General features: G+C 53.2%; 52 protein-coding genes and 1 other annotated feature (1 of these 53 running past the window's edge). Of the genes, 32 read left to right on the forward strand and 20 right to left on the reverse strand.

Translation table 11 applies throughout. The annotated features are described in order from the left end of the window. Positions 1-307 precede the first annotated feature (307 nt). Both LZ634_RS12320 and mdtD read left to right on the forward strand, forming a co-directional pair. A complete protein-coding gene (locus tag LZ634_RS12320; RefSeq protein ID WP_234505395.1) occupies positions 308-1,012 on the forward strand; it encodes a FadR/GntR family transcriptional regulator in 705 nt (234 codons plus the stop codon). Between the two features lie 10 nt (positions 1,013-1,022). Next, positions 1,023-2,414 (forward strand): multidrug transporter subunit MdtD, encoded by a 1,392-nt coding sequence (mdtD, locus tag LZ634_RS12325; RefSeq protein WP_234505398.1) that lies wholly within the window; start codon positions 1,023-1,025, stop codon positions 2,412-2,414. Positions 2,415-2,416: 2 nt separating this feature from the next. Here mdtD and rbsR read toward each other — a convergent pair whose 3' ends face one another. The 7 genes from rbsR to kup all read right to left on the reverse strand — a co-directional run bounded on the left by rbsR (position 2,417) and on the right by kup (position 10,314). Continuing rightward, on the reverse strand, positions 2,417-3,409 hold the full coding sequence (rbsR, locus tag LZ634_RS12330; protein WP_234505401.1) for a ribose operon transcriptional repressor RbsR: 993 nt from the start codon (positions 3,407-3,409) through the stop codon (positions 2,417-2,419). A 3-nt stretch (positions 3,410-3,412) separates the two neighbouring features. Further along, positions 3,413-4,342: a ribokinase gene (gene rbsK / locus LZ634_RS12335; protein ID WP_234505404.1), complete on the reverse strand. Its 930-nt coding sequence runs from the start codon at positions 4,340-4,342 to the stop codon at positions 3,413-3,415. Positions 4,343-4,451: 109 nt separating this feature from the next. After that, positions 4,452-5,342: a ribose ABC transporter substrate-binding protein RbsB gene (gene rbsB / locus LZ634_RS12340; protein WP_062776615.1), complete on the reverse strand. Its 891-nt coding sequence runs from the start codon at positions 5,340-5,342 to the stop codon at positions 4,452-4,454. 27 nt (positions 5,343-5,369) lie between these two features. Further along, positions 5,370-6,335 (reverse strand): ribose ABC transporter permease, encoded by a 966-nt coding sequence (rbsC, locus tag LZ634_RS12345; RefSeq protein ID WP_052284556.1) that lies wholly within the window; start codon positions 6,333-6,335, stop codon positions 5,370-5,372. Positions 6,336-6,340: 5 nt separating this feature from the next. Then, a complete protein-coding gene (gene rbsA, locus LZ634_RS12350) occupies positions 6,341-7,846 on the reverse strand; it encodes a ribose ABC transporter ATP-binding protein RbsA (RefSeq protein ID WP_234505408.1) in 1,506 nt (501 codons plus the stop codon). A 7-nt stretch (positions 7,847-7,853) separates the two neighbouring features. After that, entirely contained in the window at positions 7,854-8,273 is a 420-nt protein-coding gene (rbsD, locus tag LZ634_RS12355; RefSeq protein WP_234505410.1) for a D-ribose pyranase, read from the reverse strand. Positions 8,274-8,445: 172 nt separating this feature from the next. Next, entirely contained in the window at positions 8,446-10,314 is a 1,869-nt protein-coding gene (gene kup, locus LZ634_RS12360; RefSeq protein ID WP_234505415.1) for a low affinity potassium transporter Kup, read from the reverse strand. Positions 10,315-10,532: 218 nt separating this feature from the next. On the opposite strand from kup, the gene ravA reads away from it, so the two are divergent. Together ravA and viaA are read left to right on the forward strand one after the other, a co-directional pair. Next, positions 10,533-12,032: an ATPase RavA gene (gene ravA, locus LZ634_RS12365; protein WP_234505417.1), complete on the forward strand. Its 1,500-nt coding sequence runs from the start codon at positions 10,533-10,535 to the stop codon at positions 12,030-12,032. Beyond that, complete coding sequence (gene viaA / locus LZ634_RS12370; protein WP_234505419.1) at positions 12,026-13,477, forward strand: ATPase RavA stimulator ViaA; 1,452 nt, start codon at positions 12,026-12,028, stop codon at positions 13,475-13,477. Before ravA ends, viaA begins: the two co-directional genes overlap by 7 nt. A gap of 7 nt (positions 13,478-13,484) precedes the next feature. Here the strand turns inward: viaA and asnA are convergent, their stop codons facing one another. Next, positions 13,485-14,477 (reverse strand): aspartate--ammonia ligase, encoded by a 993-nt coding sequence (gene asnA, locus LZ634_RS12375; protein ID WP_234505420.1) that lies wholly within the window; start codon positions 14,475-14,477, stop codon positions 13,485-13,487. Positions 14,478-14,628: 151 nt separating this feature from the next. Between asnA and asnC the strand changes: the two genes are divergently transcribed. The 13 genes from asnC (at position 14,629) to LZ634_RS12440 (ending at position 26,131) form a co-directional block, all read left to right on the forward strand. Further along, entirely contained in the window at positions 14,629-15,087 is a 459-nt protein-coding gene (gene asnC, locus LZ634_RS12380) for a transcriptional regulator AsnC (RefSeq protein WP_052284563.1), read from the forward strand. Between the two features lie 88 nt (positions 15,088-15,175). Further along, positions 15,176-15,625: an FMN-binding protein MioC gene (mioC, locus tag LZ634_RS12385; RefSeq protein WP_234505422.1), complete on the forward strand. Its 450-nt coding sequence runs from the start codon at positions 15,176-15,178 to the stop codon at positions 15,623-15,625. A 373-nt stretch (positions 15,626-15,998) separates the two neighbouring features. Continuing rightward, the gene (gene mnmG / locus LZ634_RS12390) at positions 15,999-17,888 is read left to right on the forward strand and encodes a tRNA uridine-5-carboxymethylaminomethyl(34) synthesis enzyme MnmG (RefSeq protein WP_234505425.1); all 1,890 of its coding nucleotides are present in this window, start codon (positions 15,999-16,001) and stop codon (positions 17,886-17,888) included. A gap of 112 nt (positions 17,889-18,000) precedes the next feature. Next, positions 18,001-18,624: a 16S rRNA (guanine(527)-N(7))-methyltransferase RsmG gene (gene rsmG, locus LZ634_RS12395; protein WP_234505428.1), complete on the forward strand. Its 624-nt coding sequence runs from the start codon at positions 18,001-18,003 to the stop codon at positions 18,622-18,624. Between the two features lie 614 nt (positions 18,625-19,238). Continuing rightward, the gene (gene atpI / locus LZ634_RS12400) at positions 19,239-19,619 is read left to right on the forward strand and encodes a F0F1 ATP synthase subunit I (RefSeq protein WP_052284567.1); all 381 of its coding nucleotides are present in this window, start codon (positions 19,239-19,241) and stop codon (positions 19,617-19,619) included. Positions 19,620-19,627: 8 nt separating this feature from the next. Continuing rightward, entirely contained in the window at positions 19,628-20,443 is an 816-nt protein-coding gene (gene atpB, locus LZ634_RS12405) for a F0F1 ATP synthase subunit A (RefSeq protein WP_052284568.1), read from the forward strand. 46 nt (positions 20,444-20,489) lie between these two features. After that, entirely contained in the window at positions 20,490-20,729 is a 240-nt protein-coding gene (atpE, locus tag LZ634_RS12410; protein WP_000429386.1) for a F0F1 ATP synthase subunit C, read from the forward strand. A gap of 66 nt (positions 20,730-20,795) precedes the next feature. After that, positions 20,796-21,266, forward strand: a complete 471-nt coding sequence (gene atpF / locus LZ634_RS12415) for a F0F1 ATP synthase subunit B (protein WP_052284569.1) — start codon at positions 20,796-20,798, stop codon at positions 21,264-21,266. Positions 21,267-21,280: 14 nt separating this feature from the next. Next, positions 21,281-21,814: a F0F1 ATP synthase subunit delta gene (atpH, locus tag LZ634_RS12420; protein ID WP_234505431.1), complete on the forward strand. Its 534-nt coding sequence runs from the start codon at positions 21,281-21,283 to the stop codon at positions 21,812-21,814. Between the two features lie 12 nt (positions 21,815-21,826). Next, the gene (atpA, locus tag LZ634_RS12425; protein WP_035893616.1) at positions 21,827-23,368 is read left to right on the forward strand and encodes a F0F1 ATP synthase subunit alpha; all 1,542 of its coding nucleotides are present in this window, start codon (positions 21,827-21,829) and stop codon (positions 23,366-23,368) included. A 50-nt stretch (positions 23,369-23,418) separates the two neighbouring features. Beyond that, the gene (gene atpG, locus LZ634_RS12430; RefSeq protein ID WP_234505435.1) at positions 23,419-24,282 is read left to right on the forward strand and encodes a F0F1 ATP synthase subunit gamma; all 864 of its coding nucleotides are present in this window, start codon (positions 23,419-23,421) and stop codon (positions 24,280-24,282) included. A gap of 26 nt (positions 24,283-24,308) precedes the next feature. After that, the gene (atpD, locus tag LZ634_RS12435) at positions 24,309-25,691 is read left to right on the forward strand and encodes a F0F1 ATP synthase subunit beta (protein WP_234505438.1); all 1,383 of its coding nucleotides are present in this window, start codon (positions 24,309-24,311) and stop codon (positions 25,689-25,691) included. Between the two features lie 20 nt (positions 25,692-25,711). Continuing rightward, complete coding sequence (locus tag LZ634_RS12440) at positions 25,712-26,131, forward strand: F0F1 ATP synthase subunit epsilon (RefSeq protein ID WP_052284573.1); 420 nt, start codon at positions 25,712-25,714, stop codon at positions 26,129-26,131. Between the two features lie 433 nt (positions 26,132-26,564). Here the strand turns inward: LZ634_RS12440 and LZ634_RS12445 are convergent, their stop codons facing one another. Beyond that, a complete protein-coding gene (locus LZ634_RS12445; RefSeq protein WP_234505441.1) occupies positions 26,565-28,742 on the reverse strand; it encodes a right-handed parallel beta-helix repeat-containing protein in 2,178 nt (725 codons plus the stop codon). A gap of 344 nt (positions 28,743-29,086) precedes the next feature. Here LZ634_RS12445 and glmU point away from each other — a divergent pair, with 344 nt between their 5' ends. From glmU to phoU, 7 genes are all read left to right on the forward strand, one after another. Beyond that, positions 29,087-30,457 carry a bifunctional UDP-N-acetylglucosamine diphosphorylase/glucosamine-1-phosphate N-acetyltransferase GlmU gene (gene glmU, locus LZ634_RS12450; protein WP_234505444.1) on the forward strand — a complete coding sequence of 457 codons (1,371 nt, stop codon included), beginning with the start codon at positions 29,087-29,089 and terminating at the stop codon, positions 30,455-30,457. A gap of 176 nt (positions 30,458-30,633) precedes the next feature. After that, positions 30,634-32,463, forward strand: coding sequence for a glutamine--fructose-6-phosphate transaminase (isomerizing) (gene glmS, locus LZ634_RS12455; RefSeq protein WP_234505447.1), 1,830 nt, complete (start codon positions 30,634-30,636; stop codon positions 32,461-32,463). Positions 32,464-32,761: 298 nt separating this feature from the next. Then, on the forward strand, positions 32,762-33,802 hold the full coding sequence (pstS, locus tag LZ634_RS12460) for a phosphate ABC transporter substrate-binding protein PstS (protein ID WP_234505450.1): 1,041 nt from the start codon (positions 32,762-32,764) through the stop codon (positions 33,800-33,802). 71 nt (positions 33,803-33,873) lie between these two features. Continuing rightward, on the forward strand, positions 33,874-34,836 hold the full coding sequence (gene pstC / locus LZ634_RS12465) for a phosphate ABC transporter permease PstC (protein WP_061280367.1): 963 nt from the start codon (positions 33,874-33,876) through the stop codon (positions 34,834-34,836). Next, positions 34,833-35,723: a phosphate ABC transporter permease PstA gene (gene pstA / locus LZ634_RS12470; protein ID WP_234505453.1), complete on the forward strand. Its 891-nt coding sequence runs from the start codon at positions 34,833-34,835 to the stop codon at positions 35,721-35,723. Before pstC ends, pstA begins: the two co-directional genes overlap by 4 nt. A gap of 48 nt (positions 35,724-35,771) precedes the next feature. Further along, positions 35,772-36,545 carry a phosphate ABC transporter ATP-binding protein PstB gene (gene pstB / locus LZ634_RS12475; protein WP_035893601.1) on the forward strand — a complete coding sequence of 258 codons (774 nt, stop codon included), beginning with the start codon at positions 35,772-35,774 and terminating at the stop codon, positions 36,543-36,545. 86 nt (positions 36,546-36,631) lie between these two features. Beyond that, the gene (gene phoU / locus LZ634_RS12480; protein ID WP_234505589.1) at positions 36,632-37,357 is read left to right on the forward strand and encodes a phosphate signaling complex protein PhoU; all 726 of its coding nucleotides are present in this window, start codon (positions 36,632-36,634) and stop codon (positions 37,355-37,357) included. 83 nt (positions 37,358-37,440) lie between these two features. On the opposite strand, the gene yieH is transcribed toward phoU, so the two are convergent. Next, complete coding sequence (gene yieH / locus LZ634_RS12485) at positions 37,441-38,106, reverse strand: 6-phosphogluconate phosphatase (protein ID WP_234505456.1); 666 nt, start codon at positions 38,104-38,106, stop codon at positions 37,441-37,443. 168 nt (positions 38,107-38,274) lie between these two features. Here yieH and adeP point away from each other — a divergent pair, with 168 nt between their 5' ends. Beyond that, positions 38,275-39,612, forward strand: coding sequence for an NCS2 family permease (adeP, locus tag LZ634_RS12490; protein ID WP_234505459.1), 1,338 nt, complete (start codon positions 38,275-38,277; stop codon positions 39,610-39,612). 90 nt (positions 39,613-39,702) lie between these two features. Here adeP and LZ634_RS12495 read toward each other — a convergent pair whose 3' ends face one another. From LZ634_RS12495 to rpmH, 9 genes are all read right to left on the reverse strand, one after another. After that, positions 39,703-40,269 carry an NADPH-dependent FMN reductase gene (locus tag LZ634_RS12495; protein ID WP_234505462.1) on the reverse strand — a complete coding sequence of 189 codons (567 nt, stop codon included), beginning with the start codon at positions 40,267-40,269 and terminating at the stop codon, positions 39,703-39,705. 38 nt (positions 40,270-40,307) lie between these two features. Further along, positions 40,308-41,057: a 4'-phosphopantetheinyl transferase family protein gene (locus tag LZ634_RS12500; RefSeq protein ID WP_234505465.1), complete on the reverse strand. Its 750-nt coding sequence runs from the start codon at positions 41,055-41,057 to the stop codon at positions 40,308-40,310. A 157-nt stretch (positions 41,058-41,214) separates the two neighbouring features. After that, a complete protein-coding gene (gene yidZ, locus LZ634_RS12505; protein WP_234505469.1) occupies positions 41,215-42,174 on the reverse strand; it encodes an HTH-type transcriptional regulator YidZ in 960 nt (319 codons plus the stop codon). Beyond that, positions 42,143-43,324 (reverse strand): MFS transporter, encoded by a 1,182-nt coding sequence (locus LZ634_RS12510; protein WP_234505472.1) that lies wholly within the window; start codon positions 43,322-43,324, stop codon positions 42,143-42,145. Before LZ634_RS12510 ends, yidZ begins: the two co-directional genes overlap by 32 nt. 165 nt (positions 43,325-43,489) lie before the next feature. Continuing rightward, the gene (mnmE, locus tag LZ634_RS12515; RefSeq protein ID WP_234505475.1) at positions 43,490-44,854 is read right to left on the reverse strand and encodes a tRNA uridine-5-carboxymethylaminomethyl(34) synthesis GTPase MnmE; all 1,365 of its coding nucleotides are present in this window, start codon (positions 44,852-44,854) and stop codon (positions 43,490-43,492) included. Between the two features lie 74 nt (positions 44,855-44,928). Beyond that, positions 44,929-46,575, reverse strand: a complete 1,647-nt coding sequence (gene yidC, locus LZ634_RS12520; RefSeq protein ID WP_234505479.1) for a membrane protein insertase YidC — start codon at positions 46,573-46,575, stop codon at positions 44,929-44,931. Positions 46,576-46,577: 2 nt separating this feature from the next. Continuing rightward, positions 46,578-46,835, reverse strand: coding sequence for a membrane protein insertion efficiency factor YidD (gene yidD / locus LZ634_RS12525; protein WP_074398703.1), 258 nt, complete (start codon positions 46,833-46,835; stop codon positions 46,578-46,580). Next, positions 46,799-47,158 (reverse strand): ribonuclease P protein component, encoded by a 360-nt coding sequence (gene rnpA, locus LZ634_RS12530; protein WP_052284591.1) that lies wholly within the window; start codon positions 47,156-47,158, stop codon positions 46,799-46,801. Before rnpA ends, yidD begins: the two co-directional genes overlap by 37 nt. A 17-nt stretch (positions 47,159-47,175) precedes the next feature. Further along, the gene (gene rpmH, locus LZ634_RS12535) at positions 47,176-47,316 is read right to left on the reverse strand and encodes a 50S ribosomal protein L34 (protein ID WP_003023858.1); all 141 of its coding nucleotides are present in this window, start codon (positions 47,314-47,316) and stop codon (positions 47,176-47,178) included. A gap of 774 nt (positions 47,317-48,090) precedes the next feature. On the opposite strand from rpmH, the gene dnaA reads away from it, so the two are divergent. The 7 genes from dnaA to LZ634_RS12570 all read left to right on the forward strand — a co-directional run bounded on the left by dnaA (position 48,091) and on the right by LZ634_RS12570 (position 57,038). Then, positions 48,091-49,488: a chromosomal replication initiator protein DnaA gene (dnaA, locus tag LZ634_RS12540; protein WP_234505482.1), complete on the forward strand. Its 1,398-nt coding sequence runs from the start codon at positions 48,091-48,093 to the stop codon at positions 49,486-49,488. A gap of 4 nt (positions 49,489-49,492) precedes the next feature. Continuing rightward, positions 49,493-50,593, forward strand: coding sequence for a DNA polymerase III subunit beta (dnaN, locus tag LZ634_RS12545; RefSeq protein WP_052284593.1), 1,101 nt, complete (start codon positions 49,493-49,495; stop codon positions 50,591-50,593). Positions 50,594-50,741: 148 nt separating this feature from the next. Beyond that, entirely contained in the window at positions 50,742-51,815 is a 1,074-nt protein-coding gene (recF, locus tag LZ634_RS12550; protein ID WP_234505485.1) for a DNA replication/repair protein RecF, read from the forward strand. A gap of 28 nt (positions 51,816-51,843) precedes the next feature. Beyond that, positions 51,844-54,258, forward strand: a complete 2,415-nt coding sequence (gene gyrB / locus LZ634_RS12555) for a DNA topoisomerase (ATP-hydrolyzing) subunit B (RefSeq protein WP_234505487.1) — start codon at positions 51,844-51,846, stop codon at positions 54,256-54,258. Between the two features lie 114 nt (positions 54,259-54,372). After that, positions 54,373-54,774, forward strand: a complete 402-nt coding sequence (locus LZ634_RS12560) for a YidB family protein (protein WP_234505490.1) — start codon at positions 54,373-54,375, stop codon at positions 54,772-54,774. A gap of 121 nt (positions 54,775-54,895) precedes the next feature. Beyond that, positions 54,896-55,708, forward strand: a complete 813-nt coding sequence (gene yidA / locus LZ634_RS12565) for a sugar-phosphatase (RefSeq protein ID WP_234505493.1) — start codon at positions 54,896-54,898, stop codon at positions 55,706-55,708. Between the two features lie 103 nt (positions 55,709-55,811). Then, a complete protein-coding gene (locus tag LZ634_RS12570) occupies positions 55,812-57,038 on the forward strand; it encodes a DUF3748 domain-containing protein (protein ID WP_234505496.1) in 1,227 nt (408 codons plus the stop codon). Position 57,039: 1 nt separating this feature from the next. Here the strand turns inward: LZ634_RS12570 and LZ634_RS12575 are convergent, their stop codons facing one another. After that, positions 57,040-57,369 (reverse strand): YceK/YidQ family lipoprotein, encoded by a 330-nt coding sequence (locus LZ634_RS12575; protein WP_234505592.1) that lies wholly within the window; start codon positions 57,367-57,369, stop codon positions 57,040-57,042. A gap of 242 nt (positions 57,370-57,611) precedes the next feature. Further along, positions 57,612-57,671, forward strand: a sequence feature (ROSE (Repression Of Heat Shock gene Expression) occurs in the 5'-region of heat shock genes and acts as an RNA thermometer to modulate expression.); it runs 17 nt beyond the window's last position.

The raw sequence follows: 57,671 nt of genomic DNA on the forward strand, positions 1-57,671 counted from the left end.
CGAGGTGGCGTATATTACGCTTTCCTCTTTCAGAGTCAAGCGTTTAATTTCGCTTTTCTCTGTCGAAGTTCTCAGGAGAACCCCGCTGACCCGGCGGCTTGTTTGCCGTTGTTCCGTCTCAGTGGGGCCGCATTATAGGGAGTTAATTCTTCCTGACAAGGGGAAATTTAAAATATTTTATCGCTCGCTAACTTTTTCACCAGATTGTTTATGAATACGTCGTTAAAAGCCCGATTTGCTGTTTTTAACACCGATCCAGCACGTCAAATGGCATACTAAAGAAAGATAAATAATAGGAATGGCATTTATGTCTCTAAGCGCACAGCAACTGGCAGCTCAAAAAAACATCTCCTGGGTTCTGGCTGAGAAAATAGCTCAGAAGATATTAACCGGTGAATATCCGCCGGAAAGCATTCTCCCAGGCGAAATGGAGTTAGGTGAGATCTTCGGAGTCAGCCGAACCGCCGTTCGCGAGGCGGTGAAGACGCTCTCAGCAAAAGGCATGCTTCTTCCTCGCCCGCGCATCGGCACCCGGGTAATGCCGCAGGCATACTGGAACTTCCTCGATACGGAACTAATATCCTGGTGGCTCACCACCGATAACTTCCACTCCGTCATGAAGCACTTCCTGGTGCTGCGCCGCAGTCTGGAGCCACAGGCATGTATGCTGGCCGCAACGCTGGGGACCGCCGAGCAGAAAGCGCACCTGAACACCTTAATGGGCGAGATGGCCCAGCTGGAGAAAGAGTTCAACCGCGAACGCTGGATAGATGTCGACACATCCTGGCATGAGCATATCTATGAGATGAGCGCGAATCCGTTCCTGACCTCATTCGCGAAGCTCTTCCATTCCGTGTACCACATCTATTTCACTTCTATTACTGAAGATGAAGTCATTGAGCTGGCTAGTCACCAGGCCATTGTTGATGCTATTCAGGCAGGTGATGGTCCGCAGGCGCTTATTGCCTGTCAGGATTTATTGAATGCACCGCATATCCGCGCGGCCGTATAAAGGAAAGCGAATGACTGAAATGAAAGCGCGGAGCATGGCAGGCCTTCCCTGGATTGCCGCCATGGCCTTCTTTATGCAAGCGCTGGACGCCACCATTCTGAATACCGCGCTCCCCGCGATCGCCCATAGCCTCAACCGCTCCCCGTTAGCGATGCAGTCGGCCATTATCAGTTATACCCTCACCGTGGCGATGCTGATCCCGGTGAGCGGCTGGTTGGCCGACCGTTTCGGCACCCGGCGCATCTTTATGCTGGCCGTCAGCTTATTCACCTTAGGTTCGCTGGCCTGCGCGCTGTCTACCTCATTATCTGAGCTGGTTATCTTCCGTATCATTCAAGGGATCGGCGGTGCGATGATGATGCCCGTTGCCCGCCTGGCGTTACTGCGCGCCTATCCGCGTAGCGAACTTCTGCCGGTGCTTAACTTCGTGACGATGCCGGGGCTGATAGGGCCTATTCTGGGGCCAGTACTCGGTGGAGTCTTCGTCACCTGGGCCACCTGGCACTGGATTTTCCTGATCAACATCCCTATTGGCGTTGCTGGGTTACTGTATGCCCGCAAATATATGCCGAACTTCACTACGCCGCGTCGACGCTTCGATCTCTCCGGTTTTCTGCTGTTCGGATTTAGCCTGGTGCTGTTCTCTATTGGGATGGAACTGTTGGGCGAGCAGATTGTGGCAAGCTGGATTGCCTTGATGGTGGTGCTGTTCAGTCTTCTTCTATTACTGGCGTATATCCGCCACGCCCGCAAACACCCGTCGCCACTAATCTCGCTATCATTATTTAAAACCCGCACCTTTTCCGTCGGCATCGCTGGCAACCTGGCCACGCGTCTGGGTACCGGTTGCATACCGTTTCTGATGCCGCTGATGTTACAAGTGGGGTTTGGCTACCCGGCGTTGGTTGCCGGCTGCATAATGGCACCGACGGCCATTGGCTCGATTCTGGCGAAATCGACCGTGACGCAGGTGTTACGCCGATTAGGCTATCGAAAAACGCTGGTCAGCGTGACGCTGTTTATCGGAGTGATGATTGCGCAGTTCGCATTTCAGTCGCCGGCAATGCCGGTATGGTTATTGATTCTGCCGCTCTTCGTGCTGGGGATGGCGATGTCAACGCAGTTCACGTCGATGAATACCATCACGCTGGCTGACTTAACCGACGACAACGCCAGCGGCGGTAACAGCCTGCTGGCCGTGACGCAGCAATTGTCTATCAGCCTTGGGGTGGCAGTCAGCGCCGCGGTGCTGCGCTCATATCAAAGCCTTGAAGGGGCGAGCACTATCGATCAGTTCCACTATACCTTTATCACCATGGGCGTTATCACGGTGATATCGGCATTCATGTTTATGCTGCTAAAAGCCAAAGATGGGCGCAACCTGATTAAGGAAAAACACTAGCCTTAAACGGAACCGCGAACCACCAGCTCGGGCGTCAGCTGCATACGCTGCTGTTTTTGCCCGGGTTGGGCGATACGATGGATCAAGACATCAATCGCCAACTCACCCAGTTCATCTTTCGGTTGATGGATGGTGGTCAGCGGTGGCGTCATATAGCGCGCCAGCTCAATATCATCATAGCCGATCACCGCCATATCCTGTGGGATATGCAGCCCGGCCTGATAAAGCGACTGGTAAACACCCACCGCCATCGCATCATTCCCCACAAATACCGCATCCGGGCGCTCCGGGTGGGCTAATAATTGCTGCATAGCGTCGAAGCCGCCACCAAATTCAAAGTTACTGGTGATTTCATACCCTTCAGGGATTGGCAGCTGTGCGTTATGCATCGCTTCCCGATACCCTTCCAGACGCAGACGCGCGGGGGTTTTATCCAGCGGCCCGGCAATACAAGCAATGCGAGTGTAACCCCGCTCGATGAGATAGCGCGTGGCCATATCACCGCCGAGCAGTGAGTTATCCTGAATCAGGTCACTGTCACCGTCGAACGGCGCCCAGTCCATCATTACGGAAGGAATAGAAGGGTAACGTTGCATAATTTCCAGCGACGGCTGGTGCGTTTCGGTACACAGCAGCAGCAGCCCATCGACGCGCTTTTGCATCAACGTCTCAAGATTGCGGTTCATCCGCTGTTCATCACCTTCGGTATTACACAGTACCAGACTGTAGCCCCGCTCAAAGCAGCTCCGTTCAACGCCGCGCACCAGTTCAGAATAAAACGGGTTGGTACTGGCGGTGATAAGCATGCCGATGGTACGTGTCTGATTCAGTTTGAGGCTACGCGCCAAAGCAGAAGGCGCGTAGTTCAGCTCTTTAATCGCCGCATCAACTTTTCCGGTAATGGCATCGCTGACAAACCGGTCTTTATTAATGACGTGAGATACCGTTGAGGTGGAAACGCCCGCCAGGCGAGCAACATCCTTCATTGTGGCCAAGCATTACCCCTGTTGACGTAAAAATTCGTCGATCTCTTCACGCCACGGAACAGAAGGCTGCGCGCCTTTGCGTGTTACGGCGATAGCCGCCGCCGCGTGGGCGAAACGTAGCACATCTGCCAGAGGCGTATTTTCCAGCAGCGCCGTCATCAGCGCACCGTTAAAAGTGTCACCCGCAGCAATGGTATCAATGGCCTGAACTTTAAAGCCCGGCACGCGGCGACCTTCGCCTTTCACGCTGGCCCATACGCCACGGCTGCCGAGAGTAATAATCACTGTGTCGATCCCTTTGCCATGCAGAACCTGCGCGGCTTTCGCGGCATCGTCATCGTTTTCAACCCGCACACCGGTCAGCTTTTCCGCTTCGGTTTCGTTCGGGGTAATAATATCCACCAGCGACAGCAGCGCATCCGGCAGCTCGCGCGCCGGGGCTGGGTTCAATACCACGGTGGTTTGGTTCTGGTGAGCTATCTGCGCGGCCAGCAGTACGCTGTCCAGTGGGGATTCCAGCTGCATCAGCAGCGCATCAGCGTTAGCGATTCGCTCGCGCTGGGCTTCCACTAATGACGTTGATAATGCGGCATTGGCACCCGCATGGATCCCAATAACGTTTTCGCCTTCGCCGTTAACAAAGATCAGCGCGACGCCGGTCGATTCACCGGAGACGGCACTCACGGGCGCAACGTCAATACGGTCAACTTCCAGCTGCTTGCGAATACGCTCGCCAATATCGTCGTCGCCGGTACAGGCGATAAAAGCAATATCGGCGCCGCTGCGCCCGGCAGCAACCGCCTGGTTAGCACCTTTGCCGCCAAAAGCGACCTGATAATGGCTACCGGTGACGGTTTCGCCCGGCGTCGGGAAAGATTCAAGATTCAGAATATGATCGGCATTGATGCTGCCAAGGACGACGAGTTTGCCTGCGGTTTTCATTTTCAGAGTGTCCGGTAAGATGCGCCACCGGACAACCGGTGGCGCGTGCCCTGCTTTTCTTATTGATGTTGTCCATCAGGCTATAACAGCCTGAATCGCATTCGCGTTATTACTGCTTGATAACCAGCTTCAGGTCAACTGGATATTTTGCCTGTACCTTTTCGCCTTTCAGTACTTTATCAGCGGTTTCAACGCCTTTAGCACCAATCTGATCAGGCAGCTGGGCAATAGTTGCCGCCAGTTTGCCATCTTTTACCGCTTTCTCACCATCTGGTGTGCCGTCAAAACCCACCACCATCACATCGGATTTACCGGCAGTTTGCAGCGCACGCAGTGCGCCTAGCGCCATTTCGTCGTTCTGAGCGAATACCGCTTTCACGTCAGGATGCGCGGTCAGCAGGTTCTGCATAACGTTCAGACCTTTAGTACGGTCGAAATCTGCAGGCTGGCTAGCCAGGACATTGAATTTATGTGCAGCCACCGCCTGCTGGAAGCCTTCACCACGTTCACGCGCGGCGGATGTTCCGGCAATCCCCTGCAGTTCGATAACTTTTGCACCTTCGCCTTCTTTCTTAGCGATATAGTCACCGGCGATTTTACCGCCCAGGACGTTATCGGACGCGATATGGCTGACCACATCACCTTTAGAAGCCACGCGGTCAAGGGTGATAACCGGGATTTTCGCCTGGTTTGCCATCTTAATGGCGTTACCCACTGCATCAGAATCCGTTGGGTTGATCAGCAGGATTTTGGTGCCGCGAACCGTCAAATCCTGAACGTTAGCCAGCTCTTTCGCCGGGTTGTTCTGCGAATCCAGAACCACCAGGTTGTAACCCAGTTTGTCCGCTTCTTTCTGCGCGCCATCCTTCAGAGAAACAAAGAACGGGTTATTCAGGGTAGAGATAACCAGAGCAATGGTGTCTTTCGCCATCGCGTTCGCGCTGACGGTCGCGCTCAGCGCAACCGCGGAAACCAGGGTAGCCAGTTTTTTCATGTTCATATCTAAGATGTCCTGTAGTGTCGTTAGTTACTGCTTTTTGTTGTCCACCAGCACCGCCAGCAAAATCACGACTGCTTTAACGATCATCTGGTAATAAGAAGAAACACCTAACAAGTTCAAACCGTTGTTCAGAAAACCAAGGATCAGCGCACCGATAAGCGTGCCGACGATACGACCCTTACCGCCTGCCAGGCTGGTACCGCCCAACACCACCGCCGCGATAGCATCCAGCTCATAGCCGGTACCCGCTGTCGGCTGTGCCGAAGAGAGGCGAGCCACTTCAATAATGCCCGCCAATGCTGACAATAACCCGCACAAAGAGTAGACGATAATTTTGACTTTATTCACGCTGATACCGGAGAGGCGGGTTGCCGCTTCGTTACCGCCCAGCGCATAGATATAACGACCCAAACGGGTGTGATGCAGCATGTACCAGGCCGCGAGGAAAACAATCCCCATGATCCACACCGGCGTTGGAATCCCCAGCGGACGACCGATACCGAACCAGCCAAAGACATCAGCATTATCGGTAAAGCCCGTATTTACAGGGCTACCGTTGGTGTACACCATCGTTACGCCGCGCAGCAGCAGCATCATGACCAGAGTGGCGATAAACGCCTGAACGCGCCCTTTGGCAACAATCACGCCGGTAACGGCCCCGATTGCGGCACCTAATGCGAGTGCGGCAGCAACCGCCACCAGCGCATTGACTTCGATACCCACAATCGACGCGGCGACCGCGCCGGTCAACGCCAGCAACGAACCGACGGACAGGTCGATCCCGGACGTTAAAATGACCAGCGTCATCCCAACCGCCATGATCGCATTCACGGAGGTTTGCTGCAGGATGTTGAACAGGTTATTGACGGTAAAAAAGTTGGGGCTCATGGTCGACACAACCGCTATCAGCACCAGCAGGGCAATCAGCGATTTTTGCTCCAGCAGCCATGCTTTGGTGAAATAGCGGCGACCTGCCACAGACTGGGTTGTCATCTTTTTTACTCCTGGTTCACGCGGTTAAGCTTGCCCACTGCGGCAGCCATTAATACTTCCTGGGTGGCCTGCTCGCGTGAAAACTCACCGCCGAGATGCCCTTCATGCATCACAATAATGCGATCGCTCATCCCCAATACTTCTGGCATCTCAGAGGAGACCAGAATGATGCTCAGACCATCGGCCTTGAACTGGTTGATTAGCTGATAAATTTCTTTCTTCGCGCCCACATCGACGCCGCGCGTTGGCTCATCGAGGATCAGTACTTTTGGACGGGTCATCAAACCACGTGCGATGGCCACCTTCTGCTGGTTGCCGCCGGACAACAGGCCAATCGCCTGCTCCATCGATGGAGTTTTGACGTTGAACAGACGGATGAAGTCACTGACCGCCTGCTGCTCATCTTTATGCTTGAGGCTACCGCCTGCGCGACTGAAATAGCGCAGTGCGGTCAAAGACATGTTCTCTTTAACCGACATCCCAAGCACCAGCCCATCGCGCTTACGGTCTTCGGAAATGTAAACGATGCCGTTTGCCAGGCCATCCTGTGGGGAACGGGTGACGACTTCATGGCCATCGAGCGTCACGTAGCCGCTGGTGCGTGGCAGCGCGCCGTACAGTACTTTCATCAGTTCCGTACGCCCGGCGCCCATCAGCCCGGCAACGCCGAGAATTTCGCCTTTGCGCAAGGTGAAGGAGACGCTTTCGACGCCCGGCCCGCACAGCGCATCCACTTTCAGGCGAATATCACCCGGCTGTTTATCAAGCCGCGGATATTGATCTTCCAGTTTGCGCCCCACCATCATTTCGATCAGCCGATCTTCATCGAGGCTGGCCACTTCGCGTTCGGCAATAAACTGCCCGTCGCGGAAGACCGTCACATCGTCGCAAATCTCGAAAATCTCTTTCATACGGTGGGAGATATAGACAATGCCGCGCCCCTGCGATTTCAGCTCGCGGATGACGCGGAACAGGGATTCGGTTTCGGTATCGGTCAGCGCGTCGGTCGGTTCATCCATAATGATGACCTTTGACTCAAAGCTCAGCACCTTGGCGATTTCCACCATCTGCTGATCGCCAATCGACAGTTCGCCGACCAGACGGTCGCTCTTAAAGCGTAGATTCAGTTTCGCCAGCAGAACGTCGGCTTCGGCATACATCCTTTTCCAGTCGATTTTGCCAAAGCGGCCGACAAACTCACGGCCGAGAAAAATGTTCTCGGCGATCGTCAGCTGCGGGATCAGGTTCAGCTCCTGGTGGATGATGCCGATCCCGGCTTCCTGGGAGGATTTTGGGCCGGTGAAGGTCGTTTCTTTGCCCAGCCACGTTAATGAACCGGCGTCGCGGGCGTAGATCCCGGTCAGCACTTTCATCATCGTGGATTTGCCCGCGCCGTTTTCCCCCACCAGCGCCATCACGCGCCCGGAGTAGACATTTAACGCAGCACCGGAGAGCGCCTTCACGCCCGGGAACGATTTATCGATCCCTTTGAGTTGTAAGAGTGCGTCCATGATGGCCTCAGAAAGTGACGCCAGCACAGAGAATGATATTCGCATACGGGGAACATTCCCCGCTGCGAATCACCGCCTGACTGTCTGCGGTTTGTTGTTTGAACTGCTCATGCGAGACATAACGAACGTCAATGCAATTTCCCTGGTGTTGTTGCAGTTGCTCGATGTGTTTGAGCAACGTTTCGTGGAGCTGCGGATTATGTTGTTGAATTTCCGTCGCGAGAATGGCGGCCTCGACCTGCATCTCCTGAGTCACTACGCCCAACACCTGCATAAAGGTGGGAACGCCCTGGGTTAACGCCATATCGATGCGCGCGGTGCTGTGGGGAATAGGTAAACCCGCATCGCACACCACCAGCGTATCGGTATGACCCAGACGGGAGATAACCGCAGAGATTTCAGAGTTGAGTACCGTGCCTTTCTTCATTTGTTTTCTTGCTCCACTAGCGAAACGTTTCGCTGTCTTAAGTTTAGTCTCAAGTACGCGCAGAAAACCATCATCAGGTTATAGAAATGTGATCGCCATCGAAACGTTTCGCAAACCAAAATTAGCGATAAAAAAACGCCCTCCATCAGAATGAGGGAGGGCGTTGATTATTTTAGATTTCGACCTGGGTTCCCAGTTCGATAACCCGGTTAGGCGGGATTTCAAACTGATCCGGCGCGCGCAGCGCGTTGCGCTGGAGCAGCAGGTACAGCTTGCCGCGCAGGCGCAGATACCACGGACGTTTGCCGACAATCAGCGACTCGTGCGACATAAAGAACGACGTTTCCATCATCCGACAGCTTAAGCCTTCAAGACCGCAGCGGTGGAACACCTCTTCAACATTCGGCGTTTCACGCCAGCCATAGCTGGCAACCACGCGCCAGAAGGTTGGCGACAGTTGTTCTATCTGCACGCGACGAACGTTATGCACGTATGGCGCATCTTCGGTACGCAAGGTCAACAGAATCACGCGCTCATGCAGCACCTTGTTGTGCTTGAGGTTATGCAGCATGGCAAACGGGATAACGTTCAGCGCGCGCGACATATACACCGCGGTGCCCGGCACGCGTACCGGCGGCGATTTCTCCAGTGACGCAATCATCGCTTCCAGAGAGTTACCGTGTTCATGCATACGACGCAGCAGGCGGAAACGCTCGCTTTTCCAGGTGGTCATGATGGTGAACATCACCAGACCCAGCGTCAGCGGCAGCCAACCACCGGAGACAATTTTGTCGAGGTTTGCCGAGAACAACGGAATGTCGATGCACATAAAGCCCACCAGCAGCAGGCCAACCACAAGCTTGTTCCAGTGCCAGTTCTTACGCGCCACCGTGGTAAACAGAATGGTGGTTAACACCATGGTTCCGGTTACCGCAATACCGTACGCCGCCGCCAGGTTTGAGGAGTGCTCAAAGCTGATAATGACGATAACAACCGAGATATAGAGAAGCCAGTTAATGAATGGGATGTAAATCTGGCCCGACTCCATTTCCGAGGTATGAATAATACGCATCGGCGACAGATATCCGAGGCGAACCGCCTGGCGAGTCAGCGAGAAGACCCCGGAGATAACCGCCTGAGAGGCAATGACCGTCGCCAGTGCGGCGAGAATCAGCATCGGGATCAGCGCCCACTCTGGCGCCAGCAGGAAGAACGGGTTCTTAATCGCTTCCGGATGCTTGAGCAGCAGCGCCCCCTGACCGAAGTAGTTCAACACCAGTGACGGCAGAACCACCGAGAACCAGGCCAGGCGAATCGGTAATTTACCAAAGTGACCCATATCAGCATACAGCGCTTCCACACCGGTAATCGACAGCACCACCGCGCCTAGCGCGACGAACGAAACCGTTTTGTATTCAAGGAAGAAGTGAACCGCCCAGTAAGGGTTTAGCGCCTGCAAAACTTCAGGATTAGCGATAATGCTACGCGCGCCTAGTACAGCCAGCAGCAGGAACCAGATAAGCATGATTGGGGCGAACAGCTTGCCCACCATGCTGGTCCCGTGCTTCTGAATAGCAAACAGCAGCGTCAGAACGATAATCGAAATCGGGACCACCCAGGTTTCGAGATCAGGGGCTATGATTTCCAGGCCTTCAATCGCCGACATCACCGAGATCGCCGGGGTAATCACCACTTCACCATAGAAGAAACTACCGCCGATAAGCCCAAGGATCACCAGTAGCGATGTGGTGCGTGCAGACGTGTTGCGTCCCGCCAGCGACATCAGCGTAAGGATCCCACCTTCACCGGCATTATCTGCCCGCATGACGAAAGTAATGTATTTGAGCGATACGGTGAGAATCAGCAGCCAGAAAATGAGCGACAAGAAACCAAAAACGGCATCCCGTTCAACACCAAAACCAAACTGACCGGACAAGCATTCACGAAGCGTATAAAGAGGGCTGGTACCGATATCGCCGTATACCACGCCAATTGCAGCGAGTGTAATCGCTGATAAAGATTGTTTATTATCAGTGCTCATAGACTAGTCTTTCGTTTATAAAACAAATGTGTGCCTAGTCCCTTGGCCCACCAAAAGCGCACAGTATGCACGATTAACGTCAAAATCGTACCCCTTAATTGCGTCATCTTAACCTGCCTCAATAAATGGCGAGGTTCTTTCAGGCTATTCACCGCCAGACTTAAACGTCTATACTCAGCCAGTTAGCTGATTACTTGGCGAAAGGACGCAGGTTAATTATGGCCCAACCACATTTATTAGCAGAAAGAATTTCGCGTCTAAGCAGCGCGTTAGAAAAAGGGTTATTTGAGCGTAGCCATGCCATTCGTCTGTGCCTTCTGGCGGCGCTGAGCGGTGAAAGCGTCTTCTTGCTGGGACCGCCTGGAATCGCCAAAAGCCTGATTGCCCGCCGCCTGAAATTCGCCTTTCAGCACGCCCGAGCATTCGAATATCTGATGACTCGCTTTTCCACGCCGGAAGAGGTCTTTGGCCCGCTGTCTATTCAGGCCCTAAAGGATGAAGGTCGCTACGAGCGCCTGACCGCCGGTTATTTACCCGAAGCAGAAATCGTTTTCCTCGATGAAATCTGGAAAGCTGGTCCGGCCATCCTGAATACCCTGTTAACCGCCATCAACGAACGTCACTTCCGTAACGGCGCCAACGTTGACAAGATCCCGATGCGCCTGCTGGTCACGGCATCGAATGAGCTGCCAGAAGCCGAAAGCAGCCTTGAAGCATTATATGACCGCATGCTCATCCGCCTGTGGCTCGACAAAGTTCAGGATAAAGGCAATTTTCGCTCGATGCTGATTAGCCAACAGGACGAAAACGACAATCAGATCCCATCCAACCTACAGGTCACAGATGAAGAGTACTTCCAGTGGCAGAAAGATATCGGCAAAATCAAACTCCCCGATATGGTCTTTGAACTGATCTTCACGCTGCGTCAGCAACTGGATAATCTGCCCAATGCGCCTTACGTCTCCGACCGACGCTGGAAAAAGGCCGTCCGTTTGCTACAAGCATGTGCCTTTTTCAGCGGCCGGGATGCGGTAGCACCTATCGATCTGATCTTGCTTAAAGAGTGCCTATGGCATGACGCAGAAAGCCGGAATTTACTGCAACAACAGATAGATATTTTGATGACCGGGCACGCGTGGCAGCAGCAAGCCATGCTCAATAAACTGGGCGCAATCACCCAACAGCGTTTACAAATCCAGCAACAGCAAAGCGATAAAACGGCGCTTAAAGTCACTCGACTGGGCGGAATGTTCAGCCGCAAGCCACACTACGAGCTGCCGCCAGAGGTGCAGTCGCCAACGGTGACGCTGCTGTTACAAAAGCCGCTCAAGCTGCACGATATTGAAGTCATTCATATCACCTTCGAACGTCAGGCGCTGGAGAACTGGCTGGAGAAGGGGGGAGAAATCCGTGGAAAACTTAACGGTATCGGCTTTGCGCTGACGTTGAATATGGAAGTCGATGCGGCTCAGCACCTTGTGGTGCGTGACGTCAGTCTGCAAGGTTCCCGCCTGTCGCTACCGGGAAGCCATACACCAGAGAACATGCCGGGCGAAATTCGTCAGCAGCTCAGTGCCCTTGATGAAGAGTGGCATCAACAGCACAACCGCTTTAGCGAACAGCAAAAATGCCTGTTTATAAATGAAGAGTGGTTAGGGCGTATTGAAGCCAGCCTGCAGGACGTCGCCGTCCAGATCAAACAGGCGCAGCAATGCTGACCGTTGATACGCTCAACATGATGCTGGCGGTCAGCGAAGAGGGGATGATCGAAGAGATGATCATCGCTCTGCTGGCCTCACCACAGTTGGCGGTCTTCTTTGAAAAATTTCCCCGTTTGAAAAGCGCCATTACAGAGGATCTCCCTCGCTGGCGTGAAACCTTTAAAAACCGGCTGAAAGGCGCGCCCATCCCGCCGGAACTGGAAGAAGAGGTTATCTGCTATCAGCAGAGTCAGCTGCTATCGACGGCCCAATTCATCGTCCAGCTTCCGCAGATTCAGGCGTTGTTGAAACGAGTACAGTCACCCTTTGCTGCTCAGGCCCAGCAGCTTATAGCCAATAACGCGACCTTTACTCCTGCGCTGCATACGCTCTTTCTTCAACGCTGGCGCTTAAGTCTGGTGGTCCAGGTGACTTCACTGAACCAACAGCTTCTGGAAGAAGAACGCGAACAGCTGCTTAGCGAAGTGCAGGAACGGATGACCTTAAGCGGGCAACTGGAACCGGTGCTGGTGGATAACGACAGCGCTGGCGGCCGACTCTGGGACATGAGCGCCGGGCAGCTCAATCGCGGCGACTACCAATTAATCGTCAAATACGGCGAGTTTCTCAGCCAGCAGCCGGAACTGATGCGTCTGGCCGAACAGCTGGGGCGTTCTCGCGAGGCGAAGTCTGTACCGAAAAAAGATGCGCCGATGGAGACCTTCCGCACGCTGGTGCGCGAACCATCGACCGTGCCAGAACAGGTCGACGGAATTCAGCAAAGCGACGATATCCTGCGTCTGCTGCCGCCAGAACTGGCGACGCTGGGCATCACCGAGCTGGAATATGAGTTTTATCGGCGGCTGGTGGAAAAACAGTTGTTAACCTATCGCCTGCACGGCGACGCCTGGCATGAAAAAGTGACCGAGCGCCCGGTGGTACGCCAGGATGAAGACGAACAGCCGCGTGGGCCTTTTATTGTCTGCGTGGATACTTCCGGTTCAATGGGCGGCTTCAACGAACAGTGCGCCAAAGCATTCTGTCTGGCACTAATGCGTGTCGCGCTGGCTGACAATCGTCGCTGCTATATTATGTTGTTCTCAAGTGAAGTCGTGCGCTACGAGCTCACCAGCTCTCAAGGGCTGGAGCAGGCCATTCGCTTTTTAAGCCAGCGTTTTCGCGGCGGTACCGACATGGCGAGCTGTTTTCGCGCCATTATTGAACATCTGCAAAACCCGCAGTGGCAGGATGCCGACGCGGTGGTTATCTCAGATTTTATCGCCCAGCGACTGCCGGATGAAGTGGTAAAGAAGGTGGGAGATCTGCAGCATAAGTACCAACATCGTTTTCACGCCGTGGCGATGTCTGCACATGGTAAACCCGGGATCATGCGCATTTTCGATCATATCTGGCGCTTTGATACCGGGTTAAGAAGCCGCCTGCTGAGACGCTGGCAGCGTTAATCTTTGATTACAGTAGAGAAGAGACGCTCTCACGTACCTGTGCTGGCCACACACCGCATTGTACCTGGCCGATATGCGGAAGCTGCAGCAGCAGCATCGTCAGACGCGACTGGCCAATCCCACCGCCGATAGTCTGCGGCATTTCGCCGCCCAACAGCGCCTGGTGCCATTCCAGCTGCAAACGATCTTCGTCACCGGTCAGCTGAAGCTGATGTTTCAGCGCTTTGGCATCCACGCGAATCCCCATGGAAGAGAGCTCAAACGCGTCTTCCAGTACCGGGTTCCACACCAGGATATCGCCGTTGAGACCGGCAAAACCGCTGGTAGATTGAGTACTCCAGTCGTCATAGTCCGGCGCACGAACATCGTGACGCTGACCGTCGGATAATTTGCCGCCGATACCGATAAGGAAGACCGCGCCCAGCTCTTTGGCTATTGCACGTTCACGACCTTTTGCATCCAGTCCTGGATAACGGCTCAGCAGCGTTTCGCTGTGGACGAAGTGGATCTGTTCTGGCAGGAACGGTGTCAGACCAAATTCTTTGCTCACAGCGGCTTCAGTTTCTTTAATACCCGCCCAGATGGCTTTGACGGTGCTTTCCAGCGTACCGACGTGGCGTTCGTTATCACCCATTACACGCTCCCAGTCCCACTGGTCGACGTAAACGGAGTGAATGGCGGTCAGTCTATCTTCATCGGGGCGAAGGGCTTTCATGTGCGTGTAGAGCCCTTCGCCCGCGCTGAAGTCGTGTTGTCCCAGGGTTTGACGTTTCCACTTCGCCAGTGAATGAACCACTTCGAACTGGGCATCTGGCAGTGTTTTCACCTTCACCTGAACCGCCTTCTCGCAACCAGACAGGTTATCCTGCGTCCCATCCCCCACGCGGCTTAAGATCGGCGCCTGAACTTCTACGAGCCCTAGCTTCTCTTCCAGCTGACGGGAAAAATAGGATTTAACGAAACTAATCTGGCGTTGTTTTGCGATGTATGCGGTTTTCATTATTTTTACTCCTGCGTCCTGTTGCCATTGATTAAGCAACAAAATAGGTCACTAATACAATAATCAAACAATAAAAAGCCTCACTCACTTTTGATTCATCAAAATTTATAGCTAAAATAGAGTTAATCGTTAATCATCATAAGAAAAACCAATGGAAAATTATCAAATCGACAATCTGGATCGCGGCATCCTTGACGCCCTGATGGCCAACGCGCGTACCGCCTATGCCGAATTAGCAAAACAATTCGCCGTTAGCCCCGGCACCATTCACGTTCGCGTCGAGAAAATGAAGCAGGCAGGGATCATTACCGGTGCGCATGTTGACGTCAGCCCCAAGCAGCTAGGCTATGACGTAGGCTGCTTTATCGGCATTATTTTAAAGAGCGCCAAAGACTATCCTTCCGCGCTGGCACGACTGGAAAGCCTGGATGAAGTCACCGAGGCGTACTACACCACCGGCCACTACAGCATCTTTATTAAAGTCATGTGTAAATCTATCGATGCTCTTCAGCAGGTACTTATCAACAAGATCCAAACAATTGATGAAATTCAGTCCACCGAGACATTGATCGTCCTGCAGAACCCGATTATGCGTACCATAAAGCCATGATCGGCTTTTTTAATCCCACATTTTTCCACAGGTAGATCCCAGCTCGTTCACAGCGTACAATACGCCCTCTTTATATAGGTGGGCGATCATGGCAGATATCACTCTTATCAGCGGCAGTACTCTCGGCAGTGCGGAATATGTAGCAGAACACCTGGCTGAAAAACTGGAAGATGCCGGTTTTTCCAGCGAAATGCTGCACGGCCCGATGCTGGATGAGTTACCGAGCGAGGGGATCTGGCTGGTGGTCAGCTCAACGCATGGTGCAGGAGACATTCCTGATAACCTGCTGCCTTTATATGAAGCATTACGCGAGCAGAAACCGGATCTTTCCCTGGTGCGCTTTGGTGCTATCGGAATAGGTAGCCGTGAATACGACACCTTCTGTGGTGCTATCGACAAGCTGGATGAAGAATTGAAGGCTTGCGGCGCCAAACAGATTGGCGAAACACTTAAGATTAATGTGCTCGAACATGAGATTCCTGAAGATCCGGCCGAAATATGGGTGGGATCGTGGCATCTTTTGCTCAGAGATTTGTAAAGATCGCACTTTGTTCTGTGGATAACACTGGTTAAAAGCTTGGATCAACCGGTAGTTATCCAAAGAATAACTTCTGCCTGGTTTTTGACCTGTGTATAACCCTGCGTTTTGATCCCAGCTTATACTGGATAGGATCACCGATCATTCACAGCTAACGATCCTTCTTAAACGGTTGATCTTAAATTCCGGATCGGACTTATCCACAGAAGTTGGCGATCCTAATAAGAGATCACAATAGAACAGATCTCTAAATAAAAAGATCTTCTTTTTAATACCCAAGATCCGAACCCTTTCTCCATCGACTAAAGTTGAGTAGAATCCACGGCCCGGGCTTCAATCCATTTTCAAACCGCTTTACGCGAGGCAAACCACCATGTTTTATCAGGATCCTTTTGACGTCATCATCATTGGCGGGGGTCATGCAGGCACTGAGGCCGCGATGGCCGCAGCGCGAATGGGTCAGCAGACTCTGCTTTTGACACACAATATCGACACGCTGGGGCAGATGAGCTGCAACCCGGCGATTGGCGGCATTGGGAAAGGACACCTGGTAAAAGAAGTGGATGCTCTTGGCGGCCTGATGGCAACGGCTATCGACCATGCGGGTATTCAGTTTAGGATACTAAACGCCAGCAAAGGCCCGGCCGTTCGTGCCACCCGAGCTCAGGCGGATCGCGTGCTCTATCGCCAGGCGGTACGCACAGCGCTGGAGAACCAGCCGAATCTGATGATCTTCCAGCAGGCGGTCGAAGATCTGATTGTTGAGAACGATCGTGTGGTTGGCGCTGTAACCCAAATGGGGCTTAAATTCCGCGCCAAAGCGGTTGTTCTGACCGTCGGGACATTCCTTGACGGCAAAATCCACATTGGGCTGGATAACTACAGCGGTGGTCGTGCTGGCGATCCTCCGTCCATTTCGTTGTCCCGCCGTCTGCGTGAGCTGCCGCTGCGCGTCAGCCGTCTGAAAACCGGGACACCGCCGCGTATTGACGCACGGACCATCGATTTCAGCGTGCTGGGTCAGCAAAATAGCGACAATCCGCTGCCGGTTTTCTCATTCCTGGGCAAAGCATCTCAGCACCCACGGCAGATGCCGTGCTATGTCACGCACACCAATGAGAAAACTCATGAGGTGATCCGTAATAACCTCGATCGCAGCCCGATGTATGCCGGTGTGATCGAAGGGATCGGCCCACGCTACTGCCCGTCGATCGAAGACAAAGTAATGCGCTTTGCCGACAGGAATCAGCATCAGGTCTTCCTCGAGCCGGAAGGACTGACCTCTAACGAAATTTATCCGAACGGTATCTCCACCAGCCTGCCGTTCGATGTGCAAATGCAAATCGTCCGCTCCATGCAGGGGATGGAAAACGCCCGCATTGTTCGCCCAGGCTATGCCATCGAGTACGATTTCTTCGATCCGCGCGACCTGAAGCCAACGCTTGAGAGCAAATTTATCCAGGGCCTGTTCTTTGCGGGCCAGATTAACGGCACCACCGGCTACGAAGAAGCCGCCGCTCAGGGGATGCTGGCCGGTCTGAACGCCGCACGTCTGTCGGCCGAGAAAGAAGGCTGGGCTCCGCGTCGCGATCAGGCTTATCTGGGCGTACTGGTGGACGATCTCTGCACTCTGGGGACCAAAGAACCGTACCGTATGTTTACCTCTCGTGCGGAATATCGTTTGATGCTGCGCGAAGACAACGCCGATCTGCGTCTGACAGAAATCGGCCGCGAACTGGGTATGGTGGATGATGTCCGCTGGGCGCGTTTCAACGAGAAGCTGGAAAACATCGAGCGTGAGCGTCAGCGCCTGAAATCGACCTGGGTTAACCCATCGGCGGAGACTGCAGCCGAAGTGAATGCTCACCTGAGTGCGCCACTGACCCGTGAAGCTAGCGGGGAAGATCTGTTGCGTCGTCCGGAAATGACCTACGAGCAACTGACCACTCTGACCCCGTTCACTCCGGCGCTGGAAGATGCGCAGGCGGCAGAACAGGTTGAAATCCAGGTGAAATACGAAGGTTACATCGCTCGTCAGCAGGACGAGATTGAGAAACAGCAGCGCAATGAAAACACGCTGCTGCCAGCGACGCTGGACTATCGTCAGGTAAACGGTTTGTCTAACGAAGTGATCGCCAAACTCAACGATCACAAACCGGTTTCTATCGGCCAGGCATCGCGTATTTCCGGGATCACCCCTGCGGCTATCTCCATTCTGCTGGTGTGGCTGAAAAAACAGGGACTGCTGCGCCGTAGCGCGTGATAGCGCCGTTCACCCGGCACTTCGGTGGATGCTGATGCATCTGCCTTATTGATTCATTGGCCCGGTCAGCGTCATGCTACCGGGCAAGTTATTTTTAGACAGGGTAATCACCGTGCTCAACAAACTTTCTCGTCTGCTCGATGAAGCAGGAATTTCGCTCACCGATCACCAGAAAAATCAGCTTGTGGCGTATGTTGATATGCTGCACAAGTGGAACAAAGCGTACAACCTGACCTCCGTTCGCGATCCCAACGAAATGCTGGTTCGCCACATTCTCGATAGCATCGTGGTCGCGCCATCGCTGAAAGGTGAGCGCTTTATCGACGTCGGTACAGGCCCTGGGTTACCGGGTATTCCACTGTCTATCGTGCGTCCCGATGCCCATTTCACCCTGTTGGATAGCCTAGGTAAGCGCGTGCGTTTCCTGCGTCAGGTGCAGCATGAGCTCAAGCTTGAGAACATTACCCCGGTGCAAAGCCGCGTTGAAGAGTTCCTGGCAGAGCCTCCATTTGATGGCGTAATTAGCCGTGCTTTTGCCTCGATGACGGATATGGTGAACTGGTGCCATCATCTGCCTGGAGAAGACGGTCGCTTCTATGCCCTGAAAGGTGTGCTGCCAACAGACGAGATTGCGCAACTTCCCGCTCAGTTTAGCGTGGAGTCGGTTGTTGAGCTGAAGGTTCCTCATCTGGAAGGGGAGCGTCATTTGGTGATTATTAAGCCAAATAAAAGTTAATTTTTATCAAAAAAAGTGCATAAAAAGTGCGGTTTTTGGTGTTAACAAATGGGTGAAAAAAAAGGTCTGTGGCTTGCTATGTTTAACCCATACTTAACGTTGTTTTATCTTCTCAGTAACTCAGCTTTTTTTGTTAATGCTAAAAATAGTAAACATGGAAAATATCAGCCTGCTAAAAATCAGCTCTGACGTCATTCAGGCATGTTAATAATTTATTATAAATGTCAATGAATGGTTTTTGTTCTGTATCGGCGTGTTTTTAAAAGAGTGGGCAATTTTAGTCTTAGATATCAAAACGATGAGAACTCGTCTTTTGCTGCATTGATTCAAAGGCTTAGAGCTAAAATGTTTAATGTGTGATCTTGTGCACGCTTTATAATCACTGTTTTCGCTGCTTTTGCACTTTTGTACGATCGTTCACACTTTGTCGAAAAGTAGAAAAATAGCGCGAATGAAAAATATTTAAATATTTATTCACGTTTTGGCTACTTATTGTTTGAATTAACGGGGCGTCACCGTATAATTTGACCGCTTTTTGATGCTTGACTCTGAGCTTTAAAGAACGTTTTATACGACACGCGGCATACCTCAAAGGGAGCAGGAGTTAAAACGTGATGTCTATGTCGCTCGTGAGTCGAAACGTTGCTCGTAAGCTTCTGTTCATTCAGCTTCTGGCAGTAATAGCAAGTGGATTGCTGTTCAGCCTAAAAGACCCCTTCTGGGGCATCTCCGCCGCGTGTGGAGGCCTGGCAGTGTTACTGCCTAATATGTTGTTTATGATATTTGCCTGGCGTCATCAGGCGCATACACCCGCTAAAGGCCGAGTTGCCTGGACGTTCGCCTTCGGGGAAGCGTTCAAGGTGTTAGCGATGCTGGTGTTGCTGATAGTGGCGCTGGCGGTTTTGAAGGCGGTATTCTTGCCGCTGATCGTGACATGGATTTTGGTGCTAGTGGTTCAGATACTGGCACCCGCTGTAATTAACAACAAAGGGTAAAAGGCATCATGGCTTCTGAAAATATGACGCCGCAGGAATACATAGGTCATCACCTGAATAACCTTCAGCTTGATCTGCGTACTTTCTCGCTGGTAGATCCGCATAACCCCCCAGCCACCTTCTGGACGCTCAATATTGACTCCATGTTCTTCTCGGTGGTGCTGGGTCTGTTGTTCCTGCTTACGTTCCGTAGCGTTGCTAAAAGAGCGACCAGCGGCGTGCCAGGTAAATTTCAGACCGCGATTGAGCTGGTAATCGGCTTCGTTCATGGCAGTGTCAAAGACATGTACCATGGCAAGAGCAAGGTTATCGCACCGCTAGCCCTGACGATCTTTGTCTGGGTCTTCCTGATGAACCTGATGGACTTACTGCCTATCGACCTGCTGCCGTATATTGCTGAGCATATACTGGGCCTGCCGGCGCTGCGCGTGGTTCCATCTGCGGATGTAAACATTACCCTGTCTATGGCACTGGGCGTGTTTATCCTGATTCTGTTCTACAGCATCAAAATGAAAGGCATCGGTGGCTTCACGAAAGAGTTGACGCTGCAGCCGTTCAATCACTGGGCATTTATTCCTGTCAACTTAATCCTTGAAGGGGTAAGCCTGCTGTCCAAACCAGTATCTCTGGGTCTGCGACTGTTCGGCAACATGTATGCCGGTGAGCTGATTTTCATTCTGATTGCTGGTCTGTTGCCGTGGTGGTCACAGTGGATTCTGAATGTGCCATGGGCCATTTTCCACATCCTGATTATTACGCTGCAAGCCTTCATCTTCATGGTTCTGACGATCGTCTATCTGTCGATGGCGTCTGAAGAGCATTAATTTACCAACACTACTACGTTTTAACTGAAACAAACTGGAGACTGTCATGGAAAACCTGAATATGGATCTGCTGTACATGGCTGCCGCTGTGATGATGGGTCTGGCGGCAATCGGTGCTGCGATCGGTATCGGCATCCTCGGGGGCAAATTCCTGGAAGGCGCAGCGCGTCAACCGGATCTGATTCCTCTGCTGCGTACTCAGTTCTTTATCGTTATGGGTCTGGTGGATGCTATCCCTATGATCGCTGTAGGTCTGGGTCTGTACGTGATGTTCGCTGTCGCGTAGTAAGCGTTGCTTTGAATTAAGTAAGAGCAATATCAGAACGTTAACTAGATAAAGAGGCATTGTGCTGTGAATCTTAACGCAACAATCCTCGGCCAGGCCATCGCGTTTGTCCTCTTCGTTCTGTTCTGCATGAAATACGTATGGCCGCCATTAATGGCAGCCATCGAAAAACGTCAAAAAGAAATTGCTGACGGTCTTTCTTCTGCAGAACGAGCTAAAAAGGATTTGGACCTTGCACAGGCCAATGCGACCGACCAGCTGAAAAAAGCAAAAGCGGAAGCCCAGGTAATCATTGAGCAGGCGAATAAACGTCGCTCCCAGATTCTGGACGAAGTGAAAGCTGAAGCAGAACAGGAACGCACTAAAATCGTGGCACAGGCTCAGGCAGAAATCGACGCCGAGCGTAAACGTGCTCGCGAAGAACTGCGTAAGCAAGTTGCTATCCTGGCTGTTGCTGGCGCCGAGAAGATCATCGAACGTTCCGTGGATGAAGCTGCTAACAGCGACATCGTGGATAAACTTGTCGCTGAACTGTAAGGAGGGAGGGGCTGATGTCTGAATTTATTACGGTAGCTCGCCCCTACGCCAAAGCAGCTTTTGACTTTGCCGTCGAACACAAAAGCGTAGAGCGCTGGCAGGATATGCTGGCGTTTGCCGCCGAAGTGACGAAGAACGAACAAATGGCAGAGCTTCTGTCTGGCGCGATGGCGCCAGAAACGCTCGCTAAATCGTTTATCGCTGTCTGTGGTGAGCAACTGGACGAAAATGGTCAGAACCTGGTTAAGGTCATGGCTGAAAATGGTCGTCTTAAGGTGCTCCCGGATGTTCTCGAGCAGTTCATTCACCTGCGTGCTGCGAGTGAGGCTACCTCTGAGGTAGAAATCACTTCAGCCATCGCATTGAGTGAAGAACAGCTTGCGAAGATCGGCGCCGCGATGGAAAAGCGTCTGTCACGCAAAGTTAAGCTGAATTGCAAAATCGATAAGTCTGTAATGGCAGGTATTATCATCCGTGCGGGTGATATGGTCATTGATGGTAGCGTACGCGGCCGTCTTGATCGCCTTGCAGACGTCTTGCAGTCTTAAGGGGACTGGAGCATGCAACTGAATTCCACCGAAATCAGCGAACTGATCAAGCAGCGCATTGCTCAGTTCAGTGTTGTGAGTGAAGCTCACAACGAAGGTACTATTGTTTCTGTAAGTGACGGTGTTATCCGCATCCACGGCTTGGCCGATTGTATGCAGGGTGAAATGATTTCCCTGCCGGGTAACCGTTACGCTATCGCACTGAACCTGGAGCGCGACTCCGTAGGTGCAGTTGTGATGGGTCCGTACGCTGACCTTGCCGAAGGCATGACCGTTAAGTGTACTGGTCGTATCCTGGAAGTTCCGGTTGGCCGTGGCCTGCTGGGCCGTGTGGTTAACACCCTGGGTGCACCAATCGATGGTAAAGGCGCGCTGGACAACGACGGCTTCTCTGCCGTTGAAGCTATCGCACCAGGCGTAATCGAACGTCAATCCGTTGATCAGCCAGTGCAGACTGGTTATAAGTCCGTTGATGCCATGATCCCAATCGGTCGTGGTCAGCGTGAACTGATCATCGGCGACCGTCAGACCGGTAAAACCGCGCTGGCAATCGACGCCATCATCAACCAACGTGATTCCGGCATCAAGTGCGTATACGTGGCTATCGGCCAGAAAGCGTCCACCATTTCTAACGTGGTACGTAAACTGGAAGAACACGGCGCGCTGGCTAACACCATCGTTGTTGTGGCAACTGCGTCTGAATCCGCTGCACTGCAATACCTGGCGCCATACGCTGGTTGCGCAATGGGCGAATACTTCCGCGACCGCGGCGAAGATGCGCTGATCATTTATGATGACCTGTCCAAACAGGCCGTTGCTTACCGTCAGATTTCCCTGCTGCTCCGTCGTCCACCAGGACGTGAAGCATTCCCGGGCGACGTATTCTATCTGCACTCCCGTCTGCTGGAGCGTGCTGCGCGTGTTAACGCCGAATACGTTGAAGCCTTCACCAAAGGTGAAGTGAAAGGGAAAACCGGTTCTTTGACCGCTCTGCCGATTATCGAAACCCAAGCGGGTGACGTTTCTGCGTTCGTTCCGACCAACGTAATTTCCATTACCGATGGTCAGATCTTCCTGGAAACCAACCTGTTTAACGCCGGTATTCGTCCTGCGGTTAACCCGGGTATCTCCGTATCCCGTGTTGGTGGTGCAGCGCAGACCAAGATCATGAAAAAACTGTCCGGTGGTATCCGTACCGCTCTGGCACAGTATCGTGAACTGGCAGCGTTCTCCCAGTTTGCATCTGACCTTGATGATGCAACCCGTAAGCAGCTGGACCACGGTCAGAAAGTAACTGAACTGCTGAAACAGAAACAGTATGCGCCGATGTCTGTCGCGCAGCAGTCTCTGGTTCTGTTCGCAGCAGAACGTGGTTATCTGGCGGATGTTGAACTGGCGAAAATCGGTAGCTTCGAAGCCGCTCTGCTGGCTTACGTTGACCGTGATCACGCTCCGTTGATGCAAGAGATCAACCAGTCCGGTGGCTATAACGACGAAATCGAAGGCAAGCTGAAAGGCATCCTCGATTCCTTCAAAGCAACCCAGTCCTGGTAAAGTCTAGCGGCCTGTCTTAGGGCAGGCCGTAAGGCATTGAGGAGAAGCTCATGGCCGGCGCAAAAGAGATACGTAGTAAGATCGCAAGCGTCCAGAACACGCAAAAGATCACTAAAGCGATGGAGATGGTCGCCGCTTCCAAAATGCGTAAATCGCAGGATCGCATGGCGGCCAGCCGTCCTTATGCAGATACCATGCGCAAAGTGATTGGTCACCTTGCGAACGGTAATCTGGAATATAAGCACCCATACCTGGAAGAACGCGACGTTAAACGCGTGGGCTACCTGGTGGTGTCTACCGACCGTGGTCTGTGCGGTGGTTTGAACATTAACCTGTTCAAAAAACTGCTGGCGGAAATGAAGGCATGGTCCGAAAAAAGCGTTCAGTGCGATATCGCAATGATCGGCTCTAAAGGCGTGTCCTTCTTTAATTCCGTAGGTGGCAACATCGTCGCTCAGGTAACAGGTATGGGTGATAAACCTGCCCTGTCCGAACTGATCGGTCCGGTAAAAGTGATGTTGCAGGCCTACGATGAAGGTCGTCTGGACAAGCTTTATATTGTCAGCAACAAATTTATTAACACCATGTCTCAGACGCCAAACATTGTTCAACTGCTGCCGCTGCCGGCATCAGATGATAGTGAGTTGAAGCGTAAATCCTGGGATTACCTGTATGAGCCAGACCCGAAAGCGCTGCTGGATACCCTGCTGCGTCGTTATGTCGAGTCTCAGGTTTATCAGGGCGTGGTAGAAAACCTGGCCAGCGAGCAGGCCGCACGTATGGTGGCGATGAAAGCCGCGACCGACAATGGCGGCAGCCTGATTAAAGAGCTGCAGTTGGTATACAACAAAGCTCGTCAGGCCAGCATTACTCAGGAACTCACCGAGATCGTCGGTGGTGCATCCGCGGTATAACCAGGTTAATTCGTAGAGGATTCAAGATGGCTACTGGAAAAATTGTCCAGGTAATCGGCGCCGTAGTTGACGTCGAATTCCCTCAGGATGCCGTACCGCGTGTGTACGAAGCCCTTGAGGTTCAGAATGGTAATGAAGTGCTGGTGCTGGAAGTTCAGCAGCAGCTCGGCGGCGGTATCGTACGTACCATCGCTATGGGTTCTTCCGACGGTCTGCGTCGCGGTCTGGATGTAAAAGACCTCGAACACCCAATCGAAGTCCCGGTAGGTAAAGCAACACTGGGTCGTATCATGAACGTACTGGGTCAACCGGTAGACATGAAAGGCGACATCGGTGAAGAAGAGCGTTGGGCTATCCACCGTTCAGCTCCTTCCTACGAAGAGTTGTCAAACTCTCAGGAACTGCTGGAAACCGGCATCAAAGTTATCGACCTGATGTGTCCGTTTGCTAAGGGCGGTAAAGTTGGTCTGTTCGGCGGTGCGGGTGTTGGTAAAACCGTAAACATGATGGAGCTTATTCGTAACATCGCGATTGAGCACTCCGGTTACTCTGTGTTTGCGGGCGTAGGTGAACGTACTCGTGAGGGTAACGACTTCTACCACGAAATGACCGACTCCAACGTTATCGATAAAGTATCCCTGGTTTACGGCCAGATGAACGAGCCACCAGGAAACCGTCTGCGCGTAGCGCTGACCGGTTTGACCATGGCTGAGAAGTTCCGTGACGAAGGTCGCGACGTACTGCTGTTCGTCGATAACATCTATCGTTACACCCTGGCCGGTACAGAAGTATCTGCACTGCTGGGCCGTATGCCTTCAGCGGTAGGTTATCAGCCGACTCTGGCGGAAGAGATGGGCGTTCTGCAGGAACGTATCACCTCCACCAAAACCGGTTCTATCACCTCCGTTCAGGCGGTATACGTACCTGCGGATGACTTGACTGACCCATCCCCAGCAACCACCTTTGCTCACTTAGATGCAACCGTGGTACTGAGCCGTCAGATCGCTTCCCTGGGTATCTACCCGGCCGTTGACCCGCTGGACTCCACCAGCCGTCAGCTGGATCCGCTGGTTGTTGGTCAGGAACACTACGACACCGCTCGTGGCGTTCAGTCCATCCTGCAGCGTTATCAGGAACTGAAAGACATCATCGCCATCCTGGGTATGGATGAGCTGTCTGAAGAAGATAAACTGGTGGTAGCACGCGCTCGTAAGATTCAGCGCTTCCTGTCCCAGCCGTTCTTCGTGGCAGAAGTATTCACCGGTTCTCCGGGCAAATACGTCTCCCTGAAAGACACCATCCGTGGCTTTAAAGGCATCATGGACGGCGAATACGATCACCTGCCAGAGCAGGCGTTCTACATGGTCGGTTCCATTGACGAAGCAGTGGAAAAAGCCAAAAAACTTTAACGCCTTAATCGGAGGGTGATATGGCAATGACTTACCACCTGGACGTCGTCAGCGCAGAGCAACAAATGTTCTCTGGTCTGGTCGAGAAAATCCAGGTAACGGGTAGCGAAGGTGAACTGGGTATTTTCCCGGGTCACGCACCGCTGCTCACCGCCATTAAGCCTGGTATGATTCGCATCGTTAAACAGTTCGGTCATGAAGAGTTTATCTATCTGTCCGGCGGCATTCTTGAAGTGCAGCCTGGTAGCACGACCGTTCTGGCTGATACAGCTATTCGTGGTCAGGATCTCGACGAAGCGCGAGCTCTTGAAGCGAAACGTAAAGCGGAAGAGCACATTAAGAGCTCTCATGGCGACGTGGATTACGCTCAGGCGTCTGCGGAACTGGCCAAAGCGATCGCTAAACTGCGCGTTATCGAGTTGACCAAAAAAGCGATGTAACACCGGCTTGAAAGTCAAAAAGCCAGTCTGGTTTCCAGGCTGGCTTTTTTTATGTTTTGTTTTAATAAATTTGAAATTGAAAAGGTATTTTAAATATTTTGTGATTCGCGTCACAAAGCTGTTGATCGATAAAAATGAGAAGAGTAGACTTTGTTTTGTGAGTTGAGTCACAGAAATTACCACTACTATCGCAGGATAAAAATCATGAAACTGATCAACAAAATCATCGCTCTTTTCAGCTCTATGAACATCTCTTTCGGTACCTTCAACCTGTAAGGTTACCGCGCTGACCGCCCACTTGCCGGTCAGACTCAGTTCTGTGATGCGCTGTACCGCTAACGAAAACCACAACACATGCGGTGTAAACGGAACGCTAAAATGAAGAAGGTCGCCTCACGGCGACCTTTGTATTTTTGGGACTTATAACGTGCTATCAGTCTTTGGTCAGGAAGTTGCCGGTTTTAAAACTTCCATCCGCGTTGCGCTCCAGCGGCTGTGGTAACGTAAGCGACTGGAAATCCTCTGCACGCAGCTCTTTCCCTTCCTTGTTCACGCTTTTCCCGTTTTCAATAAAGTAGTTGGTGGCATCGATGTTACCCACTACCGCATCATCATATTTCCCCGGTTGGCTGCGCAGTGAAATGTTATCGCTGAATACGCCCTGAGTGGTCGCATCGCCATAAGGGCTTGGGCGGAAGATAAAGTTAAAGCGTTGGTTATCCACGGCGACGTTATTCACCACCACCAGCTTGCCCGGGTTGAAGTTATCGGTAAAGCCATCGAGGTGGTTACCTACCGCGATGCTGTTGCGGATCTCATGAGCCACCGGCTGCCCTTCGCCGCCCAGCTTGAATCCGTTGCTGGTGTTATTGCGCGCGATAGAGTTTTCAATCACCACCACCCCGTTTGCCCCGTCCTCAATCTTGTTGAACAGATCAAAGCCATCGTCGATATTATCGTGGGAGTAACAGCCTTCAAGACGGTTGCCCTCTCCTACGCGCATCTTCACGGCAAACCCATCGGCATTGATCTTTCCCGGATCTTCGTTGCTAAAGGATTCGGAATTCACCACGCGGTTATGGCTTGCCCACAGCGGGCGGCCGATCTTATCCACTGATGAAATCTGGATGCCAGTATCGTCGTTACGATAGGCCACCACATTTTCAATCAGGTTGTGGCTGCCCTGAATACGCAGGCTCTTATCGGTTATCTCGATACCACGAAGTGTCCAGTAGTTGCCATCCAGCAACATACCGTGGATAACCGCTTTGCCCTGGGCTTCCAGCGTTTTACGGCTTTTCTCCAGGCCGCTTGCGGAAAGTGGGATATCGGTTTTTGGATAGTCACCGGCAGCGAGCATAATTTTACCACCCGGCGGTAGCAGCTCGATGGCGGTGCTCAGATCCAATGGTGACTCTGCGGTGCCTTTAGCATCGGCTTTTCCGTTGGCCGCCGCATACAGAGTGCTGCTGGTGATGTTTTTCACCTGGCTTACCGTCAGATTCTGCTCAACCGGCGTGCGGTCTTTACCGCTGGTGGGGGTAAAGGTTATCTGGAAGCTATTGTCCTCTTTGAGTGTCGCAGGCTGGGTGAACATTTCCCCGGCTTTCACCGGTTTATTCTCCCCGATCACCACTTCGTTTTGTCGTACGGTGAACTGACCGTCATAGTTAGCGCGAGCCTGCAACGTATAGTTCTGAGTCAGGCTCTGGCTGCCTGATGCCACCTGCATCACCACCGGCCAGGATTTGGCGACAAACGGTTTAGAGGACACTGTTTTCGCCTCGGAAGTCGTCAACGATGCATCGCTAACGGTGATTTTGGCGTTTCGTGACGCAAAGAAGCCGACGTAATACTGCTTTTTGTCCTGCACGGAGATGAGGTCGGCGTGCGGTACCTGCTGGGTAACCCACTCCTCGCTGCCAGCCGGCGCCCAGGCGGTCACAAAGCCCTCATTGGTGCGTTCGAGCTTAAGACGGAAGGTTGGCGACTGGTGGAGGTCCACGCCCTCTTTGTAGCTGACTTTTTTAATTTCAGACCCGGTATTACCCCAGGGTTGGATGATCCCATTACGTGAAATAGCCTGTAATTTCACGCGGAAATCATCCTTTTTATCCTGGGTCATAATGGCGTTCATCACCATATTTGACGCTGCGGGGAACTCTTCATAGCCTTCTTTCAGCGGTTCCTGGCGCGGGATACCGATAATATCGCGCACCAGCAGCCCAGCCCCTTCCTGGGCGGCCGGTTTGGCACCGTTTTCCGGGCCGAACTGGTCAACGGTGACGGTAGCGGCGAGGACAAAATTCTTATCGACCGGTAGTACGGTGTAGAAGAAAGTCAGGCCGTCGTGGGAGTTGGCAATTTTCCCACCACGGCTTTCAATGGTGATGGGTTTACTGAGATCGGCTACCTGCTGTGATGTCAGGGTTTTGCCATCAATCGTCACGTTATTGACGCCCACTTTCTCCGCCAGCACGTTGGAGGAGAAGTTGATATCGGTGGACTGCCCGAAGGCGATAGCTTTCCATTGCTCAGGCGTTTCGGCCTGCGCCGAGAGAGAGAGTGCTGCGCTACAAAGGGTAAGAGCCAGAGGTATCTTCTTGTTCATGTTATCTTCCTGAAGGGTTGATTGGCGTAATTATCGCCAAATCAAAACACCGTTTCTTTTTTGTCTGTCACAATAATGAGTAAATAAAACACTGTTTTAATTTCAAGTGTTCTTTATTCAGGTAGCAAAAAAACAGCATAAGCAGCGAGATAGCGCGAAAACTGGCATCCGGTCTTAATTCTTACAAGACAAATGGATTTGATATGGACGAAAATAAGGGTAGAAAAACAGGGCTACCGAGGATGTTGGTCGTTTTAGCAGCAGGCCATTTCATGCTGAAAAATATGTAGAATTTTCAACGCGAACCCGGTTTACTTCATACTTAAACTAAAGACAGGATACCTATGTCTAACCGTACCATGAGCGTTGTGATCCTTGCCGCCGGCAAAGGCACGCGTATGTATTCCGATCTCCCTAAAGTACTGCACACCCTCGCGGGTAAACCGATGGTGCAGCATGTCATTGATGCCGCTAACCATGTTGGCGCAACCCAGGTACATCTGGTGTACGGTCACGGCGGTGATTTACTCAAGCAGACCTTAACCGAAGGCAACCTCAATTGGGTGCTGCAGGCTGAACAGCTTGGCACGGGCCACGCGATGCAGCAGGCCGCGCCGTTCTTTGCCGATGACGAAGATATTCTGATGCTCTACGGCGATGTCCCGCTGATCTCCGCTGAGACGCTTCAGCGCCTGCGCGATGCGAAACCACAGGGCGGTATCGGTCTGTTGACGGTGGTGCTGGACGATCCGAGCGGTTACGGGCGTATTACCCGTGAAAACGGCAAAGTCACCGGTATTGTTGAGCACAAAGATGCGACTGACGAGCAGCGTCTGATCCCAGAAATTAATACCGGCATCCTGATTGCCAACGGTGCGGACATGAAGCGCTGGCTGGCGAAGCTCGACAACAACAATGCACAGGGCGAATTCTACATCACCGATATCATCGCCATGGCGTACCAGGAAGGACATGAGATTGCCGCGGTACACCCGGAGCGCTTGAGCGAAGTGGAAGGGGTGAATAACCGTCTGCAGCTGGCGCGCCTGGAGCGCGTCTACCAGTCCGAGCAGGCAGAAAAACTGCTGCTGGCGGGCGTCATGCTACGCGATCCTGCGCGTTTTGATCTGCGCGGCACGCTTTCTCACGGGCGTGATGTGGAGATTGATACTAACGTTATCCTTGAAGGCAATGTGGTTCTGGGCCAGCGGGTCAAAATTGGCGCAGGCTGCGTGATTAAAAACAGCACCATTGGCGACGATTGTGAAATCAGTCCGTACAGCGTGGTGGAAGATGCGACGCTGCAGGCCGCCTGCACCATCGGGCCGTTCGCTCGTCTGCGTCCAGGTGCGGAACTGCTGGAAGGCGCTCACGTCGGTAACTTCGTTGAGATGAAAAAAGCGCGTCTGGGTAAAGGTTCGAAAGCGGGTCATTTGACCTATCTGGGCGATGCGGAAATTGGTGATAACGTCAATATCGGTGCGGGTACCATCACCTGCAACTATGACGGCGCCAACAAGTTTAAAACCATTATCGGCGACGACGTGTTTGTCGGTTCTGATTCCCAGCTGGTGGCCCCGGTCACTATCGGCAAAGGCGTCACCATTGCCGCCGGAACGACTGTCACCCGTAACGTGGCGGATAATGAACTGGTGTTAAGCCGTGTACCGCAGGTCCATAAACAGGGCTGGCAGCGTCCGGTGAAGAAAAAGTAACTTTTTTGCCGGATGGCGTTTCGCTTATCCGGCAGACAACGGATGAGGAGATAACATAATCTCCCTTCCACAAAGCAGTACCTATAAAAATAACCCCACTCTCTACAAGGCTCGGGGCGCCCGGTATACGGGCAACAGGTTGACCGACAACGCGTAAAAATCGGAACTAATAAACTATGTGTGGAATTGTTGGCGCAGTCGCGCAACGTGATGTAGCTGAAATCCTTCTCGAAGGTCTTCGTCGTCTGGAATACCGTGGCTATGATTCAGCGGGTCTGGCGGTGGTGGATGCGGAAGGTCATATGACCCGTCTGCGTCGCCTGGGGAAAGTCCAGATGCTGGCGCAGGCTGCGGAAGAGCACCCTCTACCTGGCGGTACCGGTATTGCTCATACCCGCTGGGCGACCCACGGCGAACCTTCAGAAAGCAACGCGCATCCGCATGTCTCTGACCACATTGCGGTGGTGCATAACGGCATCATAGAGAACCACGAACCGCTGCGCGAAATGCTGCAGGCGCGTGGCTACGTCTTTGTTTCCGCCACCGACACCGAAGTGATTGCTCACCTCGTACACTGGGAGCTGGAGCAGGGCGGTACGCTGCGTGAAGCTGTTTTACGCGCGATCCCGCAGCTGCGCGGTGCGTATGGCACGGTGATTATGGACTCCCGCGACCCAAGCACTCTGCTGGCCGCCCGTTCCGGTAGCCCGCTGGTTATCGGCCTTGGCATGGGTGAGAACTTTATCGCTTCAGACCAACTGGCTCTTTTGCCTGTTACCCGTCGCTTTATCTTCCTTGAAGAGGGTGATATCGCGGAGGTTACGCGCCGTACGGTTGAGATCTTTGATAAATCTGGTGCCCAAGTGAAGCGCCAGGAGATTGAATCCAATCTGCAGTACGATGCGGGCGATAAAGGTATCTATCGCCACTACATGCAAAAAGAGATCTATGAGCAGCCGAACGCGATTAAAAACACCTTAACCGGGCGTATCAGCCATGGTCAGGTGGATTTAAGCGAACTTGGGCCACAGGCCGATGCGCTGCTCTCTAAGGTTGAGCACATTCAGATCATTGCTTGCGGTACTTCCTACAACTCCGGAATGGTCGCACGCTACTGGTTTGAATCGCTGGTTGGCATGCCGTGCGATGTCGAAATTGCCTCGGAATTCCGTTATCGCAAATCTGCCGTGCGCCCAAACAGCTTGGTTATCACCCTGTCGCAATCAGGCGAAACTGCCGATACGCTGGCCGGTCTGCGTTTGACTAAAGAGCTGGGATATCTGGGATCGCTGGCGGTGTGTAACGTCGCCGGTTCGTCGCTGGTGCGTGAGTCCGATCTGGCAATCATGACCAAAGCGGGCGCGGAAATTGGCGTTGCTTCGACCAAAGCCTTTACCACGCAGTTAACGGTGCTACTGCTGCTGGTGGCGAAAATGGCGCGTCTTAAAGGCGTTGATGTGGCCGTCGAGCAGGATATCGTTCATGCGTTGCAGGCGTTGCCGAGCCGTATTGAACAGGTACTGTCGGAAGATAAACGCATTGAAGCGCTGGCCGAGGATTTCTCTGACAAGCATCACGCGCTGTTCCTTGGACGTGGCGATCAATATCCGATTGCGCTGGAAGGCGCGCTTAAGCTGAAAGAGATCTCCTACATCCATGCAGAAGCCTACGCGGCAGGCGAACTGAAACACGGCCCGCTGGCGTTGATTGATGCCGATATGCCGGTGATTGTGGTCGCGCCGAATAACGAACTGCTGGAAAAACTGAAATCCAACATTGAAGAGGTTCGCGCGCGCGGCGGCGAGCTGTACGTGTTTGCCGACAGAGATGCGGCATTCACTAACAGCGACAACATGCACATCATTGAGATGCCGCATGTTGAAGAGGTGATTGCACCTATCTTCTATACCGTTCCGCTACAGCTGCTGTCTTACCACGTGGCGCTTATCAAAGGCACCGACGTTGACCAGCCGCGTAACCTGGCAAAATCCGTGACCGTCGAATAATCACGATTGATGGCTAAACCATCCGGCTATGTCTCAGGCATAGCCGGATTTTTTTTACCTGCTATAACTGTCATAAAGCGCAGCAATTTTGCTGTCATAAAAAGAAAATTGTTTTGAAATTTTATTGTAAATTATTTTTATAATTATCTGATTTTATTGATTTTAATAATGATGCTTTTTGCAGGGCTTCTGTTGTCATTAAACTGTCATAAACCTTACATATAACTGTCACCTGTTTATCCTATTTTGCTCATCGTAGCCACTAAACAATACTTTACGAATTCTTGCAGGAGACATTATGAAAGTTATGCGTACCACTGTCGCAACTGTTGTCGCCGCGACCTTATCGATGAGCGCTTTCTCTGCGTTTGCAGCAGCAAGCCTGACAGGTGCAGGTGCAACCTTCCCTGCGCCAGTGTATGCCAAATGGGCAGATACCTATCAAAAAGAGACCGGTAGCAAAGTTAACTACCAGGGTATCGGTTCTTCCGGTGGCGTAAAACAAATTACTGCTAACACCGTAGATTTCGGCGCGTCTGACGCTCCGCTGTCTGACGAAAAACTGACGCAGGAAGGCCTGTTCCAGTTCCCGACCGTTATCGGCGGTGTTGTGCTGGCCGTTAACATCCCTGGCCTGAAATCAGGCGAGCTGGTGCTGGACGGTAAAACGCTGGGTGACATTTACCTCGGCAAGATTAAGAAGTGGGATGACGAAGCCATCACCAAACTGAACCCAGGCGTTAAGCTGCCTTCGCAGAATATCGCCGTAGTGCGTCGTGCTGATGGTTCCGGTACTTCCTTCGTCTTCACCAGCTACCTGGCGAAAGTGAACGAAGAGTGGAAATCCAAAATCGGTTCTGGTTCTACCGTGAACTGGCCGACCGGTCTGGGCGGTAAAGGTAACGACGGCATCGCCGCCTTCGTACAGCGTCTGCCGGGTGCAATTGGCTACGTTGAATATGCTTACGCTAAGCAGAATAACCTGGCTTACACCAAGCTGATTTCTGCTGACGGTAAAGCGGTTAGCCCAACCGAAGAGAACTTCGCCAACGCCGCTAAAGGCGCTGACTGGAGCAAATCCTTCGCGCAGGACCTGACCAACCAGAAAGGCGAAGGCGCGTGGCCAATTACCTCCACCACCTTCATTCTGGTTCACAAAGAGCAGAAGAAACCTGAGCAGGGCGCTGAAGTGCTGAAGTTCTTTGATTGGGCGTACAAAAACGGTGGGAAGCAGGCTAACGAGCTGGATTATGCTACCCTGCCGGCAAGCGTGGTTGAGCAGGTTCGTGCTGCATGGAAGACCAACGTAAAAGATAGCAGCGGTAAAGCGCTGTACTGATTACGGTAGCCCGGCGGTGACGCCGGGCATCTGTAAACGTCGTCGCGGATTTTAAACTGAAAGAGTAATTTATGGCTGCAACCAAGCCTGCTTTTAACCCACCGGGTAAAAAGGGTGACATGATATTCAGCGCGCTGGTAAGACTGGCTGCGCTGATTGTGCTATTGATGTTGGGCGGGATTATTGTCTCCCTTGTCATCTCTTCCTGGCCCAGCATGGAGAAGTTCGGCTTCGCCTTCCTGTGGACCAAAGAGTGGGATGCACCGAACGATGTCTACGGCGCGCTGGTACCGATTTACGGTACGATCGTCACCTCCGTTATCGCTTTGCTAATCGCCGTTCCGGTGAGCTTCGGCATCGCACTCTTCCTGACTGAACTGGCACCAAACTGGCTTAAACGCCCGTTAGGTATCGCGATTGAACTGCTGGCGGCGATCCCCAGTATTGTTTACGGCATGTGGGGGCTGTTTATCTTTGCTCCGCTGTTCGCGACCTACTTCCAGGAGCCGGTCGGTAATATTCTTTCTAACATCCCGTTTGTCGGTGCACTGTTCTCCGGCCCGGCGTTTGGTATCGGTATCCTGGCGGCAGGTGTCATCCTGGCCATCATGATTATCCCGTATATCTCCGCCGTTATGCGTGATGTGTTCGAACAGACTCCAGTGATGATGAAAGAGTCGGCCTACGGCATCGGCTGCACCACCTGGGAAGTTATCTGGCGTATCGTCCTGCCGTTCACTAAAAATGGGGTTATCGGCGGTGTGATGCTCGGCCTTGGCCGCGCGCTGGGTGAAACCATGGCAGTGACCTTTATCATCGGTAACACCTACCAGCTCGACAGCGCCTCGCTGTATATGCCGGGCAACAGCATTACCTCCGCGCTGGCGAACGAATTTGCCGAAGCGGAATCCGGTCTGCACGTTTCCGCCCTGATGGAACTGGGCCTGATCCTGTTTGCGATTACCTTTATCGTTCTGGCGGCATCGAAGTTCATGATTATGCGCCTGGCGAAGAATGAGGGGGCACGCTCATGACCACTCTGGAAATGCAAAGCACCGCTGAGCTGGCCGAGTCTCGCCGCAAGATGCAGGCGCGTCGCCGCATGAAGAACCGCATCGCGCTGACGCTCTCCATGGCCACCATGATCTTCGGCCTGTTCTGGCTGGTGTGGATCTTAATGGCCACCATTACCCGCGGTATCGACGGGATGTCGCTGGCGCTGTTTACCGAAATGACGCCACCGCCGAACACCGCGGGCGGTGGTCTGGCAAACGCCCTGGCGGGCAGCGGCCTGCTGATTCTGTGGTCGACCGTTTTTGGTACACCGCTTGGCATTATGGCGGGTATCTACCTTGCTGAGTACGGGCGCAAATCCTGGCTGGCCGAGGTTATCCGCTTTATTAACGATATTCTGCTTTCCGCACCGTCTATCGTGGTTGGGCTGTTCGTCTACACCATCGTGGTGGCGCAGATGCAGCACTTCTCCGGTTGGGCGGGCGTAATTGCGCTGGCACTGCTGCAGGTGCCAATCGTGATTCGTACTACCGAGAATATGCTGAAGCTGGTGCCGGATAGCCTGCGTGAAGCGGCCTATGCGCTGGGAACGCCAAAATGGCGGATGATTTCGGCCATTACGCTCAAAGCATCTATTTCCGGGATTATGACCGGTATCCTGCTGGCGATTGCGCGTATCGCGGGTGAAACTGCCCCGCTGCTGTTTACCGCGCTCTCCAACCAGTTCTGGAGCACCGACATGATGCAGCCGATTGCTAACCTGCCGGTGACCATCTTTAAATTTGCGATGAGCCCGTTTGCGGAGTGGCAGCAACTGGCCTGGGCCGGGGTGCTGATTATCACTCTGTGCGTACTGCTGCTGAACATTCTGGCGCGCGTCATTTTCGCGAAGAAGAAACACGGTTAATTTTTTACAGCGCGGCCAACGGCGGCGCTGGATGAGGAAGAGATTGAGATGAGTATGGTGAACACAACTCCGGGTAAGATTTCAGTACGTGACCTGAACTTCTACTACGGCAAATTCCATGCCCTGAAGAACATTAACCTGGATATCGCGAAAAACCAGGTCACCGCGTTTATCGGCCCATCGGGCTGCGGCAAATCGACGCTGCTGCGTACCTTCAACAAAATGTTTGAACTGTACCCAGAGCAGCGCGCGGAAGGTGAAATTCTGCTGGATGGCGACAATATTCTCACCAATACCCAGGATATCGCGCTGCTGCGTGCCAAAGTGGGCATGGTGTTCCAGAAGCCAACGCCGTTCCCGATGTCTATCTATGACAACATCGCCTTTGGTGTCCGCCTGTTTGAAAAGCTGTCGCGTACCGATATGGATGAGCGCGTGCAGTGGGCATTGACCAAGGCCGCATTATGGAATGAAACCAAAGATAAACTGCACCAGAGCGGGTACTCTCTCTCCGGTGGTCAGCAGCAGCGTCTGTGCATCGCGCGCGGTATCGCGATTCGCCCGGAAGTGTTGCTGCTGGATGAACCGTGCTCAGCGCTTGACCCGATTTCCACCGGGCGTATTGAAGAGCTTATCACCGAGCTGAAAGAGGATTACACCGTGGTTATCGTGACCCACAACATGCAGCAGGCTGCGCGTTGTTCCGACCACACGGCGTTTATGTATCTGGGCGAATTGATTGAGTTTAGCAACACGGACGATCTGTTCACCAAGCCCGCGAAAAAACAGACTGAAGATTATATTACTGGCCGCTATGGTTGATATGTCCTTTATTTTTCAGGCGAGAACAGAGAGCCGAGTCGGCCGTCCTGTTTTCGCTCGGAATTATTTGGGCATCTGGAGAAATGATGGACAATTTAAACCTCAATAAACATATTTCCGGCCAGTTCAACGCAGAACTGGAAAGCATCCGCACCCAGGTGATGACCATGGGCGGCATGGTAGAGCAGCAGCTTTCTGATGCGATTACCGCGATGCATAACCAGGACAGCGAGCTGGCAAAACGCGTCATTGAAGGCGATAAGCACGTCAACATGATGGAAGTGGCGATCGACGAAGCCTGCGTACGCATTATCGCTAAACGTCAGCCAACGGCGAGCGACCTGCGTCTGGTGATGGCTATCATCAAAACCATCGCTGAGCTGGAACGTATTGGTGACGTTGCGGACAAAATCTGCAGCACCGCGCTGGAGAAATTCTCCCACCAGCACCAGCCGCTGCTGGTGAGCCTGGAATCGCTGGGCCGCCACACCGTGCAGATGCTGCACGACGTGCTGGATGCCTTTGCGCGTATGGATCTGGACGAAGCGGTGCGTATCTACCGTGAAGACAAGAAAGTTGACCAGGAATACGAGGGTATCGTGCGCCAGCTGATGACCTATATGATGGAAGACCCGCGCACCATTCCAAGCGTGCTGACCGCGCTATTCTGCGCCCGTTCTATCGAGCGTATCGGCGATCGCTGCCAGAATATCTGTGAATACATCTTCTACTTCGTGAAGGGACAGGATTTCCGTCACGTCGGCGGCGATGAGCTGGATAAGCTACTGGCGGGTAAAGAGCCGAAAGAGTAACAGTATTGGCGGATGGCGCTTTGCTTATCCGCCTTACGGGATTTGTAGGCCGGATAAGCGCTAGCGCCATCCGGCTTTTTCATTTATCGCGTAATTTTCCAGCCGCGCGCTTTCCACAGTTCCGGCAGCTGCGCCAAATCGGTAAACGTCGTGACTTTCGGATGATCGATCGGTTTGTTATGCGGGTCGGCGCAGAAGTAGAACACCTCCATCCCGGCATCAATTCCTGACTGGGCTCCGGCTGATGAATCATCCACCAGAATGCAGTTCTCGACGTTGACGTTCATGGCTTTGGCCGCGTGATACATCAGCGCCGGATCGGGCTTCCAGCGCTGAATATCGTAGCCGCTGAATAACTTATCCGGGAAATGATGCAACATCCCCAGCTTGCCCAGCGAATGCTGCATTTTGCTGACCGGACCGTTTGAGACGATACACATCGGGATATCAACCGCATCAATCAGATCGTTAGCACCATCGATCACCTCAAGTTCCGTGTCGAAAAGGCGTGCGACCTCTGCGCGGTAAACGGGTTCTAAATCTGACTTTGCCAGCTTTGTCCCGTGTTCTTCGTTGATGATGTCGATGATTTCGTAGAGTTTCACGCCCTTGAAACGTTTAAAAATCTCTTCCAGATCGAGCGTAATGCCAAATGTTTTAAACATATGGACGTAGGCCCGTGAACAGATAACTTCGCTGTCTACCAGCGTACCGTCACAGTCGAAAAAAACCGCTTCAATACCGGACATGTCATTTCCTTTTTAACAAGTTTAACGTTTACGTAATGCAGAATTCAGAGACGCAATCGTTGCCGTATAAGCAAAATCAATGAAAAAAGTATCTCATAACCGCGCCTATTGTCGCATTTTGGTATAGGATAGCGACGAATTTTCCTCCCTTTCCTGCGGAAATAGATAATGAGTCAACAACACACCACCCCGGCTTCCGGTCAGGGGATACTGGAGCGCGTGTTTAAACTGCGCGAACACGGCACAACGGCACGCACCGAAGTGATCGCCGGTTTCACCACCTTCCTGACGATGGTCTACATCGTTTTCGTAAACCCACAAATTCTTGGCGTCGCCGGAATGGACACCAGCGCGGTGTTCGTGACGACCTGTCTGATTGCGGCGCTGGGCAGTATCCTGATGGGCGTATTTGCCAACCTGCCGGTGGCGCTGGCGCCAGCGATGGGCCTCAACGCCTTCTTCGCATTTGTGGTGGTACAGGCGATGGGCCTGCCGTGGCAGGTGGGTATGGGTGCCATCTTCTGGGGCGCAGTGGGTCTGCTGCTGTTGACGATTTTCCGTGTGCGTTACTGGATGATTGCGAACATCCCGGTGAGCCTGCGCGTGGGGATCACCAGCGGTATCGGGCTGTTCATCGGTATGATGGGTCTGAAAAACGCCGGCGTTATCGTCGCCAACAAGGACACCCTGGTGTCTATCGGCAACCTGACCTCTCACAGCGTTCTGCTGGGCGTGCTGGGCTTCTTTATTATTGCGATTCTGGCGTCCCGTAATATCCATGCGGCGGTGCTGGTGTCTATCGTGGTGACGACCCTGCTGGGCTGGATGCTGGGCGACGTTCACTATAACGGTATCGTCTCCGCCCCACCGAGCATTACCACGGTGGTTGGCCATGTTGATCTTGCGGGTTCATTCAATCTCGGCCTGGCTGGAGTGATCTTCTCCTTCATGCTGGTTAACCTGTTTGACTCCTCCGGTACGCTGATTGGCGTCACCGATAAAGCGGGTCTGGCGGATGAGAAGGGTAAATTCCCACGCATGAAGCAGGCGCTGTTTGTGGATAGCGTTTCGTCAGTGGCTGGTTCCTTCATCGGTACCTCTTCCGTCACCGCCTATATCGAATCCTCTTCCGGCGTTTCCGTTGGTGGTCGTACCGGCCTGACGGCAGTGGTCGTGGGTCTGCTGTTCCTGCTGGTGATTTTCCTGTCGCCTCTGGCGGGAATGGTGCCGGGCTATGCGGCGGCGGGTGCGCTGATTTACGTTGGCGTGCTGATGACGTCAAGCCTGTCGCGCGTGAAGTGGGATGACCTGACTGAAGCGGTTCCGGCATTTATTACCGCGGTGATGATGCCGTTTAGCTTCTCGATTACCGAAGGTATCGCGCTGGGCTTTATCTCTTACTGCATTATGAAAATTGGTACCGGTCGTTTCCGCGATCTCAGCCCGTGCGTGATTATCGTCGCACTGCTGTTTGTGCTGAAGATTGTGTTTATCGACGCCCACTAAGATGCGGTTTGTGGTGTCAGGAGGCGCTTCGCTGACCTGACCTACAGGACAATAGAGGCCCGGCAAGCGTTAGCGCTGCCGGGCTTTTCTTTATGCTTTAACGCGCTGAATATATTCGCCAAACGCGGTCAATTGACCGGTCAGATGATCCAACGTGCCTTGCTCAATCACTTCACCCAGCTGTGGGTCGACCTTGTTCTGAATCACGCCGCCCATAAACTCTGGCTTGTTCATCACCATCGCGTCGAGGAACACCAGAATCTGGCGCAGATGGTACTGACAGCGTGCGCCGCCAATGGCGCCCATAGAGCTGGTCTGGATCAGTACCGGTTTACCGGCCAATGGTTGATCCGGCAGGCGAGACAGCCAGTCGATGGCATTTTTCAGGCCACCCGGCACGGAGTAGTTATACTCCGGCGTGACGATGACCACGCCGTCAGCCTGGCGAATTTGCTCAGCCAGCGCTTCTACGCTTTGTGGGAATCCATCTTCTTGTTGCAGGTCAGCATCATACAGCGGGATATCGCCAATCGACGGCAGCGCAGAAACGCTCATGCCCGCCGGGGCGATTTTTGGCAGGGTGCGTGCCACCATACCGTTAAATGAACCTTTGCGCAGGCTTCCCAATAACGTAACAACTTTCAACGCTTCAGACATGATTACTCCTTTGCATCATGAGGCTGTTTTCAGCCGAATCAGTTGAGTATAAGCGCTTTCTCTGCCGGCAGGCTGGTGAATCTCATCACCCGCGCCGCGGGTTCATTGGCCCGCGTTTGCGCGTCTGGCAGGCTGCGCCAACCGTATTTGCCATCAAACTCCCATACCTTGAGTTTCTCAATAGAAGGGGAAACGGCAAGCGACCAGGCCAGCACGTCCTCCGCATCACAAATGGCTTCGAGCTGATCGGTGGTGGCGGAACGCAGGCGGCCGGAACCAGGCAGCAACTGAAGCGCCTGCGGTGAGTCGATATGCACATCGCCGGTCATTTTGAGCACACTCTGGCGCAGCGCAATGAGCTGCACGCGCGCTTCGTGTGGATCGCTTTGGTTGTTAATCCACAGATTTTCATTGCTGGTAAATCGGTAGTTTTCCATCATCGTCGCCTGCGGGGTATTGCGCAGCACGTGCAGCAGCTCCATATCGAGGCCGCATGTGCCTTCGGTGGTCAGCGCCACGCCAACGATATTGCCTGCATAGGCGATGGAAAAATCAGGCAGTTGGCTATCTTTAAAGAATGGTTTGCCTTCCGTCTGGGTCACGATTTCGGGGAGTTCGCTGATGCCGTAAAGCATAAACAGCAGCTCGGCCAGCAGTGCGCGCGACGCTAGATAGCGAGTGCGGCGATAAGCCGGAAGCTGGCGTGCGATGTTGTGGCTGGTGGATGATAACCTGACCGACAGTAGATGCCCGTCCTTGAGGATCCCTCTTGCAAAGTGCGTCGCCATTTTTCGCTCCGTGATTAATGGACTGTGGATATTGTGAGAGTAACATTTACGCAAGTTATGATCAGGTTTTACTGCCTAAAAGTGCGAATGAAAAGGGGTATTACGAGACTTTTACACTTTCCCTTAACTGAAACACATTATTTTTACGAATAATGAGTCAGGAAACAGTGAGATATAAGGATTTTAGGGTTTCGCGCAACCAAATAATTTTCGGGTTGTGACTATTTCGTTTATGCCAAAGAAGGGTAAACGGGACCAGCAATTTATCCAATTGCGCAGCATCGAATGGCATAGGCCTGGCGACCAGAGATAGCTGGTGGAGCTGGTTATAGTAGCGACAATAGCGCGGCGCGGTGGCCAGCATATTGTGATCCGGCTGGGCGGCCATAAATAGCGACTGTTCAAATCCCGGCAGGTTTAAGGCGATGTTGCGTTGACGCCCCATTTCCTGAAGCACATCGTCCAGTGCCCAGGTATCGCTTTGCTCCCAGCTGATACTGATATGCGGGTAGCGTAGAAACGTCTCCAGGTTCCACTCTTCCTGAAGCGCTGGATGATCCTCGCGCAGCCAGACGCAGGGAAGATCGGAAAACAGCACTTCATGGTCAATCGATAGCGGCAGCAGGCTCAGGAGTTCGCGCGAACGTGGATGGCTTTCACGACCAGTAAAGCCGATATCCACTTCACCGCGAATAATGGCGTCCAGCGAATCGTAGTCCCAGTTGCGAACCTTAATTGTTGCCTGAGGATAACGCTGGTAAATCTGCTGCGAGAGCGCATTGAACATGATCATCACCAGCGGCGTTTCGGCCACCAGATCAAACTTCAGCCCGCGCGGCGTTTCATGATTCGGCTTATCGAGCAGCTGATTGCCCATTTGCATCCACTCCGCCAGGCTGTGCTCCATGCTGAGCATTAGCGGTGTTGGTGTGAGCCCCAGCGGGGTATTCACAAACAGCGGATCGTCAAACCAGGCCCTCAGCTTCGATAGCGATTTACTGACCGCCGACGGCGTAACGTTCATCCGTTTGGCGGTTTTGGTCACGCTACGCTCCTGCATCAGGAGCTGTAGGCAGAGCAGTAAATTAAGATCGAGACTGCTGAGGGATTTCTTCATGAGTTGGCGCGGACCGGTTAGAAGCAACAGTGATAATCAACATGATACTCACTATGCTACAGCCAATCAGAATCCCGATCAGCATATTCAGCGCATCAAGACCGAGGATTGCGGCCAGCCAAATCCACAGTGATGAACCGCAAACCTGCGCAATACCTAATGCTGAGCTTGCCACTCCCGCACGAAGCGAGAAAGGACCCAGCGCCTGGCTCATGGCAACCCCAAAGCCGACCGAGAAACCGGCGCAAATTAAGGTGAGCCCAAATAGTGTGACCGCGTTTGTGCTGGCGAGGGTTAACACGACGCCAGCGGTCAGGAACAGCACCTGTGAAGCCAGCATGAGGGTTCTGGGTTTGAACAGGCTCAAGGCGAACGGCGTGGAGAACGACACCGCCATGCTGACACCGGCGGTCATCGCCATGGTGGTGGCATATTCCCCACGGTCAAAACCCATCACTTCCATCAGCAGTACCGGCGAGGTATTCACGAAGGTGAGGATCACCGACACGCTGAGGGTCGTAATCGCGAGGCGGCTAAGGAAAAAGCGGTTTAACAGCGATTCGGCGCCACGCTCTGTTGGTGTTGATGTCTTAAGAGCCGCTGGGCGCGATTCTCGCAGGATAAATACCGACAACAGGCAGACGACGACACCCATGCCTATCATCGTGTAGAACAGGCTCTGCCACGGGTATTTGAGCATAATCAGATGCCCCATAACCGGTGCGAGCACTGGGACAATACAGGTGATCCCGTTAAGTAAAGACAGCACCTTCGCCCGGCGGCGATCGTCCAGCGTATCGCGCAGTATTGCAAATGCCACCACGTAACAGCAGCCCGCACCAATACCCTGAATAAAGCGCCCCACCAGGAATGGCGTACCGCTCTCAGCCAGAGAACATAGTGCTGAGGCGAGAATATAAATCACCGCACCGACGATGGCGACCGGCTTGCGGCCCGATTGGTCTGCGACTTTACCGGCGAATAGCATGGCGGTTGCCATCCCGGCCAGATAGACCGAAAACGCAATATGCAGCTGAGCTTCGCTGGCCTGTAAATCAGCAGCAATGCGGGGTAATCCCACCAGATACATATCAATACCTGCGGGATACAGGAGAACCAGAGCAAAACTGCAGATTAGAAAGCGTGTCATAGCAACCTCATGAGGAATGTGGCGCTAAGAATACGGGGAGAGGGTCTGCGGCACGAGTTGCCATTTGGACAACCGTGATTTCCTAAGAGGAAATCACGGTTGTTTAGCATCATTACCGCTTCCTGAGCCAGCAGTACTGCGTCGGCTCAGGAAGTGACAGTAAAATTATTTGCCAATACAGAAGCTGGAGAAAATACGCCCCAGCAGATCGTCGGAGGTAAATTCGCCGGTTATTTCGCTCAGGCACTGTTGAGACAGACGCAGCTCTTCAGCCAGCAGTTCACCCGCCCAGGCGCCCAGCAGCTGCGCTTTACCCTGTTGCAGATGCTCTGCGGCGTCTGATAGCGCCTGCAGGTGACGACGGCGCGCCAGGAAGCCGCCTTCCATGTTGGTTTCAAAGCCCATGCTCTGCTTGAGATGGTTACGCAGCACATCGACACCTTCGCCGGTACGTGCGGAAAGGCGTACAAGTGAGTGCTCATTTACATCGCTAAGACCCAGCGTCTCACCGGTAATATCCGCTTTGTTGCGTACGACGGTTATCGGCAGAGTTTTCGGCAGACGGGCGATAAAGTCCGGCCAAATCTCCGCTGGGTCGGTGGCGTCGGTGGTGGTGCCATCAACCATAAACAGCACACGGTCAGCCTGTTCGATTTCCTGCCATGCGCGTTCGATACCGATACGCTCCACTTCGTCGCTCGCTTCGCGCAGCCCAGCGGTATCAATGATGTGCAGCGGCATGCCGTCAATATGGATATGTTCACGCAGCACGTCGCGGGTGGTACCGGCGATATCGGTGACGATCGCAGCTTCACGGCCCGCCAGCGCGTTCAGTAGGCTCGATTTCCCGGCATTTGGACGACCGGCAATAACCACTTTCATCCCTTCACGCAGCAGGCTGCCCTGACGCGCTTCGGCACGGACGGCGTCGAGATCGGCAATCACGTTGTTAAGCTGGGCTTCGATTTTACCGTCGGAAAGAAAGTCGATCTCCTCATCCGGGAAGTCGATAGCCGCCTCGACAAAGATTCGCAGGTGAGTGAGTGCTTCCACAAGGTGGTTAACGCGGGTGGAGAATGCGCCCTGTAGCGAGTTTAGCGCGGAACGGGCCGCCTGCTCGGAGCTGGCATCAATCAGGTCGGCAATCGCTTCGGCCTGGGCCAAATCGAGTTTATCGTTTAAAAACGCGCGCTCGGAGAATTCGCCGGGTTTGGCAATACGCACGCCCGGCAGCGTCAGAATACGTTTGAGCAGCAAATCGAGAATCACTGGGCCGCCGTGGCCCTGAAGTTCTAACACATCTTCACCGGTGAAGGAGTTAGGGCCGGGGAACCACAGCGCAATGCCTTGATCCAGCGAGCTGCCGTCATCGTCTTTAAACGGCAGATAGTCGGCGTAGCGCGGCTTCGGCAGCTTGCCTAGCACCGCCTGCGCGACGTCACGCGCCTTCAGGCCGGAGATACGCAAAATGCCCACGCCACCGCGTCCTGGTGGGGTTGCCTGGGCGACAATAGTGTCGTTATGGCTCATGGTTAGTCTCTAGTTGTTGCAATAAAAAAGGCGGTCATTCGACCGCCTTTCATTTTAGCGCTTATGGTACCGAATCAGGATTTTTTCTTCTCGCGGCTATGCAGGCCACGTTTTTCCAGACCACGGTAAATCAGCTGCTGCTGAATAATGGTTACCAGGTTGCTGACGATATAGTAAACCACCAGACCGGATGGGAACCACAGGAAGAACACCGTGAAGATGACCGGCATAAAGGTCATGATCTTCTGCTGCATCGGGTCGGTTACCGTGGTCGGAGACATCTTCTGAATGAAGAACATCGTCGCGCCCATGATGATCGGCAGGATGTAGTACGGGTCTTGTGCAGACAAATCGTGAATCCACAGGATGAACGGCGCATGACGCAGTTCAACCGAGGCGCTCAGCATGTAGTACAGCGCAAGGAAGATAGGCATCTGGATAATCAGCGGGAAGCAGCCACCCAGCGGGTTTACCTTCTCAGCTTTATACAGGGCCATCATTTCCTGGCTTTGACGCTGTTTGTCATCGCCCAGACGCTCACGCATAGCCTGAATCTTTGGCTGCAGCATACGCATCTTCGCCATGGAGGTGTACTGCGCTTTAGTCAGCGGGTACATGATGCCACGAACGATAAAGGTGATAACGATGATGGAGAAGCCCCAGTTGCCCAGGAAGCTATGGATCCATTTCAGCAGTTTGAACAGCGGCTGAGAGATGAACCACAGCCAACCGTAGTCAACGGTCAGATCCAGGTGCGGCGCAACGGCAGCCATTTTGTCCTGAATTGCTGGGCCGACCCACAGGGTGCTGTTCAGCTTATCAACCTGACCTGGCTGAACCAGTACCGGCTGAGATTTGTAGCCAATGGCCACAACGCCGTTACCGAGGTTAGCGGTGTAAAGGTTGTTGGTACCTTTGTTTTCTGGAACCCATGCAGTGGTGAAGTACTGCTGCAGCATCGCCACCCAACCGTTCTGGGTATTGGTGTTCAGGTTCTCGTTATCAACAATCGTATCGAATTTGTATTTTTCATATTTCGAATCGGAAGTTGAATACGCCGCGCCGCGGAAGGTATGCATGGTAGACAGGCCACCGGTCTGGGTATCACGGCTTGTCGGCAGCGCAGCGCTTTGCTTGAGCTGACCGAAGGTCGAGATTTCCAGCGGCTTGTCGCTGACGTTCTGCACGTTATAGCCGACGTTCACCGCATAGTCACCGCGTTTCAGGGTGAAGGTTTTGGTGAAGACGTTGCCCGCTTTATCGGTATAGGTCAGTGGAATGACGAGTTCATTCTGACCGTCAGCCAGTACAAACGCATCTTTATCGACGTTATACAGCGGACGTGGGCCGTTAGCCGGGTTATCCGGGCCATCACGACCGGTTAAGCCGCTCTGTGCCTGATAGATAAACTGTGGTGTGGTTTCCAGTAACTGGAACGGTTCGTCAGATTTCAGTGCTTTCGGGTAAGCCGGAAGCAGTGCCTGCTCAACATCACCACCGCGGGTGTTGATGGTCAGCTCAAGCACATCAGTTTTAACCGTGATCAGTTTTCCTTGGCCACTGGCCGGTACGCCCTGGTCTGCGGCGCTACCCGCTGCTGTGGTCGTAGTCTGCGTGGTCTGCTGCTGGGCCTGAGGATTGTTATCCTGCTCCCAGGCTTGCCAGATCATGAAAGACACGAACAACAAAGCGATGATAAGAAGATTGCGTTGCGAATCCATCGTTAGTGTTCTCTGGTATCAAATGGTCCAGGCGGGACGGGGTCGTCACCACCAGGGTGTAAAGGGTGGCATTTTAATACGCGTTTCACTGTCAACCAACTGCCTTTTATCACTCCAAACCTGCGCAATGCCTCAATTCCGTACTGAGAACAGGTTGGCGTGAAACGGCAATGCGGCCCGAGTAGCGGACTAATCAGGCGCTGATAGACCCTAATCAGGCCTATCAGGAGCCGGGAGACAGGCGACAGTGACGGCGCCATAATTTTTCCAACGCTTCCGAGAGAGCACGGTTATCGAGATCGGCAACCCCTTTCTTCGCCACCACCACGAAATCCATTGGTGGGAGTTCATGCTGACGTAAACGAAAACTTTCACGCGTCAGACGTTTAATCCGATTGCGTTCATGTGCGCGTTTAACGTTTTTCTTGGCGACGGTAAGACCGATGCGGGGATGCCCCAGCGAATTTAGGCGGCCGAGGATGGTGATTTGCGGCGTGCCAGCCCGTTGTGGCTGCTGGAAGACGAATGTGAAATGATTGGGAGTTAACAAACGTAACTCCCTGGGAAATGCTAGCTTAACCACTCGAAGGGTTAGCTTTATTACTTAGAAACGGTCAGACGAGAACGGCCTTTAGCACGACGACGTGCCAGAACCTGACGACCATTTTTATTAGCCATACGAGCACGGAAGCCGTGAGAACGGTTGCGCTTCAGTACAGACGGTTGAAAAGTGCGTTTCATGGCGATTTCTACCTAAACTTGAATAAATTCAATGGCTTTATTGGATATCCGAACGAAAATCGAACGATGGACACCGAAGCCATGGGTGATTAAAGAGGCCGGATTGTAATAATTGTACACTCCGGAGTCAATTCTCTTTCCTTATTTACCGCGTAAAAAACCACGTTTTACCGTAATTTTTCGCCCGGTAAATGAGCAGCGTCCCTCTCCGAAATTCGGGCGGAATGCGCCGGGTGGGGGATTATACGGCCTGCCCAGTAAAGAGCAAGGATCATCCTGGATCTTTGTTAGATCATTTAAGCAGAAATTTGTCGCTAGTCATTAATTTTTCCAATATGCGAAGGAAATCGTGCCCCCTCTTCGCCGGGATCGATTACACTTAGCGCTTCCGGATCCAGCCTGTGGATAAATCGGGAAGAATCTGTGAGAAACAGAAGATCTCTGGCGCAGTTTACGCTATGATCCTCGGCCCGATCGCGATCGGTGGATCGATAAGGGGAAGTACCGCGCCATTTCAGCACAGCGTCTGAAAAGGCCGTTGAAAACCGCAAATAGCGGTTCGCACGTCACCCGCTTGCATCGGGTCTATTCGATGTGCGTCAAAAATCACGAATTTTTAATCTTATACACAGCATTTGTTCGGGCTGCATTTTTGCAGCAGCTGAATGAATCCCCGACAGCATTCAGTTTTGCTGGTGGCGGGATCGTCAGAGGTAGCCTGCAGGTTTGCCTGGAGGATGATGTGTATCGACTTTTTTTCGAGTGGAGTCCGCCGTGTCACTTTCGCTTTGGCAGCAATGTCTTGCCCGATTGCAGGATGAGTTACCAGCCACAGAATTCAGCATGTGGATCCGCCCATTGCAGGCGGAATTAAGCGATAACACGCTGGCCCTGTATGCGCCAAATCGTTTTGTGCTTGATTGGGTAAGGGATAAATACCTCAATAACATCAACGGACTGTTGAATGATTTCTGTGGTGCAGACGCCCCGCAGCTGCGTTTTGAGGTTGGTACCAAGCCCGTCACTCAGACCCTAAAAGAGACCGCCAGCGTTAGCGCACCGGCGCAAACCGCGCAGGTTTATGCGCCACGCGTCGCTCCGGCACCGCGTGCCGGTTGGGATAACGTCCCTGCGCCCGCTGAGCCGTCATACCGCTCTAACGTCAACGTTAAACACACCTTTGATAACTTCGTTGAAGGTAAATCGAACCAGCTGGCCCGTGCGGCGGCGCGCCAGGTTGCGGACAATCCCGGCGGCGCCTATAACCCACTGTTCCTCTACGGCGGCACCGGTTTGGGTAAAACGCACCTGCTGCACGCGGTAGGTAACGGCATTATTGCCCGCAAACCGAATGCCAAAGTGGTGTATATGCACTCCGAGCGCTTTGTACAGGACATGGTAAAAGCCCTGCAAAACAACGCGATCGAAGAGTTTAAACGCTACTACCGCTCCGTGGATGCATTGCTTATCGATGACATTCAATTCTTTGCGAATAAAGAACGATCCCAGGAAGAGTTCTTCCATACCTTCAACGCCCTGCTGGAAGGCAATCAGCAGATCATCCTCACCTCGGATCGCTATCCAAAAGAGATCAACGGCGTAGAAGATCGTCTTAAATCTCGTTTCGGCTGGGGGCTGACCGTCGCCATCGAACCGCCTGAGCTTGAGACCCGCGTCGCTATCCTGATGAAAAAAGCCGACGAAAATGATATTCGTCTGCCAGGCGAGGTGGCGTTCTTTATTGCCAAGCGTCTACGCTCTAACGTGCGTGAACTTGAAGGGGCGCTGAACCGCGTTATCGCTAATGCCAACTTTACCGGCCGGGCGATCACCATCGATTTCGTGCGTGAAGCGCTGCGCGATCTGTTAGCGCTGCAGGAAAAACTGGTCACCATCGACAATATTCAAAAGACGGTGGCAGAGTACTACAAAATCAAAATTGCGGACCTGCTCTCCAAGCGACGTTCTCGCTCGGTTGCGCGTCCGCGCCAGATGGCGATGGCGTTGGCGAAAGAGCTCACCAACCACAGTCTGCCGGAAATTGGCGATGCGTTTGGTGGCCGCGACCATACCACCGTGCTGCACGCCTGCCGTAAGATTGAGCAACTGCGTGAAGAAAGCCACGATATCAAAGAAGACTTTTCCAATTTAATCAGAACATTGTCGTCGTGATCCTATGAAATTTACCGTAGAACGTGAACATTTATTAAAACCGTTACAACAGGTGAGTGGCCCGCTTGGCGGGCGTCCGACATTGCCGATTCTGGGTAACCTGCTGCTGCAGGTGGCGGACGGCACGTTGTCGCTGACCGGTACCGATTTAGAAATGGAAATGGTAGCGCGCGTTACGCTGCTACAACCGCATGAACCGGGCGCGACTACCGTACCGGCGCGTAAATTCTTCGACATTTGTCGTGGCCTGCCGGAAGGTGCGGAAATCGTTGTCCAGCTGGAAGGCGATCGCATGCTGGTGCGCTCTGGCCGTAGCCGTTTCTCGCTGTCTACGCTGCCTGCTGCTGATTTCCCGAACCTGGACGACTGGCAGAGCGACGTTGAGTTCACGCTGCCGCAGGCGACGATGAAACGTCTGATTGAAGCCACCCAGTTCTCGATGGCTCATCAGGACGTACGCTATTACTTAAACGGCATGCTGTTTGAAACCGAAGGCGAAGAGCTACGTACCGTAGCGACCGATGGGCACCGCCTGGCGGTCTGTTCGATGCCGGTTGGACAATCTCTGCCAAGCCATTCGGTGATCGTGCCGCGTAAAGGGGTGATTGAGCTGATGCGTATGCTCGACGGTGGCGATACGCCGCTGCGCGTGCAGATTGGCAGCAATAACATCCGCGCCCACGTCGGTGATTTTATCTTTACCTCCAAGCTGGTTGATGGTCGTTTCCCTGACTATCGCCGCGTGCTGCCGAAAAATCCGGATAAGCATCTGGAAGCTGGTTGCGACATCCTCAAGCAGGCGTTTGCCCGTGCGGCTATTCTCTCCAACGAGAAATTCCGCGGCGTGCGTCTGTATGTGAGTGAAAACCAGATCAAAATCACCGCCAACAACCCGGAGCAGGAAGAGGCAGAAGAGATTCTGGATGTCTCCTATCCTGGCACCGAGCTGGAAATCGGCTTTAACGTTAGCTACGTGCTGGATGTGTTGAACGCGCTGAAGTGCGAAACCGTCCGTATCCTGCTGACGGACTCCGTCTCCAGCGTGCAGATTGAAGATGCGGCCAGCCAAAGCGCGGCCTACGTCGTTATGCCAATGAGACTGTAGTGTCTGATAAGGGGCTGGTTTACTTGCCATTTCGCCTCCCGGCAGTGCTCGAAATGCTCACGTACTTCGTGTACGCTCCGCTTTCTGTGCGCTGGCGGTAGACGAACTGGCTGCGACACCCACGCCCCTGGACGAATATAATCAGCTTATGTCACTGACGCGCTTACTCATCAAAGATTTCCGCAATATCGAAGACGCGGATCTCGCGTTATCCCCCGGCTTTAACTTCCTGGTTGGCGCTAACGGCAGCGGCAAAACCAGCGTGCTGGAAGCTATCTATACGCTTGGCCACGGTCGAGCGTTTCGCAGTTTGCAGATTGGTCGCGTCATTCGCCACGAACAGGATGCTTTCGTACTTCATGGGCGTCTAAAGGGTCAGGAGCGTGAAACATCCATTGGCCTGACGAAAGATAAGCTTGGTGACAGCAAGGTGCGCATTGACGGCACCGACGGTCATAAGGTCGCTGAGCTGGCGCTGTTGATGCCGATGCAGCTGATTACGCCCGAGGGGTTTACTTTACTCAACGGCGGCCCCAAATACAGAAGAGCCTTCCTTGATTGGGGGTGCTTCCACAACGAAGCCGGATTCTTCAACGCCTGGAGTAACCTGAAGCGGTTACTCAAGCAGCGCAACGCTGCGCTGCGCCAGGTGAGCCGTTATGAACAGTTACGTCCCTGGGATAAAGAGCTGATTCCCCTTGCGGAACAGATCAGCCGCTGGCGGGCGGAATACAGCACCGGTATTGCCGAAGATATGGCGGATACCTGCAAACAATTTCTCCCAGAATTCTCTCTCGCCTTCTCTTTCCAGCGCGGCTGGGAAAAAGAGACCGATTATGCCGAAGTGCTGGAGAGAAACTTCGAACGCGACCGTATGCTGACCTACACAGCACACGGCCCGCACAAGGCGGACTTCCGCATTCGCGCTGACGGCGCGCCGGTGGAAGACACCTTATCGCGCGGGCAGCTAAAGCTGCTGATGTGCGCACTACGTCTGGCACAGGGCGAGTTTCTGACCCGTGAGAGCGGACGACGCTGCCTGTACCTGATAGATGATTTTGCCTCGGAACTTGATGACGCGCGGCGCGGCCTGCTGGCTAGCCGTTTAAAAGCCACGCAGTCACAGGTTTTTGTCAGCGCGATCAGCGCTGAACACGTTCTAGACATGTCGGACGAAAATTCGAAGATGTTTACCGTGGAAAAGGGTAAAATAACGGATTAACCCAAGATTAAATGAGCGAGAAACGTTGATGTCGAATTCTTATGACTCCTCCAGTATCAAAGTCCTGAAAGGGCTGGATGCGGTGCGTAAGCGCCCGGGTATGTATATCGGCGACACGGATGACGGCACCGGTCTGCACCACATGGTATTCGAGGTTGTGGATAACGCTATCGACGAAGCGCTCGCGGGTCACTGTAAAGACATCGTGGTGACTATCCATGCCGATAACTCTGTATCGGTAACGGATGATGGACGTGGCATTCCGACCGGTATCCACCCGGAAGAAGGCGTATCTGCTGCTGAAGTTATCATGACCGTCCTGCACGCAGGCGGTAAATTTGATGATAACTCATACAAAGTATCCGGTGGTCTGCACGGCGTAGGCGTATCCGTAGTAAACGCCCTGTCGCAGAAACTGGAACTGCTGATCCGCCGTGAAGGCAAAGTGCATCAGCAAACTTATGTGCACGGCGTGCCGCAGGCACCGCTGGCCGTTACGGGTGATACTGAAGCAACCGGCACCCAGGTCCGTTTCTGGCCAAGCCATGAGACCTTCACCAATGTGGTTGAATTTGAATACGACATTCTGGCCAAGCGTCTGCGTGAGCTGTCCTTCCTGAACTCAGGCGTCTCTATTCGCCTGAAAGACAAACGTGACGGCAAAGAAGATCATTTTCATTATGAAGGCGGCATCAAGGCGTTTGTTGAGTATCTCAACAAAAACAAAACGCCGATCCACCCAAATATCTTCTACTTCTCCACCGAAAAAGACGGTATCGGCGTCGAAGTTGCGCTGCAGTGGAACGATGGTTTCCAGGAAAATATCTACTGCTTCACCAACAACATTCCACAGCGTGATGGTGGTACCCACCTTGCAGGCTTCCGTGCGGCGATGACCCGTACGCTGAACGCCTACATGGACAAAGAAGGTTACAGCAAAAAAGCCAAAGTCAGCGCCACCGGTGATGATGCCCGTGAAGGCCTGATTGCCGTGGTTTCCGTGAAGGTTCCGGATCCAAAATTCTCCTCACAGACCAAAGACAAACTGGTTTCTTCCGAGGTGAAAACGGCGGTTGAACAGCAGATGAACGAACTGCTGAGCGAATACCTGCTGGAAAATCCATCTGACGCGAAAATCGTTGTCGGCAAGATTATCGATGCGGCGCGTGCTCGTGAAGCGGCCCGTCGTGCGCGTGAAATGACTCGTCGTAAAGGTGCGCTGGACTTAGCCGGTCTGCCGGGCAAACTGGCTGACTGCCAGGAACGCGACCCAGCTCACTCCGAACTGTACCTCGTGGAAGGGGACTCTGCGGGCGGCTCTGCAAAACAGGGGCGTAACCGTAAGAACCAGGCGATTCTGCCGCTGAAGGGTAAAATCCTCAACGTTGAGAAGGCGCGCTTCGACAAGATGCTCGCGTCTCAGGAAGTGGCAACGCTGATTACTGCGCTGGGCTGCGGCATTGGTCGCGACGAGTATAACCCGGACAAACTGCGCTATCACAGCATCATCATCATGACCGATGCGGACGTCGATGGCTCGCACATTCGTACGCTGCTGTTGACCTTCTTCTACCGTCAGATGCCTGAAATCGTTGAGCGCGGCCACGTCTACATTGCGCAGCCACCGCTGTACAAAGTGAAGAAAGGTAAGCAGGAACAGTACATCAAAGACGATGAAGCGATGGATCAGTACCAGATCTCCATCGCCCTTGATGGCGCAACGCTGCACACCAATGCCCACGCTCCGGCGCTGGCAGGTGAAGCGCTGGAAAAACTGGTGGCCGAGTTCAACGGTACCCAGAAAATGATCCATCGCATGGAGCGTCGCTTCCCGAAAGCGCTGCTGAAAGAGCTTATCTATCAGCCAACGCTGGTTGAAGCCGATCTCTCCGATGAGCAGAAAGTCACCCGCTGGGTAAATACTCTGGTTTCCGAGCTCAACGAGAAAGAACAGCACGGCAGCCAGTGGAAGTTTGATGTTCGCGAAAACGTCGAACAGCAGCAGTTCGAACCGATTATTCGCGTTCGTACCCACGGCGTAGATACCGATTATCCGTTGGATAATGAGTTCGTGACCGGTGGTGAATACCGCCGCATCTGCACGTTGGGTGAGAAACTGCGCGGTCTGGTAGAAGAAGATGCGTTCATTGAGCGTGGCGAGCGCCGTCAGCCAGTTGCTAGCTTCGAGCAGGCGCTGGATTGGCTGGTGAAAGAGTCCCGCCGTGGCCTCTCCATTCAGCGTTATAAAGGTCTGGGTGAAATGAACCCAGATCAGCTGTGGGAAACCACCATGGACCCAGACAGCCGCCGTATGCTGCGCGTGACCGTGAAAGATGCGATTGCTGCTGACCAGCTGTTCACCACCCTGATGGGCGACGCCGTTGAACCGCGTCGTGCGTTTATCGAAGAGAACGCCCTGAAAGCGGCGAACATCGATATCTAATCGCTGGCTTGAACTAACGAAAACGCCTGAATCTTTCAGGCGTTTTTTTTTGCCTCATCTCGCAATCACCTATACTTCACTACGTCTTCTATTAACCGCAATTTGAGGTGGAGCATGGGACTTTTTGATGAGGTGGTGGGTTCGTTACTACAAGGAGATTCCGGGAAATATCAGGCAATCCTGACTTGGGTAAACGAGCAGGGCGGTGTTCAGGCGCTGCTGGAAAAACTACAAAACGGTGGGCTAGGCGATATCGCATCATCGTGGATTAGCAATCAGCAGAGTAACCAGCCGATTAGCGGCGATCAGGTTGAATCCGCGCTGGGAACCTCGGCTGTGTCAGATCTCGGTCAAAAACTTGGCGTTGATACCGGTTCGGCCTCCACGATGTTGGCAGACTATTTGCCGAAAATTATTGATGCGCTCTCGCCGCAGGGTGAAGTTGATCCGCAGGCGCACAATGACCTTCTGTCAGCCGGCATGAATCTGCTCAAGGGCGGTAAGCTTTTTGGCTAGCTGAGAAATAAAAGGGGAGCGCGCATTATGCGTTGCATCCCCGTTTTAACCCGCTATATCTGCTGTTTTTTGAGCTCAACCGGGTTAGCATGAGGACAGACTCATTTAACCTGGGGATCTCATGGCTATTAAACTGATCGCAATCGACATGGACGGAACATTGCTGTTGCCGGACCACACTATTTCTCCTGCGGTAAAAAATGCGCTGGAAGCTGCGCGCGCGAAGGGAGTTAACGTGGTCTTGACCACCGGGCGTCCGTACGCTGGCGTGCACAGCTACTTAAAAGAGCTGGGCATGAACAGGCCGGGAGATTACTGCATTACCTACAACGGCGCGCTGGTACAGAAAGCCGGCGACGGTAGTACGGTGGCACAGACCGCGCTGAACTACGACGACTATCGCTTCCTGGAAAAACTGTCCCGTGAAGTTGGTTCTCACTTCCACGCACTAGATCGCAACACCCTGTACACCGCTAACCGTGATATCAGCTATTACACGGTGCATGAATCCTTTGTCGCGACCATTCCACTGGTCTTCTGTGAAGCCGAAAAAATGGACCCGGCGACCGAATTCCTGAAAGTGATGATGATTGATGAACCGGTTATCCTCGACAAAGCGATTGCCCGTATCCCGGCAGAAGTGAAAGAGAAGTACACCGTGCTGAAAAGCTCGCCGTACTTCCTCGAAATTCTCGACAAACGCGTGAACAAAGGCACCGGCGTGAAATCGCTGGCCGATGTGCTGGGCATCAAGCAAGAAGAGATCATGGCCATTGGCGATCAGGAAAACGACATTGCGATGATTGAGTTCGCTGGCGTTGGTGTGGCGATGGATAACGCGATTCCTTCGGTCAAAGAAGTGGCTAATTTTGTCACTAAATCGAATCTTGAAGATGGTGTGGCTTACGCTATCGAGAAGTTTGTCCTGAACTGATTTTTAAGTTGCCCGGCCTTGGCCGGGCATTCCACTGAAAACCTTATGGCTTCCCCCCTGCACATGGTAAAAGTATGCGGTATCTTTTGACCGGGACTCCGCCATGAAACAAATCACTTTCGCACCGCGTAATCATCAGCTCACTAACACCCGCACATGGACCGCAGACAGCCAGTGGCTGGTTTTTGATGTGCGCCCTTCAGGCGCATCGTTTACCGGTGAAACCATTGAACGAGTGAACGTGAAAAGTGGGCAAGTTGAGGTGATTTATCGGGCAAGTCAGGGGGCGCACGTCGGCGTGGTGACGGTGCATCCGTCCGCCGAAAGGTATGTGTTTATCCACGGCCCGGAGAATCCGGATGCGGACTGGCAGTACGATTTTCACCACCGTCGTGGCGTGGTGGCTGAGCAGGGCAACATTCATAATCTTGACGCGATGGACATTACCTCACCGTTTACTCCAGGCGCGCTGCGCGGTGGCAGCCACGTCCACGTTTATAGCCCAAACGGCGAATACGTGAGTTTTACCTATAACGACCATGTCCTTCATGAATACGATCCGGCGCTGGATTTGCGTAACGTTGGCGTTGCGACCCCATTCGGTCCCGTCGTGCCAGCAGGTCACCATCCTCGCGAGTATTCGGGTAGCCATTGGAGCGTACTGGTCAGTCAGACCACGCCGACGCCACGGCCAGGCAGCGATGAGATCAATCGCGCCTATGAAGAGGGATGGGTGGGAAATGACCGGCTGGCATTTATCGGCGATACGCTCTCGGTTAACGGGGAGAAAGTGCCGGAGCTGTTTATCGTCGAGCTGCCAAAAGATGAAGCGGGGTGGAAGCAGCCAGGCAATGCGCCGCTTGCGGGAACGGAAACCACGCTGCCTGCACCGCCAGCAGGCGTGCATCAGCGACGTTTAACCTTCACCCATCAGCGGGCGTATCCGGGGCTGGTGAATGTGCCACGCCACTGGGTGCGGAGCAATCCGCAGGGGACGCGAATTGCCGTGCTGATGCGTGATGAGAGCGGTATTGTTCAGCTGTGGCTGGTGCCGCCGCAGGGCGGCGAACCGCAGCAACTCACCCATAATGTGTCGGATATTCAGTCGGCGTTTAACTGGCATCCATCAGGAAACTGGCTCGGATTTGTGCTGGATGGTCGCATCGCGCTCTGCGATGCGCACAGTGGCGCGGTGACTTTTTTAACGACCGATCACGCAAATCCGCCGTCGGCGGATGCGGTGGTCTTCTCACCTGATGGGCATGAGATTGCCTGGATGGAGGATGTTGCTGGCTTCCGCCAGATTTGGGCGACGAAAACCAGCCGCTAGATTACTGAGTTGGCATGGGCGCTGGTGGGATCACCGAATTGGTCGCCAGCGTCTCCTGCTCGCTCTTTTCGACGCGTGAGCGGACTGAGTTATCTTTACGGAATAAATCCCACGGTAGCAGTACCGTATCCATTACGGCGGTGAATGGTATATCGAGGGCGACCAGTGATTTGGTGGCCCAGCCGTTATCCGTATCACTCAGCATCTCTGCGCTGGCTCGCGTGCCCGGATAAGTCCCCTCTTTGCCGCCCGTATGCGACATAACGCTGGAACACCCTCCTGATAAGAAGATCCCCCCAACCAGCGCCGTTTTAATCAGAACATTTTTCATCATGAGCTCTTCATTGTAATGAGCATAAAAAAGCCCGTCCTCCGGGTTATAGCCACCCGTTGCCAAAATAGAAAGCCCTGGCTCGCCGCTCTGTGGCGGCTGTCGCACTTTGGCCTTTTGTGCTCTGACCAGTGTAAGCCTTATCAGAGAAAGTGCAAAAAAAGTCAGACAAGAGGTCTTGAAAAAGATTCCTTACCCCTCATTTTATAGGTGTAGCCAAAGAGAACATGCCTGCGGGGTGTTCGGGCTTCAATGACCTGTCCATGATGGAAGGTTTTTAATTTCTCGCTGATTTTCAGGAG

This window comes from Kluyvera intermedia, assembly GCF_021440345.1.
Lineage (GTDB): Bacteria > Pseudomonadota > Gammaproteobacteria > Enterobacterales > Enterobacteriaceae > Kluyvera > Kluyvera intermedia_A.

What these genes read in the sequence shown, in the direction of transcription:
- LZ634_RS12320 (WP_234505395.1), top strand. Translation starts at nt 308, where the DNA reads ATGTCTCTAAGCGCACAGCAACTGGCAGCTCAAAAAAACATCTCCTGG.
- mdtD (WP_234505398.1), top strand. Translation starts at nt 1,023, where the DNA reads ATGACTGAAATGAAAGCGCGGAGCATGGCAGGCCTTCCCTGGATTGCC.
- rbsK (WP_234505404.1), bottom strand. Translation starts at nt 4,342, where the DNA reads ATGAAAACCGCAGGCAAACTCGTCGTCCTTGGCAGCATCAATGCCGAT.
- rbsB (WP_062776615.1), bottom strand. Translation starts at nt 5,342, where the DNA reads ATGAACATGAAAAAACTGGCTACCCTGGTTTCCGCGGTTGCGCTGAGC.
- rbsC (WP_052284556.1), bottom strand. Translation starts at nt 6,335, where the DNA reads ATGACAACCCAGTCTGTGGCAGGTCGCCGCTATTTCACCAAAGCATGG.
- rbsA (WP_234505408.1), bottom strand. Translation starts at nt 7,846, where the DNA reads ATGGACGCACTCTTACAACTCAAAGGGATCGATAAATCGTTCCCGGGC.
- rbsD (WP_234505410.1), bottom strand. Translation starts at nt 8,273, where the DNA reads ATGAAGAAAGGCACGGTACTCAACTCTGAAATCTCTGCGGTTATCTCC.
- kup (WP_234505415.1), bottom strand. Translation starts at nt 10,314, where the DNA reads ATGAGCACTGATAATAAACAATCTTTATCAGCGATTACACTCGCTGCA.
- ravA (WP_234505417.1), top strand. Translation starts at nt 10,533, where the DNA reads ATGGCCCAACCACATTTATTAGCAGAAAGAATTTCGCGTCTAAGCAGC.
- viaA (WP_234505419.1), top strand. Translation starts at nt 12,026, where the DNA reads ATGCTGACCGTTGATACGCTCAACATGATGCTGGCGGTCAGCGAAGAG.
- asnA (WP_234505420.1), bottom strand. Translation starts at nt 14,477, where the DNA reads ATGAAAACCGCATACATCGCAAAACAACGCCAGATTAGTTTCGTTAAA.
- asnC (WP_052284563.1), top strand. Translation starts at nt 14,629, where the DNA reads ATGGAAAATTATCAAATCGACAATCTGGATCGCGGCATCCTTGACGCC.
- mioC (WP_234505422.1), top strand. Translation starts at nt 15,176, where the DNA reads ATGGCAGATATCACTCTTATCAGCGGCAGTACTCTCGGCAGTGCGGAA.
- mnmG (WP_234505425.1), top strand. Translation starts at nt 15,999, where the DNA reads ATGTTTTATCAGGATCCTTTTGACGTCATCATCATTGGCGGGGGTCAT.
- atpI (WP_052284567.1), top strand. Translation starts at nt 19,239, where the DNA reads ATGTCTATGTCGCTCGTGAGTCGAAACGTTGCTCGTAAGCTTCTGTTC.
- atpB (WP_052284568.1), top strand. Translation starts at nt 19,628, where the DNA reads ATGGCTTCTGAAAATATGACGCCGCAGGAATACATAGGTCATCACCTG.
- atpE (WP_000429386.1), top strand. Translation starts at nt 20,490, where the DNA reads ATGGAAAACCTGAATATGGATCTGCTGTACATGGCTGCCGCTGTGATG.
- atpH (WP_234505431.1), top strand. Translation starts at nt 21,281, where the DNA reads ATGTCTGAATTTATTACGGTAGCTCGCCCCTACGCCAAAGCAGCTTTT.
- atpA (WP_035893616.1), top strand. Translation starts at nt 21,827, where the DNA reads ATGCAACTGAATTCCACCGAAATCAGCGAACTGATCAAGCAGCGCATT.
- atpG (WP_234505435.1), top strand. Translation starts at nt 23,419, where the DNA reads ATGGCCGGCGCAAAAGAGATACGTAGTAAGATCGCAAGCGTCCAGAAC.
- atpD (WP_234505438.1), top strand. Translation starts at nt 24,309, where the DNA reads ATGGCTACTGGAAAAATTGTCCAGGTAATCGGCGCCGTAGTTGACGTC.
- LZ634_RS12440 (WP_052284573.1), top strand. Translation starts at nt 25,712, where the DNA reads ATGGCAATGACTTACCACCTGGACGTCGTCAGCGCAGAGCAACAAATG.
- LZ634_RS12445 (WP_234505441.1), bottom strand. Translation starts at nt 28,742, where the DNA reads ATGAACAAGAAGATACCTCTGGCTCTTACCCTTTGTAGCGCAGCACTC.
- glmU (WP_234505444.1), top strand. Translation starts at nt 29,087, where the DNA reads ATGTCTAACCGTACCATGAGCGTTGTGATCCTTGCCGCCGGCAAAGGC.
- glmS (WP_234505447.1), top strand. Translation starts at nt 30,634, where the DNA reads ATGTGTGGAATTGTTGGCGCAGTCGCGCAACGTGATGTAGCTGAAATC.
- pstS (WP_234505450.1), top strand. Translation starts at nt 32,762, where the DNA reads ATGAAAGTTATGCGTACCACTGTCGCAACTGTTGTCGCCGCGACCTTA.
- pstC (WP_061280367.1), top strand. Translation starts at nt 33,874, where the DNA reads ATGGCTGCAACCAAGCCTGCTTTTAACCCACCGGGTAAAAAGGGTGAC.
- pstA (WP_234505453.1), top strand. Translation starts at nt 34,833, where the DNA reads ATGACCACTCTGGAAATGCAAAGCACCGCTGAGCTGGCCGAGTCTCGC.
- pstB (WP_035893601.1), top strand. Translation starts at nt 35,772, where the DNA reads ATGAGTATGGTGAACACAACTCCGGGTAAGATTTCAGTACGTGACCTG.
- phoU (WP_234505589.1), top strand. Translation starts at nt 36,632, where the DNA reads ATGGACAATTTAAACCTCAATAAACATATTTCCGGCCAGTTCAACGCA.
- yieH (WP_234505456.1), bottom strand. Translation starts at nt 38,106, where the DNA reads ATGTCCGGTATTGAAGCGGTTTTTTTCGACTGTGACGGTACGCTGGTA.
- adeP (WP_234505459.1), top strand. Translation starts at nt 38,275, where the DNA reads ATGAGTCAACAACACACCACCCCGGCTTCCGGTCAGGGGATACTGGAG.
- LZ634_RS12495 (WP_234505462.1), bottom strand. Translation starts at nt 40,269, where the DNA reads ATGTCTGAAGCGTTGAAAGTTGTTACGTTATTGGGAAGCCTGCGCAAA.
- LZ634_RS12500 (WP_234505465.1), bottom strand. Translation starts at nt 41,057, where the DNA reads ATGGCGACGCACTTTGCAAGAGGGATCCTCAAGGACGGGCATCTACTG.
- yidZ (WP_234505469.1), bottom strand. Translation starts at nt 42,174, where the DNA reads ATGAAGAAATCCCTCAGCAGTCTCGATCTTAATTTACTGCTCTGCCTA.
- LZ634_RS12510 (WP_234505472.1), bottom strand. Translation starts at nt 43,324, where the DNA reads ATGACACGCTTTCTAATCTGCAGTTTTGCTCTGGTTCTCCTGTATCCC.
- mnmE (WP_234505475.1), bottom strand. Translation starts at nt 44,854, where the DNA reads ATGAGCCATAACGACACTATTGTCGCCCAGGCAACCCCACCAGGACGC.
- yidC (WP_234505479.1), bottom strand. Translation starts at nt 46,575, where the DNA reads ATGGATTCGCAACGCAATCTTCTTATCATCGCTTTGTTGTTCGTGTCT.
- yidD (WP_074398703.1), bottom strand. Translation starts at nt 46,835, where the DNA reads ATGGCGCCGTCACTGTCGCCTGTCTCCCGGCTCCTGATAGGCCTGATT.
- rpmH (WP_003023858.1), bottom strand. Translation starts at nt 47,316, where the DNA reads ATGAAACGCACTTTTCAACCGTCTGTACTGAAGCGCAACCGTTCTCAC.
- dnaN (WP_052284593.1), top strand. Translation starts at nt 49,493, where the DNA reads ATGAAATTTACCGTAGAACGTGAACATTTATTAAAACCGTTACAACAG.
- recF (WP_234505485.1), top strand. Translation starts at nt 50,742, where the DNA reads ATGTCACTGACGCGCTTACTCATCAAAGATTTCCGCAATATCGAAGAC.
- gyrB (WP_234505487.1), top strand. Translation starts at nt 51,844, where the DNA reads ATGTCGAATTCTTATGACTCCTCCAGTATCAAAGTCCTGAAAGGGCTG.
- LZ634_RS12560 (WP_234505490.1), top strand. Translation starts at nt 54,373, where the DNA reads ATGGGACTTTTTGATGAGGTGGTGGGTTCGTTACTACAAGGAGATTCC.
- yidA (WP_234505493.1), top strand. Translation starts at nt 54,896, where the DNA reads ATGGCTATTAAACTGATCGCAATCGACATGGACGGAACATTGCTGTTG.
- LZ634_RS12570 (WP_234505496.1), top strand. Translation starts at nt 55,812, where the DNA reads ATGAAACAAATCACTTTCGCACCGCGTAATCATCAGCTCACTAACACC.
- LZ634_RS12575 (WP_234505592.1), bottom strand. Translation starts at nt 57,369, where the DNA reads ATGAAAAATGTTCTGATTAAAACGGCGCTGGTTGGGGGGATCTTCTTA.